This window comes from Shimwellia blattae DSM 4481 = NBRC 105725 (assembly GCF_000262305.1).
In the GTDB taxonomy this organism is placed as follows: domain Bacteria; phylum Pseudomonadota; class Gammaproteobacteria; order Enterobacterales; family Enterobacteriaceae; genus Shimwellia; species Shimwellia blattae.
Window position 1 is genome coordinate 2,704,613 of the sequence record NC_017910.1, and the last position, 57,107, is coordinate 2,761,719.

Genomic DNA, 57,107 nt, shown 5'->3' on the forward strand with positions numbered 1-57,107 from the left:
GGGTCAGGGTCGTAGCCGGGCGGCCTTCGTGCAGGTGCGTGGCGCCAATGCCTTTCAGAGAGCGCATGGCGGTTAACACATCCGGGAAACGCAGGGTGATTTGCGTATCATGGGCTGCCAGCGAGCGCCCGCCACAGGCGGCAATCACCTGTTCCCGGGTCAAAAAACGGTTACCGTGGCGGTAACTGTCCACCTCCCGCCAGGCCTGGTGCAGCTCCGGCAGCGAGCCGGACAGCAGCGTGCTGAACGCCACCTGCCCCCCCGGGCGGGTAACCCGGCACATTTCACTGACCGCGCCGGACAGGGCGCTGCACCACTGAACGGCCAGGTTACTCCACACCAGATCAACCTGCCCGTCGTCCAGGGGCAGTTGTTCAATATCACCGTTCAGGTACTGGTCTGCCGAGTGCTGCCTGGCGGCGCTCTCGAGCATTTGCGGGGAGATATCCAGCGCCAGCACCCGGGTGCCGCGCTGGCGCCATACCCGGCTAAACCAGCCGGTGCCGCATCCGGCATCCAGCACCGTTGCCGGGCGCGTGCCCCCCAGCAGGGTCAGCAACTGCTCCCCGCTCTGGCGTTGCAGCCCGGCAAACTGGTCATAGTGGCCCGCCGCCCGGCCAAAGGCGGCCGCGATCGCCGGTTTATTGACAGACATGGGCAAGCCCCTCCAGCAACGTGTCAATATCGCGCCGGGTGTGGGCCGCGGTGAGCGTAATGCGCAGCCGCGCGGTGCCCGGGGGCACCGTTGGCGGGCGAATGGCAGTCACCCACAGGCCCCGCTCACGCAGCCGGGCCGCTATGGTCAGCGCCCGTGCGTTATCCCCGGTGATCAGCGGCTGGATCGCGGTGTGCGAGTCCCCCCGGGTGAGCGGCAACCCGGCGCTGGCGGCGCGGAAATAGTCAATATGCTCATCAAGGTGACCGCGCAGCGCATCCCCTTCGGGGCTGCGGATCACCCCCAGCGCCGCCTGTAGCGCCACTGCCTGGGCGGGCGGCATGGCGGTGCTGTAGATAAGATGGCGGGCAAACTGCAGCAAATAGTCCGCCAGCGCCTCACTGCACAGCACAGCCGCCCCGCTGACCCCGAAGGCTTTACCGAAGGTGACCACCAGAATATCCGGGTGTATCCCGGCCAGGGCGCAGCTTCCGCGCCCCTGGGGGCCGGTGGCACCGGCTCCGTGGGCATCGTCTATCATCAGCAGGGTATCCGGGCGCTGGCTGTGGCGGGCAATCTCCGCCAGCGGGGCCTGGTCCCCATCCATACTGAATACCCCCTCGGTGATAACCAGCTGCTGGCCGCTAAGCGGTTTTTCCAGCAGGCGGCCAAGGGAGGCGGGATCGTTATGGGTAAAACGCCGCAGCCCGGCGGGGCTGAGGGCGGCGGCCTCCAGCAGCGAGGCGTGTGCCAGCCGGTCCGCAAGAATGCGATCGTCTTTCGCCATCAGCGCATGGATAACCGCCTGATTGGCGGCAAAGCCGGAGATAAACAGCAGCGCCCGGGGGTAGCCAAGCCACTGGGCCAGCTCCGCCTCCAGTTGCTGGTGGGCCGGGGCGTAGCCGGTCACATGGCCGGAGCCCGCGCTGCCCACCCCGTACTCATCCGCCCCCTGCTGCCAGCCGCGGATCACCGCCGGGTGGTGGCTGAGCCCGAGGTAGTCATTACCGGAAAAATTGAGCCAGCGCCGCCCCTGATAGCCTATCCGCCCTGCTGGCAGGCCGTGCAGTGCGGTGCGGGTGCGTAGCGCGCGGGCGGCCCGGCGCGCATCCAGCGCCTGGTCAATGCGTTGTTGCCAGCTCATCACAGGGCCGCGTTGTAGTAGAGTTCGCTGTCGGCATTCAGCAGCTGGTGGGCCAGTTGCTGTTGCTGGCCGTTATCCCCCAGCTCAGTGGTGGTCTGCTGCGGGTTAAGGCCCAGTTTGCGAAACAGGATAAGATCTTTGTCTTCGTCCGGATTGGGGGTGGTGAGCAACTTGCAGCCGTAGAAAATGGAGTTCGCCCCGGCCATAAAGCACATGGCCTGGGTCTGCTCGCTCATCTGTTCGCGCCCGGCGGAGAGCCGCACATAAGAGGTGGGCATCATAATGCGCGCAATGGCGATAGTGCGAATAAAATCAAAAGGATCCACATCGTCGTTATCTGCCAGCGGCGTGCCTTTGACCTTAACCAGCATATTGATCGGCACACTTTCCGGCGCCACCGGCAGGTTAGCCAGCTGTAGCAGCAGCCCGGCGCGGTCGTTAACGCTCTCCCCCAGCCCGACAATCCCGCCGGAGCAGACTTTGATCCCCGCATCGCGGACTTTTTCCAGCGTGTCGAGGCGCTCCTGGTAACTGCGGGTGGTAATGATATTGCCGTAGAACTCCGGCGAGGTGTCCAGATTGTGGTTGTAGTAGTCCAGCCCGGCACTGGCCAGGCGCCGGGCCTGGCTGTCTGAGAGGGAGCCCAGGGTCATGCAGGCTTCCATCCCCATGGCTTTGACCCCCTGAACCATCTGCTCCAGATAGGGCATATCGCGCTCCTGGGGGTTTTTCCAGGCGGCCCCCATGCAAAAGCGGGTGGATCCGGCCTGTTTCGCCTTGCGGGCGGATTCCAGCACCTGTTCGACCTCCATCAGGCGTTCGCTCTCCAGCCCGGTTTTATAGCGTGCGCTCTGGGGGCAGTATTTACAGTCCTCCGGGCAGGCGCCGGTTTTAATCGACAGCAGCGTGCTGACCTGAACCTGGCGGGGATCGAAATGCTGGCGGTGTACGGTCTGGGCTTCAAACAGTAACTCCAGCAGTGGTTTTGCGAATAAATCGGTGACTTGCGACAGTGTCCAGCGCGTGTGGTGAGCCATGAGCCTCTCCCAAAAGGGGTGTTATCGTGAATGGTTTGTCGTTATACTTGTAAACTAAATCTTTTTAATTAGGTTTACAAGTCACCTTATGACGCCACAGGATCTCGCCTTTGATGCCCGGCATATCTGGCATCCCTACACTTCCATGACTCACCCCCTGCCGGTTTACCCGCTGGCCTCAGCCCGGGAATGCACCCTGACGCTCGCCGGGGGAGAGACCCTGACAGACGGCATGTCCTCCTGGTGGGCGGCGATCCACGGTTATAACCACCCGCAGCTGAATGCCGCCATGACGCAGCAGATTGACCAGGTGTCTCACGTGATGTTTGGCGGGCTTACCCACCAGCCTGCGGTGGAGCTGTGCCGCCGCCTGGTCGCCATCACCCCGTCAGCGCTGGAGTGTGTATTCCTGGCAGACAGCGGCTCAGTGGCGGTGGAAGTGGCCATGAAGATGGCGCTCCAGTACTGGCACGCAAAAGGGGAGAAACGCCAGCGCTTTCTGACCCTGCGCAACGGCTACCACGGGGATACCTTCGGGGCCATGTCGGTGTGCGATCCGGATAACTCCATGCACAGCCTGTGGAAGGGGTATCTGGCAGAGAATCTGTTTGCCCCCGCCCCCACCTGCGCCTTTGACGCTGAATGGGATGAGCAGGATATCGTCCCCTTTGCCCGCCTGATGGCGGCCCACCGCCATGAGATTGCCGCGGTGATCCTCGAGCCCATCGTCCAGGGGGCGGGGGGAATGCGCATCTACCATCCGGAGTGGCTGCGGCGGATCCGCAAAATGTGTGACCGGGAAGGTATCCTGCTGATAGCCGACGAAATCGCCACCGGCTTTGGGCGCACCGGTAAGCTGTTTGCCTGCGAGCACGCAGGGATAACGCCGGATATTCTCTGCCTGGGTAAGGCCCTGACCGGCGGCACCATGACCCTGTCCGCCACCCTGACCACCCGCCCGGTGGCGCAAACCATCAGCGACGGGGAAGCCGGCTGCTTTATGCACGGCCCGACATTTATGGGTAACCCCCTGGCCTGCGCCGTGGCCTGTGCCAGCCTTGATCTGCTGGCGCAGGGCGACTGGCAACACCAGGTGGCGCGTATTGAGGCGCAACTGCGCGCCGGGTTACAGCCCCTGCGGGCCGCCCGGACCGTTGCCGATGTGCGGGTGCTGGGTGCCATTGGCGTGGTGGAAACCCACCAGCGGGTCAACATGGCTGCGCTGCAGCGCTTTTTTGTCGAACGCGGCGTGTGGATCCGCCCGTTCGGTAAACTTATCTACCTGATGCCACCCTATATTATTCGCCCTCAGGAGCTGGAGAAGCTGATCAGCGCCGTGGCAGAAGCGGTACAGTGCCCGGCGCTGTTCAGTGACTGATCCGGCCTGACAACCGGCAGTGGTTTCTGGTACAACGGTGGCTGATACGCTACGCCACAAGGAGACACCATGAAGCTGTTCAGCCACGACTTTCGCGATGGCGACATCCTTCCCCTGCGTCATGTTTTCAACGGGATGGGCTACACGGGGAGCAATATCTCCCCGCACCTGGCCTGGGAAGATGTGCCCGCACAAACCAAAAGTTTTGTAATCACCTGCTACGATCCCGATGCGCCCACCGGCTCCGGCTGGTGGCACTGGATTGTCGCCAACCTGCCCGCCGGGTGCCGTGAGTTGCCCCAGGGGGCGGGCTCGGGCCTGGCTCAGGTCCCCCACCCGGCCATCCAGACCCGTACCGACTTCGGCAAAGCGGGTTACGGCGGCGCGGCACCGCCACAGGGCGAGCGCCACCGCTACATTTTTACCGTCCACGCCCTTGATACCGATCGGATTGAGGTAGATGAAGGGGCCAGCGGCGCCATGGTCGGCTTTAATGTTCATTTTCACAGCCTTGCCAGCGCCTCGCTGACGGCGCTGTTCAGTTAAGTTCTCCCCGCCGCCTGGCCGGTGGCGGGGTCGTTTTTTCTCTCTGTTCCGGCAATATCTTGCCCGGCACTGTCACTTATTGCTTCCCGTTTCGCTTAACCTGGTATAAAAACAGGCGGCTGAGATACACCGGGGGTTCCCCCTCAGCATTCGTTTTTTCTTCAGCAAGGAGCATCTCTTGAAAACATTGTCCGTTTCCCGTCTTGCGCTGGCGCTGATCTCAGGAGCCGCGCTGTCAGCCTGCAGTTCCACGCCGCCGGAGAGCCAGCCCTCTACGCAGCAGGCGCCAGGCACCCAGGCCCGGCCGGTTCTTTCTGCCGGGGAGGCGCAAAACTACACCCGGGAGCGCTATTTCAGCGACCGGGATCCCCAACAGCCCGCCTGGCAACCGGCCCCGGTTACCGTGGCACAGACAGCGGATTTTGTCGTCGGCCCCGCCGGTGAGGCCGGTGTCACCCACACCACTCTCCAGGCCGCTGTTGATGCCGCTATTGAGAAGCGCACCAGCCGCCGCCAGTACATTGCCATTATGCCCGGCAACTATGAGGGAACCCTGTATATTCCGGCGGCCTCCGGCAGCGTGACCCTGTACGGCCTGGGGGATAACCCGGAAGCGGTGAAGATAGTCAGCGCCATCAATGGCCACAGCGCGCTCAGTGACTGGCGCCATACGGTTAACCCGTCGGGCAAATATATGCCGGGGAAACCCGCGTGGTATATGTATGACAGCTGCCAGCGCCAGCACAGCGCCACCGCAGGGCTGATGTGCTCGGCGGTGGTCTGGTCCCAGAATAACGGCCTGCAACTGAAGAACCTGACCATAGCCAACACCCTGGGCGACGCCAGCGGCGAGGGGGATAACCCCGGGGTCGCCTTACGGACAGATGGCGACAAAACCCAGCTTGACCGGGTAAATATTCTGGGCCGCCAGAACACCCTGCTGTTTACCAATAGCGATGTTCATAACCAGATGCGCAATGACGGCCAGCCGCGCACCCTGGTCACGGACAGCTATATAGAAGGCGATGTGGATATGGTGGCCGGGCGCGGCGCGGCGGTGTTTGACAATACAGAATTTCGCCTGGTGAACAGCCGCACGCAGAAAGAAGGCTATGTGTTCGCCCCCGCCACCCTGCCCGGGATCTACTACGGTTTCCTGGCAATAAACAGCCGCTTTGTTGCCAGCGGTGAGGGTGTCGCCCAGCTGGGCCGCGCCTGGGATCTGGGGGCCGGGGCCAGTGGTTATCAGCCCGGGCAAACCGCCAATGGCCAGGTGGCTATCCGCGACAGCGTGATTAACGCCGGGTTTAACCGCGAAAAACCCTGGGGGGATGCCTCCGTCAGTCTGCGTCCGTTCAGCGGCAATGTGGCTGAACAACGTAACCTGAACGATCCGCAGTACAACCGGATGTGGGAGTATCAGAACCACGGCGCCGGCAGCCAGGAGTAGCCAGATAGCAAAACGGCCCGGAAATCCGGGCCGTTTTATCAGAAGGCGTTAATGGTGACCCACATGGGCCCCTGGCCCACCGCATAGCGGCCTTTTTCCACCAGCAGCCCCTGCTCGCCGGTGATTTCATACACCGCAATATGGTGCGACTTCTGCCCGGCGGCAATCAGGAACTTCCCGGCGTCATCAATATTAAAACCGCGTGGCTGGGCTTCGGTCTTCTGGTAGCCCTCCACCGACAGTACGCTGCCATCTTCCGAGACGCTGAAAATGGTGATAATGCTGGCGGTACGGTCACAGGCATAGAGGAATTTGCCGTCTGGCGTGATGTGAATATCCGCCGCCCAGCGGGTGTCGGAGAAGTCCGGCGGCATCATATCCAGGCTCTGGACACATTCAATCTCGTCGTGCGGGTTGCTCAGTTGCCATACGTCGATGGTGCTGTTCAGCTCATTGACGCAATAACCGTACTGGCGGTTCGGGTGGAAGGTCATATGGCGCGGGCCCGCACCCTCTACGGTGGTCACTTCCGCAGGATCCTGCAACACCAGATCCCCGTCATCCCCGAGGGTAAACAGGCAGATACGGTCCTGTTTCAGGGCCGGAACCCACAGGGTTTCGTTGTCCGGGGAGATATTGGCCGAGTGGCACCCTTCCAGCCCCTCGACAGTAAACGCAACCGGCTGCGGGCGGCCATTTTCCAGCGGGGTCACGCTCACGGAACCGGCGTTGTAGGAGGCGGTGAATAAAAACGCGCCGCTGTGATCGGTGGAGATATGGGTCGGGCTGCCCGACAGCGCGGCGTGTGCCGCCTCGCTCAGGGTGCCGTCATCCGGGGCGATGCGGTAGGCTATCACGCGAAAATCAGGGCGCACCCCGACATATAACCAGCTCTTGTCCGGGCTGACCACCATCGGCTGAACCTGTGCGCCAACATCCACCACCTGCAGCAGGCTCAGCTCTCCCTGCCCATCCAGACGCCAGACGTGGATCTGCTGGCTTTCCGGACTGGCGACATACACGGTTTGTTTCATTTCGACTCCTTTTTAGGGCGGCAAATGGCCTGACACAAAGGTAGTCTGTTTTGACTCTCACTGCTGCTATTTGCGCAGCAGGTTTGGCCCCTGTGTCCGGCGGTGTTACATTTGTGCCGACTTTCGATTGACTAACCAGGACTATCACATGCGTTATCGCGTCATTGCGCTCGATCTTGACGGCACCCTGCTCACCCCGGCCAAAACTATTCTGCCAGAGTCTCTCGCGGCCTTGCATCAGGCCCGCCAGGCGGGATATCAGGTGCTTATCGTTACCGGTCGCCATCACGTTGCTATCCATCCTTTTTATCAGGCACTGGCGCTGGATACACCCGCTATTTGCTGTAATGGCACCTATTTGTATGATTATCAGGCTAAAAAAGTGCTGAGCGCCGATCCGCTGCCCGTGAACCAGGCATTGTCGCTGCTGGATCTGCTCGATGCGCACCACATCCACGGCCTGATGTATATCGATGACGCGATGGTATATGAAACCAGCACCGGCCATGTGGAGCGCACCCGCAAATGGGCAGAACACTTGCCCGCCGCCCAGCGACCGGTATTTCGCCAGGTCGACTCGCTGCGCCAGGCCGCCCGCGATGCGCAGGCCATCTGGAAATTTGCCCTGACAGACTCAAGCAATGACAAGCTCAGCGACTTTACCCGCAGTGTGGAAAGCGAGCTGGGGCTGGCCTGCGAATGGTCATGGCATGATCAGGTTGATATCGCCCGCCAGGGCAACAGTAAAGGCAACCGCCTGGCCCAGTGGGCCGCAAGCCAGGGAATTGATATGCAGGAGATTGTGGCCTTTGGCGACAACTATAACGATATCAGCATGCTGAAAAATGTCGGGCTCGGTGTCGCGATGGGTAATGCCGTAGATGAAGTAAAAAAATGTGCTGATTTAGTTATAGGTGCTAATACTGAACCTGGCATTTCAGAGGTAGTGAAAAAATACTTTTCCGGTGTACCTGCATAAAAGAGTGTCTGAGTGTAAGTCAGGGTATGGCGGCTCAAATTGTTAATTTCAGCCGCCATAATCAACGCCCACAAATAACAGAAACAAAACCAATCAAATATAAGTAAAAAAAGTCCTTAATCAGCCATAGAGTAAAGGGCTTATTTTTATCTGACCATGAGTTAATCATGGCCTCACTTTAAGCACAATCAATAGGCTGACAAAACTCAATAGCCCTACAATCAATGCGGTATATTTAATATAAAACCAGGATATCTCATTAATTTTTAAAGATTTAAAAAGTTCTATTTCCTCTTCTGTCAGTGTCTTTTTTGTCGCCGGGAAGCCAGGAAAGATAAGATCACTCATAATATAAGACTCCTTATACCCCCAAAAGAAAAAGCCCCCCATTTTTACCCACAGCCATAGGAAAAGGCATATAGCCAAATTGTTGTTTAAATTTATCAGCAATGAGATCAAACTTATGTTCTGTAAATTTACCATAGATAAGATAAAATAACAGTGAAACTACAAAGATGGCAGCCAAACATATTATGATTATATCAAAAGGGTTCATTTTGACTCCTCGATAACCTTGTACACTGAAAGAATATCCACACAATGCACTGCTGACGCTCATCTTTCGGCGTCAGCGGTCCTCGTCCGTTTCCCCGTAGTAATCCCTGCGTTTTTTTCGCAGCCCCAGTTACGGCACTACTCCGCCACTTCAGCCTCTGAAAGTGTGGCCGTTTCCACGATGGCGGCGAAACGGGCTTTTGGAGGGGGTGACAACTATTCTGATACTGAGGGCATTACCCCGTTAGGGGCTGTTCTGTTTAGTTGGCTTGTTCTTCTTTCTTCTCTAACTCCTTACCCCAATAATCTTCTTTTTTAATATTTCCAGGTAAATAATTCCACGCAATGCCACGGTATCTTAGTTTAACAACCTCTGTCATATTAGGAGTGATGGACCCGGGAATATAAGCATGATTGAATACAACCGAGGAAATAACAACACTATCCAGTGTTATATTATAAATTTCCAATTCAACTCCAGCACCATTGATAGCATAGAATCTTATAATTGCGGTTTTAAGTCTTTTACACGAACAAACAAAATCAAATAGATATGGTGAAGATTTATCTACTTCTTTGCTCATAATCACAGGCTCATGTTGCCTTGTTCCTGTCATTGAGCCTGAGTGTGGGTCTGTAGGTAATGTAATGCCATGTTGCGTATTCATTACCTCTATAGCACCTTCACGGCCTAAAGCAGTACAGGAGCCTTTTATTTGGACACCATTTTCATCGTATAAAAATAAATAAGCGGGTAAAGACATTGGTAAATCCTTATGTGGGTAAAATCCTATTCTTCCGGTCTTTCAGGTAGAAGTTTAACGATTATATATACTACAACTATACTCACGGCTATATAAATAAATCGTTCATGCCATGTTTCAAAATGGAAGAACCAATAAATACATAAAAAAACTAAAATACCACCAAGTAATGAAGCGGCGTATTCTAAAAAGCTATGAAATACTCTCTTTACAAATGATAACTTTTTAATTTTATCATCTGCCATGATTGACCTCTTTTTCAACAAGATCCAATATCTGATTAAATGCCGTTTCTCCTTGTGTTCTTCTGACTCTTAACGCCTCAACAAAGGGGTGTAAAGCTGGTTCAACAAGGAAATAAAGAAAATCGTAGTCTCTTTGACGCAATGCGTAATATATTTCTGGATCGGTGCTTTGAAGTCTTTGAGATGTGTATATACTACGTTCTGCCATACCTCCAGCTAACAAGGTATTTCCGACTATACCGCCACGTAGAGCTACCATAAGGGAACTTCTTTGAGCTATAGAGGTTGCTATTTTTTTGGATATTATAGAGTTGGTAATAGCTCGCCCAACTACTGATGCAGCAATCTTAGCGTATATACCATCCTTTTTTTTCTCCGGTACATATTGATTAAATTTATTCAATACTGTTTCAATCGTCCTGACAAAATTTTCATTTTGAAGAATACCAAAGCGTATAGCTTTAATCAGTCTGATACGTTCCGTCTCTCTGTTGTATCTTGAATCAGTATCTATAAAACCATAAGCAAGATAGCCCAAGTCTTGAGGGACTGATAAAACACCATGAACAAGTCCTACGCCTGTTTCAGGTGATATAATGATCTGTGCTATACGTTTTGCTATGTCCATGTAAGTAATCATAAAGATTCCATTCCTTCAGTTTTATGCAGTCTAAAGGCAGATTGAGCAAAAAACAAACAAAAACAAGCGGTATATACTGATATAGACTATTTTCGATTTGGTGGATTCTGACGGTGAACGGATGTGACTACCCGAAACCAGGAAAAAGTGGAAGTATGATCAACCGGGATAACGACTACGTCTTCCTGAAGATAAAAGCAGCGCTCCCCGGTAAAGCGCGATGAACCTTAAAAAAGGCCGCTTTCGCGACCTTGTATCCGTGCAGACAATTATTAAGAACGATCAAGTAGCATATACTTACCCGCTCCTGTAACCGGCTCAGCCCGCCAGTGAGACGCTTTTGATCTGTGCGTATAGTCTCTGGCCCGGCGTGATATGCAGCTCGTCCCGGGCCCAGGGGCTGATACGCGCCCAGAAGATGGCTTCGCCGCTCTCCAGCTGTACGTTGACCTGGCCGTCATCCTCATGGCTGTCCACCACCCGGGCGCTGAGCACATTGCGGATACTGGTCTGCTGTGGCGGCACCAGCACCAGCGAGACATCCGTCGCCTGAATACGCACCCGCACGCGGCTGCCGATCTCCTGGTCTATCCTGGGTACCCATAATGTTTGCCCGGCCACCTGCAGCGCCGTCATCCGGTATTGTGGATGCTGAGCCTGCAGCCGGGTATTCAGCACAGTGCTCTGCTGCTCGCCGGGCAGCCACGGGTGCATCACCTGGCTGCTCCATACTGTCTCCAGGGTGCCGAACGCCTTCACGGCGCCTTTATCCAGCACCAGGACATTATCCGCAAGGTGCAGGATCTCCTCCAGCGAGTGGCTGACATAGAGCATCGGAATATGGATTTCCCGGGCCAGATTTTGCAGATACGGCAGCAGCTCCCGTTTGCGTGGCACATCCAGCGACGCCAGCGGTTCATCCAGCAGCAAAAGCTCCGGCGCGGTCAGCAGTGCCCGGCCAATCGCGACCCGCTGCTTCTCCCCGCCGGACAGGCTCCAGGGGAAGCGGTTCAGTAAGTGCGCAATGCCCAGCAGCGCCACCAGCTTATCAAACTGCTCCGCCATGGACGGGGCCAGCCCGTAACACAGATTCCCGCGCACCCGGTAGTGGGGAAACAGCCGGGCATCCTGAAACACATACCCGATACGCCGCCGCTCCGGGGGCAACATAACCCCGGCGGCGGTGTCATTCAGCACCCGGCCATTGAGCACAATGCGCCCCTGTTCTGGCCGGGTTAACCCGCTGATGGCGTTAATCAGCGAGGTTTTACCCGCACCGGATACACCGAATACGGCGGTGATCCCGTGGGCGGGCAGGTTTTCTTTGATCCGCAGGCAGTGGCTCCCCAGGGTCTGGGTAAAATCGAGCTCCAGCATTATGCCTCTCCGGTGATACGTTTTCGGCTGATGCGCGCCAGCCACTCAGAGACCAGCAGCGACACCAGCGCCAGCACTATCGAAATCACACACAGCCGGGCCGCAGCGCTCTCGCCGCCGGGGATCTGGATCAGGGTATACATGGCCGAGGGAATAGTGCGGGTCTCCCCGGGAATATTGGACACAAACGTAATGGTGGCGCCGAACTCCCCCAGCGAGCGGGCAAATGCCAGCACCGTGCCGACAATAATGCCCGGCAGGGTGAGCGGCAGCGTAATGGTAAAAAACACCCGCCAGCGCCCGGCACCCAGGGTGCGGGCCGCCTGCTCAAGGCGCATATCAACCCCTTCCAGCCCGAGGCGAATAGCCCGCACCATCAGCGGAAATGACATCACCGCCGCCGCCAGCACCGCCCCGCGCCAGGAGAAGGCGAAAGAGAGGCCAAACCAGTCATACAGCCAGCTGCCTATCACCCCGCGCCGCCCCATTACCACCAGCAGCAAATACCCCACCACCACCGGCGGTAACACCAGCGGCAGGTGAATAATACTGTCGAGCAGGGATTTACCCGGGAAGCGGCAGCGCACCAGTACCCAGGCCAGCAGAATGCCGAACGGCAGGCTTATCACCACCGCCAGCGAAGAGACCTTCAGGCTGAGTAAGACCGCCTGCCATTCCGGCTCGCTGAGTATCATTGCCGGGGGGTGAAGCCATATTTTTTAAATACCGCGGCGGCCTGCGGGCCCTGCAGATACTGCCAGAACCCCTCAACGGCTGCGCTGGCGTGATCCCGGGTGATGGCCATCGGGTATTCGACTTTCGGGTGGGAATCTTCCGGGAAGGTGCCAACCACTTTCACCCCTTTACTGGCCACCGCATCAGAGCCGTACACCACGCCGAGCGGCGCTTCGTTACGCTCTACCAGCGCCAGGGCACCGCGCACATCTTCCGCCGGGGCCAGCACCGGGGAGAGCGTACTCCAGACCCCCAGCTTCTCAAACGCCTGCCGGGCGTAAATACCCGCCGGAACATGCTGAGGATCCCCCACCGCCAGGCGCCCGCCATTAAGCAGCGACACCCAGTTTGTGGTGCGGTTTATCGTGATATTCCCCTGCGGGCTGGCTTTTGGTGCCACCAGCACCAGGCTGTTGCCCAGCAGCGTGACCCGGGAATCAGTTTTAATGGCCTCTTTGCCTGCGGCGTAGTCCATCCATTTCTGGTCGGCAGAGATAAACAGATCGGCGGGCGCGCCTGCTTCAATCTGGCGCGCCAGGGTGGAGGAAGAGGCAAACGAGGCGACCACATCTACCTGCTTTTCTTTTTTATATTGCTGCGCAATATCCTGCAGTGCGTTGGTCAGCGAGGCCGCCGCAAACACCGTGACTTTTCCCTGGTCAGCCACGGCCTGGCCGGCAAAAACCACGGAGAACACCATGCCCGCTGCCGCCAGGCCCCATGAACGTGCCATCTTCCACTCCCTACCTTTCGTTATGTAGCGACAAATATAACGATAATCCGGCCCGATGGAAAGCCACAATACATACAGAAAATAGCCCGGAGGCAGAGCGGGGAGAGGGTAACCCGGGGGATGAGGGGGAAAAACAGGCAAAAAAATACCCGGCCAGGCCGGGTATTTTACAAATCAGCGCTGCCGGGTGCTGGTATCACGGTGCCCGATGCCGGACAACACGTTAAACACCTCACCCAGACCATAGATAAGCCCAAGGATTACCGCCATCACAATCGGCACCATGATGACCGCTGTAACCATACTTTTTATCAGTTCTAACATGGATGCTCCCGGCAAACAAATAACGTATCAGCCCGTTATTTTAACCTTTATGGCAAAAAATACACTCTCCTTTTGTGCCCCGCCCCTGGCAACTGGACGCCCTGCCCTGCTCAGGTAGAATAGCGGTTTTGCGTTACCGGGACCCACACCATGCAAGCTGAAATTCTCCTCACCCTGAAACTTCAGGATCGTCTGTTCGCCGATCCCCGGCGCATTGCACTGCTTAAACAGATAGATAATACCGGCTCCATTAGCCAGGGGGCGAAACTTGCCGGTATCAGTTACAAAAGTGCCTGGGACGCCATTAACGACATGAACCAGCTGACCGAACAGCCGATTGTTGACCGGGCCACCGGGGGTAAAGGCGGCGGCGGTGCGGTGCTGACGGCCTACGGCCACCGGCTGTTACAGCTCTATGATCTGCTGGCCCAGATTCAGCAAAAAGCCTTTGATGTTCTCCAGGAGGACTCGCTCCCCCTGGACAGCCTGCTGGCGGCCATTTCCCGCTTCTCCCTGCAGACCAGCGCCCGTAACCAGCTGTTTGGCACGGTGGTGGCCCGCGACAACCAGCAGGTTCAGCAACATACCGAGATCCTGCTGGCCGACGGCGCCACCCACCTGAAAGTAGCCATTACCCGGCACAGCGGCGAGCGCCTGGGGCTGGATGCCGGTAAAGAGGTGCTGGTGCTGATTAAAGCCCCCTGGGTGCAGATCTGCCGGGATCCCCGCCAGGCCGCCCTGGCGGATAACCAGCTTCCCGGGGAAATCACCAGTATCCAGGCCGGGGCAGAACAGTGTGAAATCTTAATTGCCCTGCCCGGCGGCCAGAGCCTGTGCGCGACAATCCCCGCCACCCGGATGGAGCAGGAGCAACTCGCCTGTGGCCAGCAGGTGACAGCATATTTTAATGCCGATGAGGCGATTATCGCGACACTCTGCTAAAGCCTGCCGTGCCATTGACAAGCCGCAGGCTGTCACGTATCCCTGTAGTTATGTGCTGCATAAAATGGGATAAATGATGTCTGTATTGCAAATTTCGCAAGGCACGTTGCGGATCAGCGACACCCGGGTGCTGACGATCCCGGCGCTGTCTGTTCACGCAGGTGAGAGCTGGGCGTTTGTCGGCAGCAACGGCAGCGGCAAATCCGCCCTGACCCGGGCGCTCAGCGGGGAGCTTCCCCTGTTGCGCGGAGAGCGCCAGTGTACTTTTGAGCGTATTGCCCGTATCTCGTTCGAACAGTTGCAAAAACTGGTCACCGACGAATGGCAGCGCAACAATACCGACCTGCTCAGCGAAGGCGAAGAAGACACCGGCCGCACCGCCCGGGAAATCATCGAAGAACACCACCAGGATCCCGAACGCTGCCTGGCGCTGGCCCGGCGTTTTGGCATTACCCATCTGCTGGAACGGCGCTTTAAATACCTCTCTACCGGGGAGACCCGTAAAACCCTGCTGTGCCAGGCCCTGATGCCCGGCCCGGATCTGCTGGTTTTTGATGAGCCCTTCGACGGGCTGGACACCGCCTCACGCCAGCAACTGACCGCCCTGCTGGCGGAGCTTAACCAGCAGGGCTATACCCTGGCACTGGTGCTGAACCGGTTTGATGATATTCCGGCATTTGTGGAGTTCGCCGGGGTGCTGGCAGAGTGTACCCTGGCGGAAACCGGCGATAAGCGCACCCTGCTAAGCCAGGCGCTGGTGGCCCAGCTGGCCCACAGTGAGCAGCTGTCCAGTACCGCTATTCCCCCGCCAGACAACCCCGGGGAGGTGCACCGCCCGCCCGCCAGTGAGCCGCGCATTATTCTGCGCGACGGGGTGGTCTCATACCACGATACCCCGGTACTCCACCACCTGGACTGGACCGTAAACCCCGGGGAGCACTGGCAGATAGTCGGCCCCAACGGGGCGGGAAAATCGACCTTACTCAGCCTGATAACCGGCGACCACCCCCAGGGCTACAGCAACGATCTCACCCTGTTTGGCCGCCGCCGGGGCAGCGGTGAGACCATCTGGGAGATTAAAAAACATATCGGTTACGTGAGCAGCAGCCTGCACCTGGATTACCGGGTCAGCAGTTCGGTGCTGAACGTGATTATCTCCGGCTTCTTTGACTCTATCGGCATCTATCAGGCCGTGTCGGAGCGCCAGCAGCAGCTGGCCCGCCAGTGGCTGGCGCTGCTGGGGATTCAGGATGGGGAGCAGCCGTTCCAGAGCCTCTCCTGGGGGCAGCAGCGGCTGGTGCTGATTGCCCGGGCGCTGGTGAAACACCCGACGCTGCTGATCCTGGATGAACCACTACAGGGGCTTGATCCGCTCAACCGCCAGCTGGTGCGCCACTTTGTTGACATTATGATAGGCGAAGGCGATACCCAGCTGTTATTTGTCTCTCACCATGCCCAGGATGCCCCCGCCTGTATCACCCACCGGTTAACTTTCGTACCGGATCAGGGGTGTTACCGTTACCACAAGGAAATCTGCCGGGCGTGATAATAGCGGGGTCTGACGGCCCCGGCTATTTTCAGAAAAACCGCATTCAGCCCGGAAAATACCCCGTTATACTAGCGACTTATCGTGGGAAATCGCAGTCAGCATGCCAGTGTAAACGATTCCACTAATATGCGTCATATCACACTTTTGCCGGTTCTGTTATGCTATGGTTATTTCAACCCACAAGCCTAATGGAGCAAACATGAAAGTTCTGGTAACGGGTGGTAGCGGTTACATTGGTAGCCACACATGTGTACAACTGCTGCAAAACAACCATGACGTGGTCATCCTCGATAACCTGTGCAACAGCAAACAAACCGTTCTGCCGGTTATTGAACGCCTTGGCGGTAAAAAGCCGCTGTTTATTGCGGGCGATATCCGCGATGAGGCGCTGCTGGACCAGCTCTTCAGTGAGCATCACATTGATGCGGTTATTCACTTCGCCGGTCTGAAAGCCGTGGGGGAATCCGTCAGCAAGCCGCTGGAGTATTACGACAACAACGTCAATGGCACCCTGCACCTGCTCAGCGCGATGCGCAAAGCGGGGGTCACTAACTTTATTTTCAGCTCCTCTGCCACCGTTTACGGCGACCAGCCGCAAATTCCGTATGTGGAAAGTTTCCCCACCGGCCTGCCGGCAAGCCCTTACGGGCGCAGCAAACTGATGGTGGAGCAGATCCTCACGGACCTGCAGCACGCCTGCCCGGAATTCAGTATCGCCCTGCTGCGTTACTTTAACCCGGTAGGGGCACACCCGTCGGGTGATATGGGGGAAGATCCCCAGGGGATCCCGAACAACCTGATGCCGTATATCGCCCAGGTTGCGGTTGGTCGCCGCGAGTCGCTGGCCGTATTTGGTAACGATTATCCGACAAAAGACGGCACCGGGGTCCGGGACTATATCCACGTAATGGATCTTGCCGACGGGCACGTGGCCGCCATGCAAAAACTGGCGGGTAAAGCCGGTGTGCATATCTACAACCTGGGTGCCGGTGTCGGCAGCAGCGTGCTGGATGTGGTTAATGCCTTCAGCAAAGCCTGCGGCAAGCCGGTGGCCTATCACTTTGCTCCGCGCCGCGATGGCGATCTGCCTGCCTACTGGGCAGATGCCAGCAAAGCGGACCAGGAACTCAACTGGCGTGTAACCCGCTCGCTCCAGGAAATGGCTGATGACACCTGGCGCTGGCAGTCACGTCACCCACAAGGTTATCCAGACTAAGGAACTACAATGGCGCGTTTTAATCCCGTCGATCACCCACATCGTCGTTATAACCCCCTGAAAGGGGAATGGATTCTGGTTTCACCACACCGCGCCAAGCGCCCCTGGCAAGGGGCGCAGGAAGCCCCGGCAACGCAGACCCTGCCCTCCCATGACCCGGACTGCTATCTGTGCCCCGGCAACCTGCGTGTCAGCGGTGACAAAAATCCGGACTACACCGGTACCTGGGTTTTTACCAATGACTTTGCCGCCTTAATGACCGACACCCCGGACGCACCGCAAAGCGACGATCCGCTGATGCGCTGCCAGAGCGCCCGGGGCACCAGTCGGGTTATCTGTTTTTCTCCGGATCACAGCAAAACCCTGCCCCTGTTATCCCTGCCGGCTCTTGAAGAGGTGGTGACCACCTGGCAGCAACAGACTGCTGAACTCGGCCAGCATTACCCCTGGGTACAGGTGTTTGAAAATAAAGGGGCGGCGATGGGCTGCTCCAACCCACACCCCCACGGCCAGGTATGGGCCAATAGCTTCCTGCCTAACGAGATAGCGCGGGAAGATAACCAGCAGCGCGACTATTACCGCGAGCACGGCACCCCGATGCTGCTGGACTACGTACACCGGGAACAGGCAGACGGCAGCCGGACCGTGGTGGAAACCGAACACTGGCTGGCGGTGGTGCCCTACTGGGCCGCCTGGCCGTTTGAAACCTTACTGCTGCCTAAAGCCCCGGCATTACGCCTGACCGATCTGGATGCCGATCGCAGCCGTGATCTGGCGCTGGCGCTGAAAAAGCTGACCACCCGCTACGACAATCTGTTCCAGTGCTCCTTCCCCTATTCCATGGGCTGGCACGGCGCCCCCTTTAACGGTGAGGACAATCCGCACTGGCAACTGCACGCGCATTTTTATCCACCGCTGCTGCGCTCAGCCTCGGTGCGTAAATTTATGGTCGGCTATGAGATGCTGGCCGAAACCCAGCGCGATCTGACCGCCGAACAAGCCGCCGAACGCCTGCGCGCGGTCAGCGAGATCCACTATCTCGAATCCGGAGAATAAAAATGTCACTGAAAGAGACAACCTCAGCCCTGTTTACCCGCCACTTTGGCTACCCGGCCACCCATACAATTCAGGCCCCGGGCCGGGTAAACCTTATCGGTGAACACACGGACTATAACGACGGTTTCGTGCTGCCCTGTGCCATCGACTACCAGACGGTGATAAGCTGCGCTGCCCGCGACGACCGCCAGGTGCGCGTTATCGCCGCAGACTATGATAACCAGTCAGATACTTTCTCCCTTGCGGCACCCATCACCCCCCATGAAACCCAGCAGTGGTCAAACTACGTGCGCGGGGTGGTTAAACACCTGCAAAAACGCTGCCCGGATTTTGGCGGGGCGGATCTGGTTATCAGCGGTAATGTTCCGCAGGGGGCCGGGTTAAGCTCTTCGGCCTCCCTGGAAGTGGCGGTGGGTAAAGTCTTCCAGACCCTGTATCAGCTCCCCCTGGACGGTGCCCAGCTCGCCCTCAACGGCCAGGAAGCCGAAAACCAGTTTGTGGGCTGTAACTGCGGGATCATGGACCAGTTAATCTCCGCCCTGGGTAAAAAAGGCCATGCGCTGCTGGTTGACTGCCGCAGCCTGGAGACCCGGGCCGTACCGATGCCGCAAGGCGCGGCAGTGGTGATCATTAACAGTAATTTTAAACGCACCCTGGTGGGCAGTGAATACAACACCCGCCGTGAACAGTGTGAAGCGGGCGCCCGTTTCTTTGGCGTGCCTGCCCTGCGCGATGTGACCCTGGCGCAGTTTAACCAGGCCGCCGGGGAGCTGGATCCGGTGGTTGCCAGACGCGTGCGCCATGTCATAACCGAAAACGTCCGCACGCTGGAAGCCGCAGAGGCGCTGGCCCGGGGAGATCTGAAAGTGATTGGCCGCCTGATGGCCGAATCTCACGCCTCAATGCGGGATGATTTTGAAATCACAGTTGAACAAATCGACACTCTGGTAGAAATTGTTAAGGCGGCCATCGGCGACGAAGGCGGCGTGCGCATGACCGGCGGTGGTTTTGGGGGATGTGTGGTTGCCCTGGTGCCTGAAAACAGAGTCGACAGCGTGCGCCAGGCTGTTGCTGAGCAGTATCAGGCCAGAACGGGTATCAAAGAGACATTTTATGTCTGCACACCTTCAGAAGGAGCCGGACAGTGCTAAGAGAAACACCCCAACTCGCCCCGGACGGGCTACCCTATCGTCTTTCTATCCTGCGCAATCAGGCCGGTGTTGTGGTCACCATGATGGACTGGGGGGCTACGCTGCTCTCCTGCCGGGTGCCACTGCGCGATGGCAGCGTGCGCGAGACCCTGCTCGGCTGCCCGAGCCCGGAAAACTACCTCAACCAGAGCGCGTTTCTCGGCGCGACGGTTGGCCGCTATGCCAACCGTATCGCCGGTAGCCAGTACGTTTACGAGGGCAAAACCGTTACCCTGCAGCCCAGCCAGGGGGAGCACCAGCTGCACGGTGGCCCCCGCGGGTTTGATAAACAGCGCTGGCGGATCCTGCGCCAGAACGACAGCGAAGTGCTCTACACCCTCGACTCGCCAGACGGCGACCAGGGCTTCCCGGGGAATTTCCGCACCACGGCCTTATACCAGCTCACCGACGATAACCGTATCCGCATTCAGTTTACGGCCTGGTGTGATCAGGCCTGCCCGGTGAACCTGACCAACCACGCCTACTTTAACCTTGATGCGACACCCGGCGATATTCGCGAGCACCAGCTCCAGCTTCTGGCGGATCAGTACCTGCCGGTTGATGCCAGCGGCATCCCCCGGCGCGGGCTGGCCGATGTGACCGGCACCAGTTTTGATTTCCGCAAACCTAAAACCATTGGCGCGGATTTCCTGGCTGACGAGGACCAGCAGGTGGTCAATGGCTACGATCACGCCTGGTTACTCAATGCCCGGGGCGATGCCACACAACCGGCTGCCTGTCTCTGGTCAACGGACCGCCGCCTGAAGCTCACCGTGTATACCAGCGCCCCGGCGCTGCAGTTCTACTCGGGTAACTTTCTGGCCGGTACTCAGGCCCGGGAACAGGGTGAGTACCAGAACTGGCAGGGGCTGGCGCTGGAGAGCGAATTTCTGCCAGACAGCCCTAACAACCCCCAGTGGCCTCAGCCTGACTGCTTCCTCCGGCCACAGCAGGAGTACAGCAGCCTTACCGAATATCAGTTCACGGAACAGTGATCCTGCCTGCCCCCCGCCCGGGGGGCATACCGGCCTCTGAGGGCGGAATCCTCACAGCCTTAAGCAAAAATATAACGATAACGTCACACCGGCCTTACAGTTCAGCGCTATTTTCGCTATGTTAATGGTTTATCGTTGCCAGCCGCCGTACTACGGCAATACAATGATAATAGTTATCATTCATAACGATTTTATGGAGGAGTCATCTATGGCTGTTACTAAGCTGGTTCTGGTTCGTCACGGTGAAAGCCAGTGGAACAATGAAAACCGCTTCACCGGTTGGTACGATGTGGACCTGTCTGAGAAAGGTGTTGGCGAAGCAAAAGCCGCAGGTAAACTGCTGAAAGCTGAAGGCTACGCTTTCGATTTTGCCTACACTTCCGTGCTGAAACGAGCCATCCATACGCTGTGGAATATCCTGGATGAGCTGGATCAGGACTGGCTACCTGTTGAGAAATCCTGGAAGCTGAACGAGCGCCACTACGGGGCACTGCAGGGGCTGAATAAAGCAGAAACCGCCGCCAAATACGGCGACGACCAGGTGAAGCAATGGCGCCGTGGTTTTGCCATTACCCCACCGGCACTGACCAAAGACGACGAGCGCTACCCGGGCCACGACCCGCGCTATGCCGGGCTGAGCGAGAAAGAGCTGCCGTTAACCGAAAGCCTGGCGCTGACTATCGAGCGCGTGGTGCCCTACTGGGAAGAGACAATCCTGCCGCGCCTGAAAAGCGGTGAGCGCGTGATCATCGCCGCCCACGGCAACTCCCTGCGCGCGCTGGTGAAGTATCTCGATAACATGGGCGAAAAAGAAATTATCGACCTCAACATCCCGACCGGTGTACCGCTGGTTTATGAGTTCGACGAAAACTTCAAGCCGGTGAAACACTACTATCTGGGCAATGCGGACGAGATCGCCGCAAAAGCCGCCGCAGTTGCCAACCAGGGCAAAGCGAAATAATTCTGCACAGGCAATAAAAAAAGCGTGGTCATGAGCCACGCTTTTTTTTATGTGTCGGGGTAATTAACCGCGCCGGGCGTTGATCGCTGCGGCCAGCTGGCGCAGAACCTTTTCGGTATCATCCCAGCCGATGCAGGCATCGGTCACGCTTTTGCCGTACACCAGCGGTTCACCGCCTTCCAGGTTCTGGTTACCTTCTGCCAGGTTGCTTTCGATCATCACCCCCATAATGGCCTCTTCACCACCGGCGATTTGCTGGCAGACATCCTGGGCCACATCCATCTGCTTTTTGAACTGCTTGCTGGAGTTCGCATGGCTGAAATCGATCATCACCCGGGCCGGTAACTGGGCTTTTTCCAGCCCCTGTTTAACGGCGCTGACGTGGGCGGCGCTGTAGTTCGGCTCTTTACCGCCGCGCAGGATAATATGGCAGTCTCCGTTACCGCTGGTATTCACAATAGCGGAATGGCCCCACTTGGTGACCGACAGAAAACAGTGCGCTGCACCCGCCGCGTTAATAGCGTCTATCGCCACTTTGATGGTGCCATCGGTGCCGTTTTTAAAGCCAACCGGGCAGGAGAGGCCAGACGCCAGCTCGCGATGCACCTGGGATTCCGTGGTGCGGGCGCCAATCGCCCCCCAGCTCATCAGGTCTGCCAGGTACTGAGGGGTTATCATATCGAGGAATTCACCGGCGGTCGGCAGGCCCAGATCGTTGATATCCAGCAGCAGCTTGCGGGCAATACGCAGACCATCGTTAATCTGGTAGCTGTGATCAAGGTGCGGATCGTTGATAAGCCCTTTCCAGCCCACGGTGGTGCGCGGTTTTTCAAAATAGACACGCATCACAATTTCCAGCTCCCCGGCAAGCTCCTGGCGCAGCGCCATCAGACGCGTGGCGTACTCCCGGGCGGCAACCGGATCGTGGATCGAGCACGGGCCGATAATCACCAGCAGGCGATCATCATTCCCTTTAAGAATGTTGTGAATCGCTTTACGGGCTTTAGAAACCGTCTGTGCGGCGTGCTCAGTAGCGGGGAATTTTTCTAATAATGCGACCGGAGGTAAAAGTTCGTTAATCTCTTTGATGCGTAAATCGTCGTTCTGATAATTCATGATAATCCCAGTAGCCATATATCTGTTCTTGATGCAATCCCTTCAATCTATCTCGCGGCGGGCTAAGTGTAAATGTCAATTTACACTCGAAACGGATTAATGCTAAAAATTCATAAAATTCACGATAAAATAGTGAAAAAAGAGACGTACGACACAGTTATTGATTTTTTATGCTTATAAATATTGACTAAACAACATCTGACACTGAATAAAACTTACCAGACAGTATGTTATGCCGGTGCGGCGCATTATGACCTTTTCCCGGCGCACATCCGGCGTGTTATAAATTCAGTTAATTTCCCGTTTCTTATCAGACACACAATGGCACATACACACTCTCACGAGCCGGGCGACAGCAATACCAGGCGCCTGCTGGCGGCTTTTATCATTACCGCGCTATTTATGGTTGCCGAGGTTATCGGCGGGTTATTGTCCGGCTCTCTGGCACTGCTGGCAGATGCGGGCCATATGCTCACCGATGCGGCAGCCCTGCTGATGGCGCTGGTGGCCGTGCAGTTTTCCCGGCGCCCGGCCAGCACCCGCCGGACTTTTGGCTGGCTGCGTCTGACGACCCTTGCCGCCTTTGTGAATGCCCTGGCGCTGGTGGTTATCATTGTGATTATCGTCTGGGAGGCTATTGAGCGCTTTCGCCATCCCCAGCCGGTGGCCGGGGTCGGGATGATGATTATCGCGGTGGCTGGCCTGCTGGCGAATATTGCCAGCTTCTGGTTTCTGCACCACGGCAGTGGCGAGAAAAACCTTAACGTGCGGGCAGCCGCGCTGCATGTCATGGGGGATCTGCTGGGTTCGGTGGGGGCCATTGTGGCCGCGGTAGTGATTATCACCACCGGCTGGACACCGATAGATCCTATCCTCTCGGTGCTGGTCTCCTGCCTGGTGCTGAAAAGTGCCTGGGGGCTCCTGAAAGAGAGCGTTAACGAATTACTGGAAGGCGCACCTGATGCCATCGACGTGGCGGCCCTCGCCCGGGATCTGGCCCGCGCCATTCCGGAGGTCCGCAACGTGCACCATGTGCATGTCTGGCTGGTGGGGGAAAAGCCGGTGCTGACCCTTCATGTTCAGGTGATCCCGCCCCACGATCACGATGCGCTGCTGGCGCGGATCCATGCGTTTCTGGAGCATCACTACAGCATTGCCCACGCTACCGTGCAGATGGAGTATCAGGCCTGCTGTGGCCCGGCGTGTGAGCTGAGCACCACCACGCCGGGCCATCACCATCACCACCACTAACCGCAGCAGGCGGATGCCTGACGGCGGTCAGGCATTCCCTTTTACGGCAACGCGTAACGACGCGGCGAAATCCAGCATCCGGTTTAGCGGTATCAGCGCCTTTTCACGCAGTGCATCCGCCACATGAATTTCATGGGCCGCCCCGCCCTGCTCAAGGCCCTGAGCAATGGCCTGTAACCCGTTCATTGCCATCCACGGGCAGTGGGCGCAACTGCGGCAGGTGGCGCCCTCTCCTGCGGTGGGGGCTTCCAGCAGGATTTTTTCCGGGCAGGCCTGCTGCATTTTGTAAAAAATACCCCGATCTGTTGCAACAATCAGGTGGCTGTGCGGTAGCGTTTTCGCTGCGGCAATCAGCTGGCTGGTGGAGCCCACCGCATCGGCCATATCAACCACCGCCTGGGGCGATTCCGGGTGTACCAGGATTGCCGCATCCGGGTAGAGCGCCTTCATGCGGGCCAGTGCCTGGGTTTTAAACTCGTCGTGAACAATGCACGCCCCCTGCCAGCACAGTACATCCGCGCCGGTCTGTTTGCGGACATAATTGCCCAGGTGACGATCCGGAGCCCAGAGAATTTTTTGCCCCAGACTATCGAGGTGTTCAATCAGCTCAACCGCAATACTTGATGTCACCACCCAGTCTGCCCGGGCCTTAACTGCGGCGGAGGTGTTGGCATACACCACCACGGTGCGATCCGGGTGAGCATCGCAAAAGGCGCTAAATTCCGCTTCCGGGCAGCCCAGATCCAGCGAACACTCTGCCTGCAGGGTTGGCATCAGAATAGTTTTTTCCGGGCTCAGGATCTTCGCCGTTTCCCCCATAAAGCGGACCCCTGCCACCAGCAGTGTTGACGCCGGATGGTTAGCCCCGAAACGCGCCATCTCCAGTGAGTCTGCCACGCAGCCGCCGGTCTCTTCCGCCAGCGCCTGAATTTCCGGATCGGTGTAGTAGTGGGCAACCATCACCGCATTACGCTCGCGCAGCAGCTGTTTTATCTGGTCACGGTAGTGTTGCTTTTCAGCCGGGGTCAGCGGGGCGGGTTTGGCAGGGAAAGGATAAATCGCGGCCTGGGGATCAAACATTACGCTCATGGTGCTTTCTCGTTTTGCTCGCTTAACGATAACAGCCGGATATTGCGATATACGGACGTATACCGACCGCTGTTGTTTTCTATACTAAACAAGATAGCCGATCATGAGGGAAATGTCGTCAGTTATTTCCCCTGCCGGGATGCGGGTAAGAGGAGAAAACGGGGAATGGCGGGCGTGTGGGGCTGAGGGAATGGCACATAGCAAAAAGGCGCCTTTAGGGCGCCTTTCTACATAATGGTGGGTCGTGCAGGATGACCCGGCTTGCGCCTCGCCCTACGGGCCGTCGCCTTACGGCTCCGTTGTCTCGCCAGGGCTCGACTCGACCTGCTGCAGGTTCGAACCCTGCACGGTCAGCGCATAGCAAAAAGGCGCCTTTAGGGCGCCTTTCTACATAATGGTGGGTCGTGCAGGATTCGAACCTGCGACCAATTGATTAAAAGTCAACTGCTCTACCAACTGAGCTAACGACCCACACCAGAACAACACATTGTATACTGCTTACTTCACCGGCCATCCCATCATCGAAAATGGTGGGTCGTGCAGGATTCGAACCTGCGACCAATTGATTAAAAGTCAACTGCTCTACCAACTGAGCTAACGACCCATACCGGAATAACACATTATAAACTACTTACTTCACTAACCATCACTCTCAGTCGAGAATGGTGGGTCGTGCAGGATTCGAACCTGCGACCAATTGATTAAAAGTCAACTGCTCTACCAACTGAGCTAACGACCCGAAGTGGTGGGTGATGACGGGATCGAACCGCCGACCCTCTCCTTGTAAGGGAGATGCTCTCCCAGCTGAGCTAATCACCCACTTCGTACTGCTTCAGACTATTACCGCTGACAGCTGAATCAGCAATAATATTTTGACTGGACGCTGACCGGACAACGCAATCTTTTACACCACTAACCATTTTGTCATCGAAAATGGTGGGTCGTGCAGGATTCGAACCTGCGACCAATTGATTAAAAGTCAACTGCTCTACCAACTGAGCTAACGACCCAAGTGGTGGGTGATGACGGGATCGAACCGCCGACCCTCTCCTTGTAAGGGAGATGCTCTCCCAGCTGAGCTAATCACCCACTTGGTACTGCGTTCAGAATCACTCTGCCTGAGAATGGTGGGTCGTGCAGGATTCGAACCTGCGACCAATTGATTAAAAGTCAACTGCTCTACCAACTGAGCTAACGACCCATTCTGACTCGCCACTGGCTAACTCGGTATCCTGTGGCAACGGCGGCATATATTACTGATTTAAGATGATGACGCAACAAAAATTTTCAACCAGACCGCTCAACTGTACAGGATTCACGCGGCCAGACCAGAAAGCCAGCGATATCTGATCAAGCCGCGCGCATTACTGAGCACTGAGGCGTTTTTGCGCCTGCTTTGCCGCATCGGTGCCCGGGTATTTCGCGACCACCTGCTGGTACACGGCCTGTGCTTTAGCCGTGTCGCCTTTGTCCTGCATAATCACCCCCACCTTAAGCATCGCATCGCTCGCTTTGGGTGATTTCGGGTAATTTTTCGCCACACCGGCAAAATAATACAGCGCGTCGTCTTTCTTCCCTTTGTTGTAATTCAACTGACCCAGCCAGTAATTGGCATTCGGCTGGTAGGTTGAATCCGGGTAACGCTTCACAAAGTTCTGAAACGCCGTCATAGCCTCATCCTGGCGGGACTTATCCTGCACCAGGGCAACGGCTGCATTATAGTCGGTATTGGCATCACCAGACTGAACAGGCGCACTCGCAGCACCGCTACTGCTTTGCGCAGCCCCGCTGTCGCTGCTCTGCTGGGCGGAGCCGCTCTGTGTCGCATTGCTTTGAGATGAACTGCTCAGGCTGTCCATCTGCAGCAGGATCTGCCGCTGGCGCTCCACCACCTGATTCAGCTGATACTGGCTCTCCTGGATCTGTCCACGCAGAGTATCAATATCGTTCTGGTTTTCGGTGAGTTGTTGCTGGAGCTGGGTTAAAAGTTGACTGTGAGCGTTAGAAATACGCTCGAGTTGCGTGACCCGGTCTTCAACCGAGCCAGAGCCTACATCACTGATTGGCGCCTGGGCATTAGCGGCCCAGGGGGCCGCTACGCCAACCAGTAACGACAGACTCAACAGGTGAGGTCTGAAGTTACTGATCATGTCATTCTCTTAGTAAACCAGTACGGCACGACGGTTTTTAGCATAGGCTGCTTCGTCATGACCCAGCACTGCTGGTTTTTCTTTACCGTAAGAAACAATGGAGATCTGGTCAGCAGAAACGCCTTTGCCCTGCAGGTACATTTTCACTGCGTTGGCGCGACGCTCGCCCAGCGCGATGTTGTATTCCGGCGTACCGCGTTCGTCCGCATGACCTTCGATGGTCACTTTGTAAGACGGGTTGCTGCGCAGGAAGCTGGAATGCGCATCCAGCATGGACGCAAATTCAGAGCTGATATCGTATTTATCCAGGCCGAAATATACGATGTTGTTCTGTTGCAGCTGCTGCATCTGCAGACGCGCCTGCTCTTCAGAAGACAGGTTGCTGCCGTTAGCACCGCTGTTAGCATCCATACCAGTGCCGGCGCCCAGCATACCTTCACCGCTCTGGTCGTTGCTGGCGTTCTTGTTAGAACTACATGCGGCGATTGCCATAACAGGCAGTGCCAGCATAAGCCCCTTCAGCACTTTGTTCAGTTGCATTTCTTAATCCTTACTCATCAATATTTTATTATTAAAGATACGGAGACCAGGCAGGGAATTTAACCTGTCCATCAGTCGCCGGAAGACGCGCTTTGAAACGTCCGTCAGTGGATACCAGGTTCAGCACGGATCCCATCCCCTGAGAAGAGCTGTAGATAACCATAGTGCCGTTGGGAGCCAGACTTGGCGTTTCATCCAGGAACGTTGACGACAACACTTGTACGCCACCCGCTGCCAGATCCTGTTTGGCGATATGCTGCGCCCCGTTAGCGGAGCTTACCATCACCATAAATTTACCGTCAGTGCTGACATCTGCATCCTGGTTCTGGTTACCTTCCCAGGAAATACGCTGTGCGGCACCGCCGTTAATATTCACTTTATACACCTGCGGACGCCCTGCCTGGTCAGAGGTGAAGGCCAGGTTCTGGCTGTCCGGGAACCAGCTCGGCTCCGTGTTATTGCTGCGACCGTTAGTCACCTGGCGGATCTGGCCGGAGCCAAGGTCCATCACGTACAGGTTCAGGCTGCCGGTTTTAGACAATGCGAAAGCCAGTTTTGTACCGTCCGGTGAGAACGCCGGTGCCCCGTTATGCTGCGGGAAGGAAGCTATCTGGCGTACCGCGCCATTAGACAGTGTCTGAACCACCAGCGCAGAACGGCCACTTTCGAAGGTAACATAGGCCAGTTTGCTGCCGTCCGGAGACCATGCCGGAGACATCAGCGGCTGGGATGAACGGTGAACCACAAACTGGTTGTAGCCGTCGTAATCAGACACACGCAGTTCATAAGGGAACTGGCCGCCTTTATTCTGGACAACATAAGCAATACGGGTACGGAACGCGCCTTTAATACCGGTCAGCTTTTCGAATACTTCATCGCTGGCAGTATGGGAGGCGTAACGCAGCCACTGCTTGTTCACTTTGTAGGAGTTCTGCGCAATCACCGTACCCGGTGCTGCGCCGGTATCCACCAGCTGGTAAGCCACTGTGTAGCTGCCATCGCCATTTGGGGTTACCTGGCCGACAACCACCGCATCCACCCCGAGCGCAGACCACGCCGCAGGCTGAACTTCCTGAGCAGAACCCGGCTGTTGCGGAAGACGGGCGCGATCAAGCGGGTTGAATTTACCGCTGTTGCGCAGGTCGGCTGCGACAATACCGCCGAGATCCGCAGGTGCAGCACCAGGGCCCGCCCATTTAAACGGCGCAACACCGATAGGACGCGCTGAATCCACCCCCTGGGTGATTTCAATACGCACTTCTGCGTGCAGGACTGCGGCCCACAACATCAGAAAACTTAACGCTACTTTTAATGCCTGCTTCATCATATCTCCCATACCCAGGCAAAACGCCACGATAATTTAGCAGAATGTTAACAAACTGAAATAAACAAAACTACCAAAACCCGGGGGACTCAGCCGGTGTCGTTTCCTCCCCCACCCGGGGAAGGAAAACGTCATTACGGTTTAAAGTCCAGCGGTGCATTCTTAAAGACTTCATAGACAGCGTCACTCGGCGGCTTAGGAATTCTTGCCTGCTTAGCGGCGGTCACCGCGGCCTGGCAGAGTGCCGGATCGCCACCTTCGGAGGTTACGTCCTTCACCAGGCCATCACGGGCAAGTTTAATCCGCAGAGTACAAGTTTTGCCCGCGTAAGAAGCGGCATCGTAAAATTTGTTCTCAATTGCGGCTTTAATCTGCCCTGCGTAGCTGTCTATTTCGCCTTTCGTCGCCCCATTTTTACCGCCACCGGAACCGGCAGTCGCACCAGATGCGCCTTTCCCGCCCCCGGCTTTAGGGGCATTTTTACCCGAGCTCAGATCGCCCAGTAAATCATCCACCCCGGCTGCGGCAGCTTTCGCGGCAGCGGCCTTTTCAGCAGCGGCTTTCTTCGCTGCAGCTGCTTTTTCCGCTGCGGCCGCTTTTGCGGCGGCGGCTTTCTCGGCGGCAGCCTTATCTGCAGCTGCTTTTTCTGCAGCCGCCTTTTCAGCTGCGGCAGCTTTGGCAGCAGCCGCTTTTTCCGCTTTCTCAGCAGCAGCCTTTTCGGCCGCAGCCGCTTTGTCAGCAGCGGCTTTCTCTGCTTTCTCGGCGGCAGCCTTTTCAGCCGCGGCAGCTTTGGCGGCCGCCGCTTTTTCAGCTTTCTCAGCAGCAGCCTTTTCAGCCGCAGCCGCTTTGTCAGCAGCGGCTTTCTCTGCTTTCTCGGCGGCAGCCTTTTCGGCTGCGGCAGCTTTAGCAGCCGCCGCTTTCTGAGCCTGCTTTTCTGCTTCCTGCTGGGCTTTCTTCTGTGCATCTGCGGCTTTAGCGGCCGCTTCCTGCTGGGCTTTTTTCAGCGCCAGTGCGTCGGCGGCAGCTTTCTTCGCCGCCTCCTGGGCTTCTCTGGCTGCATCGGCTTTCGCCCGTTCTGCTGCCTGTTTTGCCGCCTGTTCAGCCTGTTTTTGCTGCTCCGCGGCTTTTTCGGCAGCCTGTTTCGCTGCCTGCTCAGCCTGCTTAGCGGCCTCCGCCGCCTGAAGCTGTGCTTTTTCCTGGGCCTGCAGGCGCTCTTTCTCAAGCTGTTTCAGGCGCGCCTGTTCGGCTGCCTGTTTTTCCTGCAACTCTTTTGCCTGCTGTGCGGCCTGCTTTTCCCGTTGCTCTGCGGCACGCTTGCTGCTTGCCTGCTGCTGTTGCTGTCGGTTGTACTGTTGTACAACGGCACCGGGATCCACCATAACCGCATCAATGGAGGAGCCACCTCCCCCACCGGCGCTGGCGTCAATCTGCTCATCGAACGAACTCCAGATCAGTACCGCAATCAGAATTAAGTGCAGTACGCCTGAAACAATTATCGCCCGTTTGAGCTTATCGTTTTCTTCGGATGCCTTTGACACTCTTGGTTCCCAAAAACAGTTAACCCTTCACCCGCTGTCAGATAGGCTGCGTCATCAGTCCGACTGATTTCACACCTGCCTGATGCAGCAAATTCAGCGCTTTAATAATTTCATCGTAAGGTACTTCTTTGGCGCCACCTATCAGGAAAACCGTTTTCGGGTTAGCCTGGAGGCGACGTTGCGCTTCAGCAATGACCTGCTCCGCAGGTAGCTGGCTCATACGGTCATGATCAACCACAACACTGTACTGGCCTACCCCGGAAACTTCGATAATTACCGGCGGCTCATCATTACTGGCAACGGTTTTGGATTCGGTTGCATCCGGCAGATCAACCTCCACGCTCTGGGTGATGATGGGTGCGGTCGCCATAAAGATCAGCACCAGCACCAGCAGCACATCGAGCAGCGGAACAATATTGATTTCAGACTTAACCTCACGCCGGCCCCGCCCGCGAACTCTGGCCATGACTTACCCCTTGTTACTGTCGCTGGAGCTGAAAGCCTGGCGGTGCAGAATAGCCGTGAACTCTTCCATAAAGTTGTCGTAGTTAAGTTCCAGCTTATTCACCCGCTGGCTCAGGCGGTTATACGCCATAACAGCAGGAATGGCCGCAAACAGACCAATCGCGGTGGCAATCAGCGCTTCGGCAATCCCGGGCGCGACCATCTGCAGGGTGGCTTGCTTCACCGCCCCCAGGCCAATAAACGCGTGCATAATCCCCCATACCGTACCAAACAGGCCGATATACGGGCTGATGGAGCCCACCGTACCGAGGAAAGGAATATGGGTTTCCAGATTTTCCAGCTCACGATTCATTGAGATACGCATCGCGCGGGATGCCCCTTCAACAATGGCCTCCGGCGCGTGGCTGTTGGCTTTATGCAGCCGGGCAAACTCTTTGAATCCGGAATAGAAGATCTGCTCAGTACCGGCCAGGCTATCGCGGCGGCTCTGGCTCTCCTGATACAGGCGCGACAGTTCAATACCGGACCAGAACTTGTCTTCAAACGCTTCGGCATCGCGAGAGGCAGCGCTTAAAATACGCGTTCGCTGGATGATGATGGCCCATGATGCAATGGAAAAACCAATCAAAATAAACATGATGACTTTGACCAGGAGGCTTGCCTCAAGGAACAAATCAATAATATTCATGTTAGTCACTGCTTAAACTCCGCGACAATAGACTTAGGAAGCGCTCGGGGCTTCATTACGTGTGGATCAACACAAACAATCATCACCTCGGCTTGGTTGAGGATCCGGTTCTCTGCATCGACTATTCGCTGCGTAAAGATCAAAGAGGTCCCACGCATTGATGTGATTTCCGTCTGGATTTCGAGTAAATCGTCGAGTCTGGCAGGCGCAAGATACTCTATAGTCATTTTGCGAACTACAAACGCCACTCGCTCCTCCATCAGCGCCTGCTGGCTGAACTGATGATGGCGCAACATCTCAGTGCGGGCTCGTTCATAAAAAGCCACATAACTGGCATGGTAAACCACGCCACCGGCGTCGGTATCTTCGTAATAGACACGAACCGGCCATCTGAAAATATTTGTACTCACTCTACATCCCGGTAATGCAAATAAACCTTGCTACTATACGCAAGCTGATGGGGGTTGGGAATGGGAAGCGGGGAGCTTAAGATAAATATTTATGGGCGTTGTTCAGCCCATAAATATCTGTGTAAGGTAATTGTCAGGAAAAGAAAAAAACCAGGCCAGCAAGCAGGATGAGATCGGCCAGCAGCGGGCAAAAGATGCCCTGCCAGCGTACCATTTTCGGACGAAACCCCACCCCGTGAATCACACCGGCACAAACGGCCCACATCATCACCAGCCCGTGCCAGACAGAAAGCGTACTGGTGCGGGCGGCAAACCGCGCCGGATCCCAGAACATACAGCCTGCCAGCACCAGGGCCATCAGCAGAGAAAGGGCCCGTAACGGGCCCTTATCCATTACCGCATACAGCGTCGCGATAATATTTTTCATCAGCTATCTTCTTTAGCCGCTTTAGCGCCTTCTGCCTGTTCCAGCGCCAGCGCGGTCACAATCCCGAAAGCACAGGCCAGCAGCGTGCCCAGAATCCATGCAAAGTACCACATTGTTAACTCCTTACTCAGTACAGAGAGTGGGTGTTGCTTTCGATATGCTCTTTGGTAATGCGCCCGAACATTTTCCAGTAACACCAGGTGGTGTAGGCCAGAATCAGCGGCACAAACACAATAGCGACATAGGTCATCACCGCCAGCGTCAGATGGCTGGAGGTGGCATCCCACATGGTCAGGCTGGCGTTCATCATGGTGCTGGACGGCATCACAAACGGGAACATCGCAATACCGGCAGTCAGAATCACGCAGGCCAGCGTCAGGGACGAGAACACAAACGCCCATGCGCCTTTATCCACGCGGGACATCAGCACCGTCAGCAGCGGCAGCACCACACCCAGCGCCGGAATCGCCCACAGGGCCGGCATATTGTTAAAGTTCACCAGCCAGGCCCCGGCTTCCCGGGCAACTTCTTTGGTCAGCGGGTTAGAGGCCGCATGGTGATCCATGGCTGAGGTCACCACATAGCCGTCAATACCGTAGATCACCCACACACCGGCCAGGGCGAAGCAGATCATGGTCACCAGCGCCGCAATTTGCGAGGTGGAGCGGGTACGCAGGTGCAGCTCACCGGTGGTGCGCATCTGCAGATAGGTCGCCCCCTGGGTCAGGATCATCGCCACGCTCACCACCCCGGCCAGCAGGCCAAACGGGTTGAGCAACTGGAAGAAGTTACCGGTGTAGTAAAGACGCAGATACTCATCCACATGGAACGGCACCCCCTGCAGCAGGTTACCGAAGGCCACCCCAATCACCAGCGGCGGTACAAAGCTGCCGATGAAAATGCCCCAGTCCCACATGTTGCGCCAGCGCATATCTTCAATCTTGGAGCGGTAGTCAAAGCCCACCGGACGGAAGAATAACGAGGCCAGCACCAGGATCATCGCCACATAAAAGCCGGAGAAGGCTGCAGCGTACACCATTGGCCATGCGGCAAACAGCGCACCACCGGCGGTGATAAGCCACACCTGGTTACCGTCCCAGTGCGGGGCGATGGAGTTAATCATCACCCGGCGTTCGGTATCGGTACGGCCCAGAATACGGGTCAGCATGCCGACCCCCATATCAAAGCCATCCGCCACGGCAAAGCCAATCAGCAACACGCCAATCAGCAGCCACCAGATAAAACGCAATACTTCATAATCGATCATTTCTGGACTCCTGTCTTAACGTGCCGGCTGAGAAGCCACAGTGGACTGCTCAAAGTGGTAACGGCCAGTTTTCAGACTGCTTGGTCCCAGGCGCGCGAATTTGAACATCAGGAACATCTCCGCCACCAGGAACAAGGTGTACAGGCCACAGATCAACACGATGGAGAAGATAAGATCGCCGGCAGTTAACGAAGAGTTCGCCACCGCAGTGGGTAATACCTCACCAATCGCCCAGGGCTGACGGCCATATTCCGCCACAAACCAGCCCGCTTCGACGGCAATCCACGGCAGCGGAATGCCGAAAAACGCCGCGCGCAGCAGCCATTTTTTCTGACCAATACGGTTACGAATTACAGACCAGAAGGAGAGCGCAATGATTGCCAGCAGCAGGAAGCCACACGCCACCATGATACGGAACGCGAAATAGAGCGGTGCCACACGCGGGATAGAATCCTTCGTGGCCTGCTGAATTTGCGCCTCGGTTGCATCGGTCACGTTCGGGGTATAGCGCTTCAGCAGCAGACCATAGCCCAGGTCTTTCTTCACGTTGTTGAAGTTAGCCCGCACGGCCGGATCCGTAGAGCCGTTACGCAACTCTTCCAGCAGTTTGTAGGCAATCATCCCGTTACGGATACGCCCTTCGTGCTGGGAGAGCAGATCTTTCAGGCCAGTCACCGACTTATCAACTGAACGGGTCGCGATAATCCCCAGTGCATACGGGATCTGAATAGAGAAGTGGTTTTCCTGGGCATCCTGATCCGGAATACCAAACAGGGTAAACGCCGCCGGTGCCGGCTGGGTTTCCCACTCGGCTTCAATGGCGGCCAGTTTGGTTTTCTGCACGTCACCCATCTCATAACCGGATTCATCACCCAGTACGATAACGGAAAGCACCGCAGCCATACCGAAGCTGGCAGCAATCGCAAAGGAGCGCTTGGCAAATGCGAAGTCACGCCCTTTAAGCATGTACCAGGCACTGATCCCCAGCACAAACATGGCGCCGGTAACATAGCCAGAAGCCACCGTATGAACAAATTTCACCTGAGCTACCGGGTTAAGCACCAGCTCGGCGAAACTCACCATCTCCATACGCATGGTTTCGAAGTTAAAGTCTGAGGCGATGGGGTTTTGCATCCAGCCGTTCGCCACCAGGATCCACAAGGCAGAAAGGTTAGAGCCCAGCGCGACCAGCCAGGTGACCGCCATGTGCTGCACTTTGCCCAGACGATCCCAGCCAAAGAAGAACAGCCCCACGAAGGTAGACTCAAGGAAGAATGCCATCAGACCTTCGATTGCCAGAGGGGCACCGAAGATATCGCCGACGTAATGTGAATAGTAAGACCAGTTAGTCCCGAACTGAAACTCCATTGTCAGGCCAGTGGCAACACCCAGGGCAAAGTTGATACCAAACAACTTGCCCCAGAACTTAGTCATATCTTTATATATCTGTTTGCCTGACAGGACGTACACCGTCTCCATAATGGCCAGCAGGAACGCCATACCCAGCGTTAGCGGCACAAACAGAAAGTGGTACATCGCAGTCAAGGCAAACTGTAAACGCGACAGTTCGACAATATCTAACATCTTGACTCCTTGCTCCTCGCTCGTGGGTGAGTCACCTTTTTTGTTCCGCAGATGACACCCGGTGATACATGCCCCAATACCAAATATTCACATAAAGCCGCACAACCGTTGAAAATCACACCTTTAAAGGTAATAGCTCAAAGATTGATGGTTGCAAATACGTTAATGAAATTACAAAACACTCCGCGCTATATTACGCTGCAATGACCTTACAATAAATAGGTTTTTCTTGCCCTTTATTTACGTTTTTGGGTATGGGTCAATTTATAGCTAATTTGGTCTCCGGATACCAGTTTGATCTACGACAATTTTTCAAATAACAGCACTTATTCACTTTAGTTACATATTGATCTACATCAATTTTTTGTAGATATTGTTAAATAACAGCGTGTTGAAAATAATAAGTAGCCAATATGTTATTTAATTGTTTAATTAATAACATACAGAGAACAATCAGGGATCACGAATATCATCCGGATATCTGATTAAAATTATGATTTATTTTCTGCTCTGTAACGGTCCGGAAATGCGGTCTGTTACTGAAACTGGCTATTTCCGCATTTTTGATCAGCGCCACATCACAATATCAGTGAAAATTTTAATACAAAATAAGCCATATAATACAAAAGGTTCCGCTTGTTATTCCTGAAGGGTATATTCAGCCCATTATAAATAACTTTATACCTTACCCTCCTCCCCCGTCAGGCAAAAAAAAGCCACCCATGCGGGTGGCCAACCATGTCGAACCTGTTATCTTGTCATTATTACGTATTACTGCGGCAGCACCATTTTCAGGGCTTCGCCGATATCAGCCAGGCTGCGCACGGTCTTCACGCCTGCGGCTTCCAGAGCGGCGAACTTCTCGTCTGCCGTTCCTTTACCACCAGCGATGATCGCGCCCGCATGGCCCATACGTTTACCTTTCGGCGCCGTAACACCGGCAATATAGCCAACCACCGGCTTGGTCACGTGATCTTTGATGTAGGCCGCCGCTTCTTCTTCTGCGCTGCCGCCGATTTCACCGATCATCACGATAGCTTCTGTCTTCGGATCGTCCTGGAACATCTTCAGGATATCGATGAAGTTAGAGCCCGGGATCGGGTCACCGCCGATACCCACACAAGTGGACTGGCCGAGGCCGATATCAGTAGTCTGCTTAACCGCTTCATAGGTCAGCGTACCGGAGCGGGAAACGATCCCCACTTTACCCGGCAGGTGGATGTGCCCCGGCTGGATGCCGATTTTGCACTCACCCGGGGTGATTACGCCCGGGCAGTTCGGCCCGATCATGCGCACACCGGCTTCGTCCAGCTTCACTTTCACCGTCAGCATATCCAGGGTCGGGATACCTTCGGTGATGGTGATAATCAGTTTGATACCTGCATCGATGGCTTCCAGGATCGAGTCTTTGCAGAACGGTGCCGGAACATAGATAACGGTCGCAGTCGCGCCTGTGGCTTCCACCGCTTCGCGCACGGTGTTAAAGACCGGCAGGCCCAGGTGCGTTGTACCGCCTTTACCCGGGGTCACACCGCCAACCATCTGCGTGCCATAAGCAATCGCCTGTTCAGAGTGGAAGGAGCCCTGGCTGCCGGTGAAACCCTGGCAGATAACTTTGGTGTTTTTGTCGATCAGAATGGACATTATTTACCCTCCACAGCGGCTACAACTTGCAAAGCTGCATCCGTCAGACTTTTCGCTGCAATAATATTCAGGCCGCTTTCTGCCAGTTTGCTGGCGCCCAGCTCGGCGTTGTTACCTTCCAGACGCACCACCACCGGTACGCTAACGCCCACTTCGGCAACGGCGCCGATGATACCGTCAGCAATCAGATCGCAACGTACGATACCGCCGAAGATGTTCACCAGAACGGCTTTAACGTTTTCATCGGAGAGGATAATTTTAAAGGCTTCTGTTACGCGCTCTTTGGTTGCGCCGCCGCCAACATCCAGGAAGTTAGCCGGAGCACCGCCGTGCAGTTTCACGATATCCATCGTGCCCATGGCAAGGCCTGCGCCGTTCACCATGCAGCCGATGTTACCGTCAAGCGCCACGTAGTTCAGCTCCCACTGGGCAGCGTGCGCTTCGCGCGGATCGTCCTGGCTGGCATCGTTCATTTCGCGCAGTTCCGGCTGGCGGAACAGAGCGTTGCTGTCGATAGTCAGTTTACCGTCCAGGCAGATAAGATCGCCCTGGCCGGTAATAACCAGCGGGTTGATCTCAACCAGCGCCAGGTCACGCTCCAGGAACATGGTCGCAAGGCCCATAAAGATCTTCGCGAACTGCTGTACCTGCTTGCCTTCCAGGCCCAGTTTGAACGCCAGCTCACGGCCCTGGTACGGCATCGGACCGGTCAGCGGATCCAGTGCCACTTTGTGGATCAGGTGCGGCGTCTCTTCCGCCACTTTTTCAATCTCTACCCCACCCTCGGTGGACGCCATAAACACCACGCGACGGGAAGCACGGTCAACAACCGCCCCCAGATACAGCTCTTTGGCAATATCTGTTGCGCTTTCAACCAGCACCTGGTTTACCGGCTGGCCATTGGCGTCTGTCTGGTAGGTCACCAGGCGTTTACCCAGCCAGGCTTCGGCAAAAGCACGGATATCTTCTTTCTTGCTGACAACTTTAACGCCGCCCGCTTTACCACGACCACCAGCATGAACCTGGCATTTCACCACCCACGGGCCGGCGCCAATTTTAGATGCCGCTTCTTCAGCTTCGCGGGGAGTAGTACAGGCATAACCCACCGGTGCCGGCAGACCATACCGGGCAAACAGTTGTTTAGCCTGATATTCATGTAAGTTCATATGTTCTTTCCATTAAGGCAGGGAGCGCACGGCTCAACACTTAACTGGCCGCCCCGCAAAGGAGCGGCATGGGTCTACAGGGAGAGGGGCTTACGCCCCTGCGGCCCACTATACGTCCAGTAACAGACGAGTCGGATCTTCAAGCATCTCTTTGATAGCCACCAGGAACCCAACGGATTCGCGGCCATCAATCAGGCGGTGATCGTAAGAGAGCGCCAGGTACATCATCGGCAGGATCTCTACTTTACCGTCTACCGCCATGGGACGATCTTTAATCGCGTGCATCCCGAGGATGGCACTCTGCGGCGGGTTAATAATTGGCGTCGACATCAGGGAGCCAAATACCCCACCGTTAGTGATGGTAAAGTTACCGCCGGTCAGCTCTTCAACGGTCAGCTTGCCGTCGCGGCCTTTGATGGCCAGCTCTTTGATGCGTTTTTCAACATCGGCCATGCCCAGCAGATCCACATCTTTCAGCACCGGAGTCACCAGACCACGCGGGGTAGAGACCGCCATGCTGACGTCGAAGTAGTTGTGGTAAACCACATCTTCGCCGTCAATAGAGGCGTTCACTTCCGGGAAGCGCTTCAGGGCTTCCACTACCGCTTTAACGTAGAAGGACATAAAGCCCAGGCGGATACCGTGGCGTTTTTCGAACGCATCACCGTACTGCTTACGCAGATCCATGATCGGCTTCATGTTGACTTCGTTAAAGGTCGTCAGCATGGCGGTGGAGTTTTTTGCCTCCAGCAGACGCTCGGCCACGCGTTTGCGCAGGCGGGTCATCGGTACGCGTTTTTCTGAGCGGGAACCCAGTACCGGCTGAGCTGCCGGTGCTTCTGCTGCGGCAGGTTTCGCCGCAGAGGCCAGATGTTTTTCCACATCTTCACGGGTAATGCGCCCACCCACACCGGTGCCTTTCACGGCGCTGGCGTCCAGGTTGTGCTCAGCCAGCAGGCGGCGGATAGCCGGGCCCTGCGCATCGCTGGACTGCTCTTCCAGATCTGCGGTGTGGCGCTGTGCCGGGGTAGACTCTTTTTCTTCCGCTTTGGCGCTGGTGGCTTTACCGGCGCTGTTACCTTCACGCAGGCGGCCCAGGATCTGGCGGGAAGTGACGGTTGTGCCTTCATCTTCCAGCACTGCATCCAGAATACCGTCCGTCGATGCAGGTACTTCCAGTACCACTTTATCGGTTTCAATCTCTACCAGCACTTCGTCACGCTGGACGGCATCACCCGGTTTTTTGTGCCAGGTGGCTACGGTGGCATCCGCCACAGACTCAGGCAGGTCGGGAACCAGAATATCTACGCTACTCATTATTTATCCTTTTCTACTTAATCGACGTTCAGCGCGTCATTGACCAGATCTTGCTGCTGTTTCTGGTGGACAGACATATAACCCACAGCCGGAGAGGCAGATGCCGGGCGGCCCGCGTAACGCAGTGCGGAGCCAAACGGAATCACATCACGAAGGTGGTGCTGGCTACAGTACCAGGCGCCCTGGTTGAGCGGCTCTTCCTGGCACCATACAAAGTCATGAACATGGGCATAAGGTTTTAACGCCTCCTGCACGGACTGATGCGGGAACGGATACAGCTGTTCGATACGCACAATCGCCACGTCCTGCTGCTCATTCTTACGGCGCTGCTCTAACAGGTCGTAGTACACCTTGCCGGAGCACAGCACCACGCGTTTCACCGCTTTCGGATCCAGCTCATCAATCTCACCAATGGCGGGCTGGAAGGTGCCGTTCGCCAGCTCATCCAGGCTGGAGATAGCCAGCGGATGGCGCAGCAGCGACTTCGGAGACATCACCACCAGCGGGCGGCGCATACCGCGCAGCGCCTGACGGCGCAGCATGTGGTAGACCTGAGCCGGGGTAGACGGCACACACACCTGAATGTTCTGTTCAGCACACAGCTGCAGGTAACGCTCCAGACGGGCGGAGGAGTGCTCCGGACCCTGGCCTTCATAACCGTGGGGCAGCAGCATCACCAGGCCACACATCCGGCCCCATTTCTGCTCACCGGAGCTGATGAACTGGTCAATCACCACCTGGGCGCCGTTCGCAAAGTCACCAAACTGGGCTTCCCAGATGGTCAGCGTGCGCGGCTCCGCCGTGGCATAGCCATATTCAAAGGCCAGTACGGCTTCTTCAGACAGTACCGAATCCCACACTTTGAAATCGCCCTGGCCGTTATGCACATGGGCAAGCGGGGTGTAGGTAGAGCCGTTACGCTGGTTATGGATAACCGCATGGCGGTGGAAGAATGTACCGCGCCCGGAGTCCTCACCAGAGATACGTACCGGTACGCCTTCATCCACCAGGGTAGCATAGGCCAGGTTCTCTGCCCCACCCCAGTCAAACGGCTTCTCGCCGTTGGCCATCAGCTGGCGGTCACCGTAGATTTTCGCCACGCGGGACTGCATCTCAACCGCTTCCGGCACGGTGCTGATACGCTTAGCCAGCTCCTGAAGACGCTTCATCTCTACCTTGTTGGGGTAGCTTTCGTCCCACTCGTGGTTGAGGTACGGCGACCAGGTAAAGGAGTGCATGTTCATCGGGCGCCACTCTTTCACCACGCATTCACCGGCATCCAGCGCATCGCGGTACAGGTTCACCAGCTCTGTGGCATCTTCGAGGGTCGCGACCTTGTCCTGCTCCAGCTTGTCGGCATACAGCTTGCGCGGGGTCGGGTGTTTTTTAATTTTCTGGTACATCAGCGGCTGGGTCGCACTTGGCTCATCCGCTTCGTTATGGCCGTGGCGGCGATAGCAGACCAGATCGATAAACACGTCGCGTTTAAAGGTATTGCGGAAGTCCAGCGCCAGGCGGGTAACAAATGCCACCGCTTCCGGATCGTCTGCGTTGACGTGGAAAATCGGCGCCTGCACCATCTTACCGATATCGGTACAGTATGGTGTCGAGCGGGCATCCAGCGGGTTAGAGGTGGTAAAGCCCACCTGGTTGTTGATAACAATACGTACCGTGCCGCCCACTTCGTAGCCGCGGGCTTTGGACATGTTCAGGGTTTCCTGAACCACGCCCTGGCCGGCCACGGCCGCATCCCCGTGGATGGTGATCGGCAGGACCTGGTTGCTGCCAGGCTGATCCAGACGATCAAGGCGCGCACGCACAGATCCCATCACTACCGGGCTGACAATCTCAAGGTGAGACGGGTTAAACGCCAGCGCCAGGTGAACCAGGCCACCTTCGGTTTCCACGTCAGACGAGAAGCCCATGTGGTACTTCACGTCACCGGTGCCCAGGTGCTCTTTATGTTTACCGGCAAATTCGTCGAACAGATCCTGGGATTTTTTACCCAGCACGTTAATCAGTACGTTAAGACGGCCACGGTGTGCCATCCCCAGTACCACTTCACGGGTGCCGTTTTTTCCCCCGTGGCGAATCATCTCTTTGAGCATCGGGATCAGGGCATCGCCCCCTTCAAGGGAGAAACGCTTCGCCCCCGGGAACTTCGCCCCGAGGTAACGCTCCAGCCCCTCTGCTGCTGTCAGTTCACTGAGAAAACGTTTTTTCTCATCTGCGGTGAAACTGGCTTTCCCCACCACCGATTCGATACGCTGCTGGATCCAGCGTTTCTCTTCGGTATTGGTAATGTGCATGTATTCCGCACCAATCGCGCCGCAGTAGGTCTGTTTGAGAGCCTCAATCAGATCGCCGAGCTTCATGGTCTCTTTGCCGATGGCAAAAGAACCCACGTTGAAACTTTCCTGGAAATCGGCTTCCGTTAAATGGTGGAAGGCCGGATCCAGATCCGCTACCGGATCCTGTTTCCACAACCCCAGCGGATCAAGATTCGCCTGCTGATGACCGCGGAAACGGTAGGCGTTGATGAGCTGCAGGACTTTTACCTGCTTGGCATCGGTGTCAGGGTCGGTAATAGAAGAAGTATAACGTGAGGCATCCTTCGCCAGACGACGGAAATAATCACGCGTTTTGGAATGGAATTGATCCGATCTTGCCCCCGTACCGGGTAACTGCTGGAACAGAGAACGCCAGTGAGCATCCACTGAGTCAGGATCGGTTAAGAAGTCTTCATAGAGCTGCTCTATGTAGGACTGGTTTGCGCCCGCCAGCCAGGAAGAGTCCAGCCAGGGCTTCATCGCGCCGTTCTGCATCGTGATCCCTTAAGCATCTGTATGCTTATTTCGCCGTAGAAACTACCACGCACACCGGGGTGTACGTACCGGGGTTCACTTTTGGCGGGCTATTATTATTATGGCCCGCAAAGGAACCTTTAAAAACTGCCATTCACCCACTGCAACCGGCATTGTGCCTGTCTGGTCCATACCCGCGCCCGTAGGCATTATGCGGGACGTTCCGCCATCTGTTATGGCATGAAGAACGCGTGGTGATTGATCCTATTTGGCGGTTTTTAGAGGTTTCCTGCCAATCTCTGCGATGTATCACACCCCCGCCGGTCACCCGGACGGGAGTGCGCCACATCAGTTGCCTGTCATCAGGCGCTACGCTGTAACAACATTGATTTAATATGGCCAATGGCGCGCGTCGGGTTTAATCCCTTCGGGCACACACTGACGCAGTTCATAATGCCGTGGCAGCGGAATACGCTGAAAGCGTCACTTAATCCGTCAAGGCGGCTTGCGGTTTCTGTATCGCGACTGTCAATCAGGAAGCGCCACGCCGCCAGCAGACCTGCCGGGCCGATAAACTTATCCGGGTTCCACCAGAAAGACGGGCACGAAGTTGAACAGCAGGCGCAGAGGATACACTCATACAGCCCGTCAAGTTTCTCGCGCTGCTCCGGCGACTGTAAAAACTCGCGCGCCGGCGGATTTGTGCCATTATTCAACAGGTAAGGCTTAATCTTTTCATATTGAGCGTAGAACTGGCCCATGTCTACAATCAGATCGCGGATCACCGGCAAACCGGGCAGCGGACGAATCACAATTTTCTTGCTACCGTCGCTGAGCGCCGAAATCGGCGTAATACAGGCAAGACCATTCTTACCGTTCATATTCAGGCCATCCGAGCCACACACCCCTTCACGGCAGGAGCGGCGGAAAGCCAGAGTAGGATCTTTTTCTTTCAGCTGGATTAACGCATCCAGCAGCATCATATCCCGGCCTTCCTGCGCCTCCAGGGTGTAGTCCTGCATCCGCGGGGCGTCATCCACGTCGGGATTGTAACGATAGACAGAAAATTCAAGTTTCATTACCAGACTCCGCGAATTAGTAAGAACGCACTTTCGGCGGGAACGCCGGACGCAGTTTCGGCTCCATATTCACGCTGCGGCGTGTCATGGAATCGCTCTGCGGCAGATACAGGGTGTGGCACAGCCAGTTCTCATCATCACGATCCGGATAGTCGAAACGGCTGTGGGCACCACGGCTTTCGGTACGGAAGTTGGCGGATACGGCAGTGGCGTAAGCCGTTGCCATCAGGTTGTCCAGCTCCAGGCACTCCATACGCTGGGTATTAAACTCGCTGGAGGTATCATCCAGACGGGCATTATTCAGACGCTCGCGGATCTCCTTGAGCTGCTCCAGCCCTTTCGCCATGGCATCCCCTTCGCGGAATACCGAGAAGTTATGCTGCATACACTCCTGCAGTGCTTTGCGGATCCGTACCGGATCTTCACCACTGCGGGTGTTGTTCCAGCGGTTAAGGCGATCCAGGGAGCCTTCGATATCGGATTCGCTGGCATCACGCAGCGCACCCTGCTCGGCAATGGATTCCTGCAAGTGCAGGCCCGCCGCACGGCCAAAGACCACCAGGTCGAGCAGTGAGTTACCGCCCAGACGGTTAGCCCCGTGTACCGATACGCAGGCAATTTCGCCCACCGCAAACAGCCCCGGAATCACCACATCTTCGCCTTTTTCGTTCACGGTCAGCGCCTGGCCGGTTACTTTGGTCGGAATACCGCCCATCATGTAGTGGCAGGTCGGGATAACCGGAATAGGCTCTTTTACCGGATCCACGTGGGCAAAGGTACGGGACAGCTCAAGAATGCCCGGCAGGCGGGATTCGAGCACTTCTTTACCCAGGTGGTCCAGTTTCAGCTTGGCGTGCGGGCCCCACGGACCATCACAGCCACGGCCTTCACGGATTTCAATCATAATTGAGCGGGCAACCACGTCGCGGCCCGCCAGATCTTTGGCGTTCGGCGCATAACGCTCCATAAAGCGCTCGCCGTGCTTGTTCAGCAGGTAGCCGCCTTCACCACGGCAACCTTCGGTTACCAGCACCCCTGCCCCGGCAATACCGGTGGGGTGGAACTGCCACATTTCCATATCCTGCAGCGGTACACCGGCACGCAGGGCCATACCGACACCGTCACCGGTGTTGATGTGGGCGTTAGTGGTGGACTGGTAAATACGGCCGGCACCGCCGGTCGCCAGGACCGTTGCCCGGGCTTTGAAGTAGACCACTTCACCGGTTTCAAGGCACAGCGCCGTACAACCCACGACTGCGCCGTCCTGGTTTTTCACCAGATCCAGGGCATACCACTCAGAGAAGATAGTGGTGTGGTTTTTCAGGTTCTGCTGGTACAGGGTGTGCAGCAGCGCGTGACCGGTACGGTCTGCCGCCGCTGCGGTGCGTGCCGCCTGCTCGCCGCCGAAGTTCTTCGACTGGCCACCAAACGGACGCTGGTAAATACGGCCATCATCCAGACGGGAGAACGGCAGACCCATATGTTCCAGCTCAAGAATCGCTTCCGGGCCGGTCTTACACATATATTCAATGGCGTCCTGGTCACCGATATAGTCGGAGCCTTTCACCGTATCGTACATGTGCCACTGCCAGTCATCTTCGTGGGTATTACCCAGCGCAACGGTAATACCGCCCTGGGCAGACACGGTATGAGAACGGGTCGGGAAGACTTTGGAGAGCAGCGCACAAGTCTGGCCACTCTGGGAAATTTGCAGCGCGGCGCGCATACCTGCACCACCGGCGCCAATCACTACTGCATCAAACTCTCTGACAGGAAGATTCATTACACACCCCATACCACGACAAATCCATAAATCACATAAACCAGCAGCGCCACAACAATCGCCAGCTGTAACACCAGGCGAATCGCAAGCGGTTTAATGTAGTCCGTTAACACCTGCCACATACCGATCCACGCATGGATCAGCACGCTGAACAGCGCCAGCAGGGTGAATACCTTGGTAAAAGCAGAGGAGAAAAAGCCGGTCCAGATTTCCCACGTCAGCTCGCCGCTGATAGCAAAAAATCCTACCAGGTAGACGATATACAGGGCCAGTACGATGGCAGAAGCACGGACCAGCAAATAGTCATGTACGCCATTACGACCCAGTGCAGATGCGTTGCTTACCATACGAGAACTCCTGCAAGAAGTGAAAGCACGACGGTCACCCCAAAAGACATCACCGCGGAACGCTTACCCGCTTCCAGTGTTTCTTCGAGATAGCCAAAGTCCATCAGCATGTGGCGAACGCCAACCACGACGTGATACGCCAGGGCCGTCAGGATGCCCCAGATGATGAACTTAACAATGAAACTTCCCATAATTGAGGATGCCACCAGGAACCCTTCCGGGGAGGAGAGGGATGTCCCCAGCAACCATAACAGGATCCCGATCGCCACAAAGGTGATCACGCCGGATACACGATGGAGGATGGAGGCAATAGCGGTGACGGGAAACCTGATTGTCTTTAAATCAAGATTCACAGGTCGTTGTTTCTTCACGTCTTTTATCATGAATAGCGCCCACATGCTGTTCTTATTATTCCTTCCTCCGGGTCTGCAGGCGGGTCAGACAGCGTTTTTCTATAACTCTGCGTCATGTAAAACACACTGCTTCCAGGTGTGAAAAATGGCAGGTTATTACGCTGGTGGCTCGCGGTTGCAAGGTATTCCGGAGACCTGGCGGCAGTATAGGCCGTTCACAAAATTATTACAATTAACACACAAATACTTTGCCAGCTTTTGGTAAGAACAGTGATACAGATCACGAACACAACTTTTTATTAATCTTAAATCATTTGATTTGACAAAGATTAAACATTTTTATTACATACATCACCTAAAAGGCCGTATAATGCGCAAAAGTTATAGGGTCACTCTGTTACCTGAATATTAGTTATGTAACAGTGTTGCACTATTGACCTGAGTCGTCTGGACAGTTAATAGTGGTACACCGTACTGAAATAATGGACTGCTAACATCCTGATTTGCTGCTGTTTCGCTATGGTCCGGGTCGTTATTTATACTCTGCTCATCGCTCTGTACCCTGCCTTACTCTTCAACAGAGCCGGTGCGCCATATAACACTTTGATAACTAGCCCCTGACACTTATGCAAATCCGGACGCCGCGGTCCCCAGCGAAAATGGCGCTAAGGAGATAGTAAATGGCTGATAAAAAAGCAACCGTCACCTGCCCGGGTGAAACAGCTGTCGAACTGGACGTGCTAAAAGGCACGCTTGGTCAGGATGTCATCGACATTCGCAGTCTTGGATCTCATGGGGTATTTACATTCGACCCTGGTTTTACCTCTACAGCATCGTGCGAGTCCAAAATCACCTTTATTGATGGTGACGAAGGCATCCTGTTACACCGCGGCTTCCCTATCGATCAACTGGCTACTCACTCATCCTATCTCGAAGTCAGCTATATCCTGCTTTACGGGGAAAAACCCACCCCGCAGGAATTTGAAGAATTCAAAACCACGGTCACCCGCCACACCATGATCCATGAGCAGATCACCCGTCTGTTCCATGGTTTCCGCCGCGACTCTCACCCGATGGCGGTACTGTGCGGGGTCACCGGTGCGCTGGCCGCCTTCTACCACGACTCCCTGGACGTGAATAACCCGCGTCACCGGGAAATTGCTGCCTTCCGTCTGCTGTCCAAAATGCCGACAGTGGCCGCCATGTGTTACAAGTATTCTCTCGGCCAGCCGTTTGTTTACCCGCGTAATAACCTCTCATATGCCGGTAACTTCCTGCATATGATGTTCTCGACCCCGTGTGAAGAGTATGTGGTGAACCCGGTACTGGAGCGCGCTATGGACCGCATCCTGATCCTGCATGCGGACCACGAGCAGAACGCCTCAACCTCTACCGTGCGTACGGCGGGCTCCTCCGGCGCTAACCCGTTTGCCTGTATTGCCGCGGGGATCGCCTCCCTGTGGGGACCGGCCCACGGTGGCGCTAACGAAGCCTGCCTGAAGATGCTTGAAGAGATTAACCGCAAAGAGCACATTCCGGAGTTCCTGCGCCGCGCGAAAGACAAAAACGACTCTTTCCGCCTGATGGGCTTTGGTCACCGGGTTTATAAAAACTACGATCCGCGCGCCACCGTGATGCGTGAAACCTGCCACGAAGTGCTTAAAGAGCTGGGCATGAAGGATGATCTGCTGGAAGTGGCCATGGAGCTTGAGCATATTGCCCTGCACGACCCGTACTTCATTGAGCGTAAACTGTACCCGAACGTGGATTTCTACTCCGGTATCATCCTGAAAGCGATGGGGATCCCCTCTTCCATGTTCACGGTTATCTTTGCCATGGCCCGTACCGTAGGCTGGATAGCCCACTGGAACGAAATGCACGACGACGGCATTAAAATTGCCCGTCCGCGCCAGCTGTATACCGGTTACACCCGGCGCGACTTCACCTCAAACCTGGACAAATAACCCCGCCAGGAGCACCAGTAAAAACGGCCAGCATTGCTGGCCGTTTGTTTAAGATTTTCGCACCACCGGCTGGCAGTGCGGGCAAAACCAGAACGGCCTGCCGGACAACACGGTTTTAATAATCCCCGTGCCGCAACGCTCGCAGGGCTCCCCTTCCCGCTGAAATACCCGAAAGCGAAACAGCGCACCGTGGTGGTAATTTTCATCCACCTGCCCCCGGGTCTGATAAGAGAGCCGCGCCACACTCAGGCAGGCATCCGCCAGGGCCGTCACCTGAGCATCGTCCAGATCCCGCACTGCATCCAGCCCGCTGACCTGCGCCTGCCAGAGGATCTCGGCCCGCAAATAGTTGCCCAGCCCGGCAAGGAATTTCTGATCCAGCAACAGGCTGCCCAGTTGACGGCGGCAAAAACGGGGCGACATCAGCCGCTCACGCACCGCCTGCACGGTCAGGGTGCTGTTCAGCACATCCGGGCCTGCCTTGCTCAGAAACGGGTGGCGGGTAACCGTATCACTGTTGAGCATTTCGATATCCGACGCGCTGTACAGCAAAATGGCGCTGGTGGCCGTCTCCAGCCGCACCCGCAGGCTGCGGGCGCTGTCGGCTTCGCTTCCGGGCGTGCTCACCCGCCATACCCCGTACAGCTGATTATGGCTGTAAAGGATAAGCCCCCCGGAAAAGTGGGTCAGCAGGGCTTTACCGTGGGTTTCAAAACGGACAATCGTCTGCCCCACCAGCTGCGGGGCGTAACGTTCCAGTTCGGGGAAGGCAAACCAGACCCGGGTTAATGGCTGGTGTTGTACCGCTGCCGCCAGCATATCGGCGGCGCGGCGTATTTCTGGTCCTTCAGGCATACTCTGCTACTTAACCTTAACCGGCTCCTGTAAGTGCCAGGCTATCTGGCGGATAAATAACTCCTGCTCATGGCGCGCTTTCAGCGCCTCTTCATGGGTACAGGGGATAAAGTGAATCGGCTCCCCGAGCCGCACCTGCGCCAGATGGTACAGATCCGCCTCAATCACCACCGCAATGCGCGGATACCCGCCGGTGGTCTGGGCATCGTTCATCAGCACGATCGGCTGGCCGTTGTGGGGCACCTGCACCACGCCGGGCAACAGCCCGTGGGAATAGAGCTCCCGGCGGGTTTCCCGCGCCAGCACTGGCCCCTGCAGGCGGTAGCCCATGCGGTTACTTTGCGGGCTGATATGCCAGGGCAGGCGCCAGAAATCCTCCTGCGAAACCTTGCTGAACTCCTGATACTCCGGCCCGGCCAGCGCCCGGATCCGGTTTCCCCACAGCAGCTGCTTCACCCCGCGGGACTCCATAAAATGCTGACCACCGTCACGCACGGGCAGCTTATCGCCGTCTTTCAGCAGACGCCCCTGAAAGCCGCCAAAACCGGCTTTCAGATCGGTACTGGCGGAGCCCATCACCCGGGGAACATCAAGCCCCCCGGCCACCGCCAGATAACTGCGCATCCCGTGGCGGGGGGTTTTAAGCACCAGCTGCTGGCCACGTTTGTAAGGCAGCCGCCAGCCGGTCCAGACGGCGCGGCCATCAATGCGCGCATCGCAACCAGCCCCGGTCAGGGCAAACCAGCCGTCCTGGTTAAACTCAATCACCACCTGGCCCAGGGTTATCTCCAGGGCCGGGGCGTTTTCATCATTGCCCACCAGCAGGTTAGCAATCCGCAGGGCAGGCAGATCCAGCGCCCCGCTGCGGCTGACCCCCATCCCCCGGCTGCCGATGCGCCCGGCATCCTGTACTGAGGTGTGCACCCCGGCACGAATAATCGTCAGCATACCCCCTCCTTCTGGGGCACAAAACGCACCCTGTCCCCCGGTTGCAGTAAACCTGCCGGTGTGTTGTGGATATCAAACAACCGCACGGAAGTCTGGCCAATCAGTTGCCATCCTCCCGGGGTTTCCAGCGGGTAAATACCGGTCTGGCTGCCGCCAATGCCGACGCTTCCGGCCGGAACCACCAGCCGCGGCTCTGCCCGGCGCGGGGTCTCAAGCGCCCGGGGCATTCCGCCAAGATACGGGAACCCGGGCTGAAAGCCGATAAAGCAGACAAAATAATCCGCGCTGGCGTGCAGCTCAACCACCTGACGGGGTGATAACCCGCAGTGGCGGGAGACCTCGTTCAGATCCGGCCCGGCCGCACCGCCGTAGATAACCGGAATATCAATCTGACGTGGGGTGGGCTCCAGTGCGTCGCTCTCTTCCCACCAGCGCTGAATGCGCTCAATGGCATCCAGCGCGCGGTTTTGCGGATCCGCCAGTACCACGGTGACATTATTCATGCCCGGGATCACATCCAGGATACCGGGCACCTCCGCAAGCCTTGCCTTCAGCCCCCAGATTTTTTTCTGGCTCTCAAGCGTGACCGGTGGCTCCAGCTCCAGAACAACCGCGCTCTCGCCTAATAAATAGCAGCGTGCTCGTTGCAAGATGTCCCTCCTTCAGATCTCAGGCCGGATTCGGAATATCAACAAAAGTGACATCCAGATCAGTGTGCGCATTCAGCCACTCGCCCAGGGCGCGGATCCCCCCGCGCTCCGTGGCGTGGTGACCGGCGGCAAAGAAGTGCAGCCCCTGCTCACGGGCTGAATGGATAGTCTGTTCGGAAACTTCGCCGGTAATGAAGGCATCCACCCCGTAGCGGGCGGCGCTGTCAATAAACCCCTGGCCGCCCCCGGTGCACCAGGCCACCCGGCGGATAGTGTCCGGCCCGGTATCCCCACACCACAATGGCTTGCGGCCAAGGCGGGTTTCAATCCACGAGGCCAGCTCCGGCCCCGGCACCGCCATGGCGAGCTCCCCCCAGGGCACCAGCGGCTCGATCTCGCCTTTTATCTCAATACCGAGTAAATGCGCCAGCTGCGCGTTATTGCCCAGTTGCGGATGCGCATCCAGCGGTAAGTGCCAGCCATACAGATTAATATCGTTTTCCAGCAGCGCTTTCAGGCGCTGGCGTTTCATGCCGCGGATCTGCGGCGCTTCATTTTTCCAGAAATACCCGTGGTGGACGATAATCGCATCGGCGTTGCGCTGGATAGCTTCATCAATCAGTGCCTGGCAGGCCGTAACGCCGGTAATAATTTTGCTTACCGACGACCGCCCCTCAACCTGCAAGCCGTTGGGGGCGTAATCATTAAACGCCGCGCTGTTAAGTTGCGTATTAATCAGGGTTTCCAGTTCGATATTATTCATTCTTCCTCTCTATTGGCTGGCGCGTCGCGCTATAACATAACCCTCGCCGGTCCGGCCGTCGATATTAACCGGCACGCCAGAGCCCGACATGTTAAGTGTAGCCAGTCCGTTACTGATACAAAAAAACCGCCGACAGCTCACACTGCGGCGGTTTTTATCCGGCATACCGGCAATCAGTAAAAATCGCAGGCGGCCTGTTCAGCCTGCTCCATCCATACCGGTTTATCCCCGGTTTTCGCCCACACCCGGTGCAGGTAACTGTAAAAGCGGGCCCGGTCTTTCCAGAACAGCATCACCGGCAGCGCGGCAATGCCGACAGTCAGCGCGAATGCACGGCGCAGCAGGATATGTAATGCAGAATAACGTTTATAGGTGGTGGTGGTCATTGTCTTCTCCCCTCGCGACCCGCGTGATTCCGGAGGCTACCAGCCTGAAACGAACCTGGCGGGTGATACATCGTGGCGCAAGGCGCCATAACGGTAAGTGTTTTATCTGGTCAAAATATTACCGCTTTTTCTGAAATTTTACTACTCATCCGACCACTAAAGCGCACTTTTTTTAATACCGGTCACCTTATTCTGTAATTTTGTTACCACAAGGTTAACTTAATACTAATCAATAGTTAATTTGTGGGATTTTATTTTTATACTTTTTTTATATTCCCGGCCCCTATTTTTGCAACATCTTTGCGCGCCAGCGGCGAGGATCAAGTTATCCAGACCATATTATTCGGGGTGAACTGTGAATACTGGCATCATAATCGGCGTCATCGTGGTGTTCCTGTTACTGGGCTACCTGCTGTACGCCCTGCTCAACGCGGAGGATTTCTGATGATCTCCGCAACCGCACTGTTACTGATCAGTTATCTGGCGCTACTGCTGGCCCTGGCCAAACCGCTGGGCAGCCTGCTGGCCCGCCAGATAGAGGGCATACCGCTGCCGGGCACCGCCTGGCTGGAGCGCCCGCTACTGCGCCTGGTGGGGGCAGACAACCGCGAAATGGACTGGCGTCAGTATCTGCTGGCCATTGTGCTGTTTAACCTGCTGGGGCTGGTGGTGCTGTTTACCCTCCTGACCAGCCAGGCAAGCCTGCCGCTTAACCCCCAGCATTTTCCGGGGCTGAGCTGGGATCTGGCCCTTAATACCGCCATCAGCTTTGTCACCAACACCAACTGGCAGGCTTACGCCGGGGAAAGCACCCTCAGCTACTTCAGCCAGATGGCCGGGCTGACGGTGCAGAACTTCCTGTCGGCGGCCACCGGGATAGCGGTAGCCTACGCCTTAATCCGCGCCTTTACCCGCCAGTCGGTCACCACCCTCGGGAACGCCTGGAGCGATCTGCTGCGTATTACCCTGTGGATCCTGCTGCCGCTCTCGCTGATCATCGCCCTGTTTTTTATCCAGCAGGGGGTCATTCAGAATGTTCAGCCCTATACCCCTGCGCTCAGCCTTGAGGGGGTGAACATGCTGCTGCCCGGCGGGCCGGTCGCCTCCCAGGAGGCGATAAAACTGCTGGGGACCAACGGCGGCGGCTTCTTTAATGCCAACTCCGCCCACCCGTTTGAGAACCCCACCGTGCTGACCAACGCCGTGCAGATGCTGGCTATCTTTTTGATCCCCGCCGCCCTGTGCTTTGCCTTTGGTGACGTGTGTGGCGACCCGCGCCAGGGGCGGGCCATTCTCTGGACCATGGGGCTGATTTTCGCCGTTTGTGTGGTGCTGGTGGTGTGGGCTGAATGGCGCGGCAACCCCCACTTTCTGACCCTGGGCGCAGACAGCAGCGTCAATATGGAGGGTAAAGAGAGCCGCTTTGGCATTCTTGTCAGCAGCCTGTTTGCGGTGATAACCACCGCCGCCTCCTGTGGGGCGGTCAATGCCATGCACGACGCCTTTACCGCGCCGGGCGGCATGATCCCCCTGTGGCTGATGCAGATTGGCGAGGTGGTCTTCGGCGGTGTCGGGAGCGGGCTGTACGGCATGATGCTGTTTATCATGCTGGCGGTGTTTATTGCCGGGCTGATGATTGGCCGCACCCCGGAGTATCTGGGCAAAAAAATCGATGTCCGCGAAATGAAAATGACCGCCCTGGCGATTCTGGTCACCCCCACACTGGTATTAGCCGGTACAGCGCTGGCAATGATGACCGGCGCCGGGCCCGGGGCCATGCTCAACCCGGGCCCCCACGGGTTTAGTGAAGTGCTGTATGCGGTCTCCTCCGCAGCCAACAACAACGGCAGCGCCTTTGCCGGGCTCAGTGCGAATACCCCCCTCTGGAACCTGCTGCTGGCCCTGTGCATGCTGCTGGGCCGTTTTGCCGTGATTGCCCCAGTGCTGGCTATTGCCGGCAGCATGGTGACCAAACGCACCCAGCCCACCTCTGCCGGTACATTGCCGACCCACGGGCCGCTCTTTATCGGTCTGCTGATCGGCACCATTTTGCTGGTTGGCGCCCTGACATTTATCCCTGCCCTCGCCCTTGGCCCGGTGGCGGAATATCTGGTTCACCGTTAAGTTCTCAGAGGATGCTATGAGTCGTAAATCCGTCAATCTGTTCGAGCCCGCCCTGGTCAGACAGGCGTTGATAAGCGCGGTGAAAAAGCTGAACCCCGCCACCCAGTGGCGCAACCCGGTCATGTTTATTGTCTGGTGCGGCAGCCTGCTGACCAGCCTGCTGGCCCTTGCCATGCTGGTGCGCCTCCTTCCCGGCAGCGCCGGGTTTAGCGGCATCATCAGCCTGTGGTTATGGTTTACCGTGCTGTTTGCCAACTACGCCGAAGCCCTGGCCGAAGGGCGCAGCAAGGCCCAGGCCAGCAGCCTGAAAGGGGTGCAGAAAACCAGCCGGGCCCGCAAGCTGCGCGCCCCCCGGCACGATGCCCAAATGGACCATGTCCCGGCGGCAGAGCTGCGTAAAGACGATATAGTGCTGGTGGAGGCCGGCGATATTATCCCCTGTGACGGCGAGGTCATTGAAGGGGGGGCCTCCGTAGACGAGAGCGCCATCACCGGCGAATCCGCCCCGGTTATCCGCGAGTCCGGCGGGGATTTCGCCTCCGTGACCGGGGGCACCCGGATCCTCTCAGACTGGCTGGTTATCCGCTGTAGCGCCGATCCGGGGGACACCTTCCTGGACCGGATGATAGCCATGGTCGAGGGGGCTAAACGCCGCAAAACCCCCAATGAGGTCGCCCTGACCATCCTGCTTATCGCCCTGACGATTGTCTTTCTGCTGGCTACCGCCACCCTGTGGCCGTTTACCGCCTGGACCGGCCACCCGGTGAGCATTACGGTGCTGGTAGCGCTACTGGTTTGCCTGATCCCCACCACCATCGGGGGGCTGCTCTCTGCCATTGGCGTGGCCGGAATGAGCCGTATGCTGGGGGCCAATGTTATCGCCACCAGCGGGCGCGCCGTAGAGGCGGCCGGTGATGTGGATGTCCTGCTGCTGGATAAAACCGGCACCATTACGCTGGGTAACCGCCAGGCGTCCCACTTTCTGCCTGCGCCCGGTGTCAGCGAACGGGATCTGGCCGACGCCGCGCAACTGGCATCCCTGGCAGACGAAACCCCCGAAGGGCGCAGTATCGTTATCCTGGCCAAACAGCGTTTTGCCCTGCGCGAGCGGGATATTCAGAGCCTGAAGGCCACATTTGTGCCCTTTACCGCCAGCACCAGGATGAGCGGGATAAACCTCGGTGAGCGGATGATCCGCAAAGGCTCGGTTGATGCCATCCGCCGCCATATTGCGGCCAATGGTGGTCACTTTCCGCCCGGGGTCGAAAGCGATGTTGACGCAGTAGCCCGCAAAGGCGGCACCCCGCTGGTGGTTGCCGAAGGCGGCCAGGTGCTGGGCACGATTGCCCTGAAAGATATTGTTAAAGGCGGCATTAAAGAGCGCTTTGCCCAGCTACGCCAGATGGGCATCAAAACCGTGATGATCACCGGCGATAACCGGCTCACCGCCGCGGCCATCGCCGCAGAAGCCGGGGTGGATGATTTTCTCTCTGAGGCCACCCCGGAGGCGAAACTGGCGCTGATCCGCCAGTACCAGTCCGCCGGGCGCCTGGTGGCAATGACCGGGGACGGCACCAACGACGCTCCGGCCCTGGCCCAGGCAGACGTCGCCGTGGCGATGAACTCCGGCACACAGGCGGCCAAAGAGGCGGGCAACATGGTGGATCTGGACTCAAACCCCACCAAGCTGATTGAAGTGGTCCACATCGGCAAGCAGATGCTGATGACCCGGGGCTCCCTGACCACCTTCAGTATCGCCAACGATGTGGCCAAATATTTTGCCATTATCCCGGCGGCGTTTGCGGCGACATTTCCGCAGCTCAACGCCCTGAATATCATGCATCTTCACTCTCCGGCCTCGGCGATTCTCAGCGCGGTCATTTTTAATGCGCTGATCATCATCGCCCTGATCCCGCTGGCCCTCAGCGGGGTGAGTTACCGGCCACTCAGCGCCGCCGCCATGCTGCGGCGCAACCTGTGGATCTACGGTCTGGGCGGGCTGATTATTCCCTTTCCCGGTATCAAGATAATTGATCTGATCCTCACGGCCACCGGGCTGGTTTAGGAGTGTTATCAAATGGCTATGTTACGTCCTGCTGTACTATTATTGCTGTTACTGACCCTGTTAACCGGGGGCGTTTACCCGCTGCTTACCACCCTGCTGGGGCAGTGGTGGTTTGCGGATCAGGCGTCAGGCTCTCTGATAAGAACACAGGGGCAGATTCGCGGCTCCCTGTTGCTTGGCCAGGCATTTACCCGGGCGGAATATTTCCACGGTCGCCCCTGTGTAAACGGGGATTCACCCTGTAACCCGCTCGCCTCCGGCGGGAGCAATCTGGCGGGCAGCAACCCGGCGCTCGATAGCCGTATTGCCGCAGACATCGCCGCCCTGCGGGCCGCGAATCCGCAGGCCAGCCCGCAAGTGCCGCTGGCGCTGGTCACCACCTCTGCCAGCGGGCTGGATCCGGATATCACCCCGGCGGCGGCCCACTGGCAGGTGGCGCGCATCGCCCGGGCCCGGCAACTCCCCCCGGAGGTGATAACCCGGCTGATCGCACGTTTTACCCGCACACCGCTGCTGGCGTTTACCGGCCAGCCGGTGGTAAATGTTGTTCAACTGAATCTGGCGCTGGATGCCCTCCACCACCCGGAATAACAAGGAACAGAGATGACAGGGGAACCCGATCGCCCGGATCCGGACCAGCTGCTACACCAGCTCAGCCGCCCGCCCCGGGGAAAGCTGAAGATCTTTTTTGGCGCCTGTGCCGGGGTGGGGAAAACCTACGCCATGCTCCAGGAGGCCCGGCGCCTGCATCAGCAGGGGCTGAATATTCTGGTGGGGGTGGTGGAAACCCACGGCCGCCAGGAGACCGCCGCCCTGTTAGCCAGCCTGCCATTGTTGCCCCCGCGGCGGCTCCTCCACCGGGGGCGCCGCATTGGCGAGTTCGATCTGGATGGCGCCCTCTCCCGTAACCCGGCGCTGGTGCTGGTTGATGAGCTGGCCCACAGTAACGCCCCGGGCTCCCGGCACCCGAAGCGCTGGCAGGATGTGGAGGAGCTACTGGCGGCGGGGATCGACGTGTTCACCACCGTTAACGTACAGCATCTGGAGAGCCTTAATGACGTGGTGGGCGGCGTGACCGGCGTACAGGTGCGGGAAACCGTGCCGGACCCGATCTTCGACGCCGCCGATGAAGTTGTGCTGGTGGATCTGCCCCCGGACGATCTGCGCCAGCGCCTGCACGAGGGCAAGGTCTATATCTCCGGCCAGGCCGAGCGGGCCATTGAGCACTTTTTCCGCAAGGGCAACCTGATCGCCCTGCGCGAACTGGCGCTGCGGCGCACCGCCGACCGGGTTGATGAGCAAATGCGCGCCTGGCGGGCTGAGCGCGGGCGGGAAAAGGTCTGGCACACCCGGGACGCCATCCTGCTCTGTATTGGCCACACCGGCGATAACGACAAGCTGGTGCGCACCGCCGCCCGGCTGGCCGGGAAACTGGGCAGCGACTGGCACGCAGTCTTTGTGGAGACCCCGCGCTTGCATCAGCTCCCCCCGGCACAGCGGCGGCG

General features: G+C 56.9%; 57 protein-coding genes, 7 tRNA genes and 1 other RNA gene (2 of these 65 running past the window's edge). 18 read left to right on the forward strand and 47 right to left on the reverse strand.

Features of this window, described 5'->3' with window-relative positions:
* The 3 genes in view from bioC to bioB are tightly spaced (each overlapping or abutting the next) and all read right to left on the reverse strand, a layout consistent with a single transcriptional unit that may run on beyond the window.
* Positions 1-655: the 5' portion of a malonyl-ACP O-methyltransferase BioC gene (bioC, locus tag EBL_RS12670; protein WP_002439370.1), read on the reverse strand. The gene continues 98 nt to the left of window position 1, outside the view; only the first 655 of its 753 coding nucleotides appear in the window; it begins with the start codon at positions 653-655; the stop codon falls past the left edge of the window.
* A complete protein-coding gene (bioF, locus tag EBL_RS12675) occupies positions 642-1,799 on the reverse strand; it encodes an 8-amino-7-oxononanoate synthase (RefSeq protein WP_002439369.1) in 1,158 nt (385 codons plus the stop codon). Before bioF ends, bioC begins: the two co-directional genes overlap by 14 nt.
* On the reverse strand, positions 1,799-2,836 hold the full coding sequence (gene bioB / locus EBL_RS12680; protein ID WP_002439366.1) for a biotin synthase BioB: 1,038 nt from the start codon (positions 2,834-2,836) through the stop codon (positions 1,799-1,801). The genes bioF and bioB overlap by 1 nt, the downstream gene beginning before the upstream one ends.
* An 88-nt stretch (positions 2,837-2,924) precedes the next feature.
* On the opposite strand from bioB, the gene bioA reads away from it, so the two are divergent.
* The 3 genes from bioA (at position 2,925) to EBL_RS12695 (ending at position 6,210) form a co-directional block, all read left to right on the forward strand.
* On the forward strand, positions 2,925-4,214 hold the full coding sequence (bioA, locus tag EBL_RS12685; protein WP_002439365.1) for an adenosylmethionine--8-amino-7-oxononanoate transaminase: 1,290 nt from the start codon (positions 2,925-2,927) through the stop codon (positions 4,212-4,214).
* Positions 4,215-4,283: 69 nt separating this feature from the next.
* A complete protein-coding gene (locus EBL_RS12690; protein WP_002439363.1) occupies positions 4,284-4,760 on the forward strand; it encodes a kinase inhibitor in 477 nt (158 codons plus the stop codon).
* A gap of 178 nt (positions 4,761-4,938) precedes the next feature.
* On the forward strand, positions 4,939-6,210 hold the full coding sequence (locus EBL_RS12695; RefSeq protein ID WP_002439361.1) for a putative acyl-CoA thioester hydrolase: 1,272 nt from the start codon (positions 4,939-4,941) through the stop codon (positions 6,208-6,210).
* Between the two features lie 38 nt (positions 6,211-6,248).
* Here EBL_RS12695 and pgl read toward each other — a convergent pair whose 3' ends face one another.
* Entirely contained in the window at positions 6,249-7,244 is a 996-nt protein-coding gene (pgl, locus tag EBL_RS12700; RefSeq protein ID WP_002439359.1) for a 6-phosphogluconolactonase, read from the reverse strand.
* Between the two features lie 148 nt (positions 7,245-7,392).
* Between pgl and EBL_RS12705 the strand changes: the two genes are divergently transcribed.
* On the forward strand, positions 7,393-8,223 hold the full coding sequence (locus EBL_RS12705; protein WP_002439358.1) for a pyridoxal phosphatase: 831 nt from the start codon (positions 7,393-7,395) through the stop codon (positions 8,221-8,223).
* A gap of 165 nt (positions 8,224-8,388) precedes the next feature.
* Here the strand turns inward: EBL_RS12705 and EBL_RS12710 are convergent, their stop codons facing one another.
* From EBL_RS12710 to EBL_RS20055, 9 genes are all read right to left on the reverse strand, one after another.
* Complete coding sequence (locus tag EBL_RS12710; protein ID WP_002439357.1) at positions 8,389-8,571, reverse strand: hypothetical protein; 183 nt, start codon at positions 8,569-8,571, stop codon at positions 8,389-8,391.
* 13 nt (positions 8,572-8,584) lie between these two features.
* A complete protein-coding gene (locus EBL_RS12715; protein ID WP_002439356.1) occupies positions 8,585-8,779 on the reverse strand; it encodes a hypothetical protein in 195 nt (64 codons plus the stop codon).
* A gap of 259 nt (positions 8,780-9,038) precedes the next feature.
* Entirely contained in the window at positions 9,039-9,542 is a 504-nt protein-coding gene (locus EBL_RS20045; protein WP_002439350.1) for an Hcp family type VI secretion system effector, read from the reverse strand.
* Between the two features lie 26 nt (positions 9,543-9,568).
* Entirely contained in the window at positions 9,569-9,787 is a 219-nt protein-coding gene (locus EBL_RS20050; RefSeq protein WP_002439349.1) for a hypothetical protein, read from the reverse strand.
* Positions 9,777-10,427, reverse strand: coding sequence for a hypothetical protein (locus EBL_RS12720; RefSeq protein WP_002439346.1), 651 nt, complete (start codon positions 10,425-10,427; stop codon positions 9,777-9,779). The genes EBL_RS20050 and EBL_RS12720 overlap by 11 nt, the downstream gene beginning before the upstream one ends.
* A gap of 318 nt (positions 10,428-10,745) precedes the next feature.
* Positions 10,746-11,804: a molybdenum ABC transporter ATP-binding protein ModC gene (gene modC / locus EBL_RS12725; RefSeq protein WP_002439345.1), complete on the reverse strand. Its 1,059-nt coding sequence runs from the start codon at positions 11,802-11,804 to the stop codon at positions 10,746-10,748.
* Entirely contained in the window at positions 11,804-12,499 is a 696-nt protein-coding gene (gene modB / locus EBL_RS12730) for a molybdate ABC transporter permease subunit (protein ID WP_002439343.1), read from the reverse strand. Before modB ends, modC begins: the two co-directional genes overlap by 1 nt.
* On the reverse strand, positions 12,496-13,272 hold the full coding sequence (gene modA / locus EBL_RS12735) for a molybdate ABC transporter substrate-binding protein (RefSeq protein WP_002439341.1): 777 nt from the start codon (positions 13,270-13,272) through the stop codon (positions 12,496-12,498). The genes modB and modA overlap by 4 nt, the downstream gene beginning before the upstream one ends.
* A gap of 174 nt (positions 13,273-13,446) precedes the next feature.
* Positions 13,447-13,596 carry an AcrZ family multidrug efflux pump-associated protein gene (locus EBL_RS20055; protein ID WP_002439340.1) on the reverse strand — a complete coding sequence of 50 codons (150 nt, stop codon included), beginning with the start codon at positions 13,594-13,596 and terminating at the stop codon, positions 13,447-13,449.
* A gap of 150 nt (positions 13,597-13,746) precedes the next feature.
* Here EBL_RS20055 and modE point away from each other — a divergent pair, with 150 nt between their 5' ends.
* The 7 genes from modE to gpmA all read left to right on the forward strand — a co-directional run bounded on the left by modE (position 13,747) and on the right by gpmA (position 21,505).
* Positions 13,747-14,538, forward strand: a complete 792-nt coding sequence (modE, locus tag EBL_RS12745; RefSeq protein ID WP_002439338.1) for a molybdenum-dependent transcriptional regulator — start codon at positions 13,747-13,749, stop codon at positions 14,536-14,538.
* Positions 14,539-14,614: 76 nt separating this feature from the next.
* Positions 14,615-16,084, forward strand: a complete 1,470-nt coding sequence (gene modF, locus EBL_RS12750; RefSeq protein ID WP_002439337.1) for a molybdate ABC transporter ATP-binding protein ModF — start codon at positions 14,615-14,617, stop codon at positions 16,082-16,084.
* Between the two features lie 202 nt (positions 16,085-16,286).
* Positions 16,287-17,303 carry a UDP-glucose 4-epimerase GalE gene (galE, locus tag EBL_RS12755; protein ID WP_002439336.1) on the forward strand — a complete coding sequence of 339 codons (1,017 nt, stop codon included), beginning with the start codon at positions 16,287-16,289 and terminating at the stop codon, positions 17,301-17,303.
* Positions 17,304-17,312: 9 nt separating this feature from the next.
* The gene (galT, locus tag EBL_RS12760) at positions 17,313-18,359 is read left to right on the forward strand and encodes a galactose-1-phosphate uridylyltransferase (RefSeq protein ID WP_002439335.1); all 1,047 of its coding nucleotides are present in this window, start codon (positions 17,313-17,315) and stop codon (positions 18,357-18,359) included.
* A 2-nt stretch (positions 18,360-18,361) separates the two neighbouring features.
* A complete protein-coding gene (gene galK, locus EBL_RS12765) occupies positions 18,362-19,510 on the forward strand; it encodes a galactokinase (RefSeq protein WP_002439333.1) in 1,149 nt (382 codons plus the stop codon).
* Positions 19,504-20,544, forward strand: a complete 1,041-nt coding sequence (gene galM / locus EBL_RS12770) for a galactose-1-epimerase (RefSeq protein ID WP_002439332.1) — start codon at positions 19,504-19,506, stop codon at positions 20,542-20,544. The genes galK and galM overlap by 7 nt, the downstream gene beginning before the upstream one ends.
* A 208-nt stretch (positions 20,545-20,752) precedes the next feature.
* Positions 20,753-21,505 carry a 2,3-diphosphoglycerate-dependent phosphoglycerate mutase gene (gpmA, locus tag EBL_RS12775; protein WP_002439331.1) on the forward strand — a complete coding sequence of 251 codons (753 nt, stop codon included), beginning with the start codon at positions 20,753-20,755 and terminating at the stop codon, positions 21,503-21,505.
* 63 nt (positions 21,506-21,568) lie between these two features.
* On the opposite strand, the gene aroG is transcribed toward gpmA, so the two are convergent.
* Complete coding sequence (gene aroG, locus EBL_RS12780; RefSeq protein WP_002439330.1) at positions 21,569-22,621, reverse strand: 3-deoxy-7-phosphoheptulonate synthase AroG; 1,053 nt, start codon at positions 22,619-22,621, stop codon at positions 21,569-21,571.
* A gap of 321 nt (positions 22,622-22,942) precedes the next feature.
* On the opposite strand from aroG, the gene zitB reads away from it, so the two are divergent.
* On the forward strand, positions 22,943-23,872 hold the full coding sequence (zitB, locus tag EBL_RS12785; protein ID WP_002439329.1) for a CDF family zinc transporter ZitB: 930 nt from the start codon (positions 22,943-22,945) through the stop codon (positions 23,870-23,872).
* Between the two features lie 27 nt (positions 23,873-23,899).
* On the opposite strand, the gene nadA is transcribed toward zitB, so the two are convergent.
* From nadA to sdhC, 28 genes are all read right to left on the reverse strand, one after another.
* Positions 23,900-24,961 carry a quinolinate synthase NadA gene (nadA, locus tag EBL_RS12790; RefSeq protein ID WP_002439328.1) on the reverse strand — a complete coding sequence of 354 codons (1,062 nt, stop codon included), beginning with the start codon at positions 24,959-24,961 and terminating at the stop codon, positions 23,900-23,902.
* 235 nt (positions 24,962-25,196) lie between these two features.
* A non-coding RNA gene (locus EBL_RS20060) (RtT sRNA) lies at positions 25,197-25,323 on the reverse strand.
* A 33-nt stretch (positions 25,324-25,356) separates the two neighbouring features.
* Positions 25,357-25,432 (reverse strand) — tRNA-Lys (locus EBL_RS12795).
* Between the two features lie 57 nt (positions 25,433-25,489).
* A tRNA-Lys gene (locus tag EBL_RS12800) sits at positions 25,490-25,565 on the reverse strand.
* A 59-nt stretch (positions 25,566-25,624) separates the two neighbouring features.
* Positions 25,625-25,700: transfer RNA gene (locus tag EBL_RS12805), tRNA-Lys, on the reverse strand.
* Positions 25,701-25,704: 4 nt separating this feature from the next.
* Positions 25,705-25,780 (reverse strand) — tRNA-Val (locus EBL_RS12810).
* A gap of 115 nt (positions 25,781-25,895) precedes the next feature.
* Positions 25,896-25,971: transfer RNA gene (locus tag EBL_RS12815), tRNA-Lys, on the reverse strand.
* Between the two features lie 3 nt (positions 25,972-25,974).
* Positions 25,975-26,050 (reverse strand) — tRNA-Val (locus EBL_RS12820).
* Between the two features lie 36 nt (positions 26,051-26,086).
* Positions 26,087-26,162 (reverse strand) — tRNA-Lys (locus tag EBL_RS12825).
* Between the two features lie 163 nt (positions 26,163-26,325).
* A complete protein-coding gene (gene cpoB, locus EBL_RS12830) occupies positions 26,326-27,111 on the reverse strand; it encodes a cell division protein CpoB (protein WP_002439326.1) in 786 nt (261 codons plus the stop codon).
* Between the two features lie 9 nt (positions 27,112-27,120).
* Positions 27,121-27,651: a peptidoglycan-associated lipoprotein Pal gene (gene pal / locus EBL_RS12835; protein WP_002439324.1), complete on the reverse strand. Its 531-nt coding sequence runs from the start codon at positions 27,649-27,651 to the stop codon at positions 27,121-27,123.
* A 31-nt stretch (positions 27,652-27,682) separates the two neighbouring features.
* Entirely contained in the window at positions 27,683-28,975 is a 1,293-nt protein-coding gene (gene tolB, locus EBL_RS12840) for a Tol-Pal system beta propeller repeat protein TolB (protein ID WP_002439323.1), read from the reverse strand.
* 134 nt (positions 28,976-29,109) lie between these two features.
* The gene (tolA, locus tag EBL_RS12845; RefSeq protein ID WP_002439321.1) at positions 29,110-30,513 is read right to left on the reverse strand and encodes a cell envelope integrity protein TolA; all 1,404 of its coding nucleotides are present in this window, start codon (positions 30,511-30,513) and stop codon (positions 29,110-29,112) included.
* A 37-nt stretch (positions 30,514-30,550) separates the two neighbouring features.
* The gene (gene tolR / locus EBL_RS12850) at positions 30,551-30,979 is read right to left on the reverse strand and encodes a colicin uptake protein TolR (protein ID WP_002439320.1); all 429 of its coding nucleotides are present in this window, start codon (positions 30,977-30,979) and stop codon (positions 30,551-30,553) included.
* Between the two features lie 3 nt (positions 30,980-30,982).
* Complete coding sequence (gene tolQ, locus EBL_RS12855) at positions 30,983-31,675, reverse strand: Tol-Pal system protein TolQ (RefSeq protein WP_002439319.1); 693 nt, start codon at positions 31,673-31,675, stop codon at positions 30,983-30,985.
* Positions 31,672-32,076 carry a tol-pal system-associated acyl-CoA thioesterase gene (gene ybgC, locus EBL_RS12860; protein WP_002439318.1) on the reverse strand — a complete coding sequence of 135 codons (405 nt, stop codon included), beginning with the start codon at positions 32,074-32,076 and terminating at the stop codon, positions 31,672-31,674. The genes tolQ and ybgC overlap by 4 nt, the downstream gene beginning before the upstream one ends.
* Positions 32,077-32,209: 133 nt before the next feature.
* The gene (gene ybgE, locus EBL_RS12865; RefSeq protein WP_002439317.1) at positions 32,210-32,503 is read right to left on the reverse strand and encodes a cyd operon protein YbgE; all 294 of its coding nucleotides are present in this window, start codon (positions 32,501-32,503) and stop codon (positions 32,210-32,212) included.
* Positions 32,503-32,616, reverse strand: coding sequence for a cytochrome bd-I oxidase subunit CydX (cydX, locus tag EBL_RS20065; protein ID WP_014716107.1), 114 nt, complete (start codon positions 32,614-32,616; stop codon positions 32,503-32,505). The genes ybgE and cydX overlap by 1 nt, the downstream gene beginning before the upstream one ends.
* A 14-nt stretch (positions 32,617-32,630) precedes the next feature.
* On the reverse strand, positions 32,631-33,770 hold the full coding sequence (cydB, locus tag EBL_RS12870) for a cytochrome d ubiquinol oxidase subunit II (RefSeq protein WP_002439316.1): 1,140 nt from the start codon (positions 33,768-33,770) through the stop codon (positions 32,631-32,633).
* 15 nt (positions 33,771-33,785) lie between these two features.
* Positions 33,786-35,354 (reverse strand): cytochrome ubiquinol oxidase subunit I, encoded by a 1,569-nt coding sequence (gene cydA / locus EBL_RS12875; RefSeq protein WP_002439315.1) that lies wholly within the window; start codon positions 35,352-35,354, stop codon positions 33,786-33,788.
* A gap of 771 nt (positions 35,355-36,125) precedes the next feature.
* Complete coding sequence (gene sucD / locus EBL_RS12880) at positions 36,126-36,998, reverse strand: succinate--CoA ligase subunit alpha (protein WP_002439313.1); 873 nt, start codon at positions 36,996-36,998, stop codon at positions 36,126-36,128.
* Positions 36,998-38,164, reverse strand: a complete 1,167-nt coding sequence (sucC, locus tag EBL_RS12885; protein WP_002439312.1) for an ADP-forming succinate--CoA ligase subunit beta — start codon at positions 38,162-38,164, stop codon at positions 36,998-37,000. Before sucC ends, sucD begins: the two co-directional genes overlap by 1 nt.
* A 108-nt stretch (positions 38,165-38,272) precedes the next feature.
* Positions 38,273-39,481 carry a 2-oxoglutarate dehydrogenase complex dihydrolipoyllysine-residue succinyltransferase gene (odhB, locus tag EBL_RS12890; protein WP_002439311.1) on the reverse strand — a complete coding sequence of 403 codons (1,209 nt, stop codon included), beginning with the start codon at positions 39,479-39,481 and terminating at the stop codon, positions 38,273-38,275.
* Between the two features lie 17 nt (positions 39,482-39,498).
* Entirely contained in the window at positions 39,499-42,306 is a 2,808-nt protein-coding gene (gene sucA, locus EBL_RS12895) for a 2-oxoglutarate dehydrogenase E1 component (RefSeq protein ID WP_002439310.1), read from the reverse strand.
* A gap of 341 nt (positions 42,307-42,647) precedes the next feature.
* A complete protein-coding gene (locus tag EBL_RS12900) occupies positions 42,648-43,364 on the reverse strand; it encodes a succinate dehydrogenase iron-sulfur subunit (protein WP_002439309.1) in 717 nt (238 codons plus the stop codon).
* Between the two features lie 16 nt (positions 43,365-43,380).
* Positions 43,381-45,147, reverse strand: coding sequence for a succinate dehydrogenase flavoprotein subunit (gene sdhA, locus EBL_RS12905; protein ID WP_002439308.1), 1,767 nt, complete (start codon positions 45,145-45,147; stop codon positions 43,381-43,383).
* A complete protein-coding gene (gene sdhD / locus EBL_RS12910) occupies positions 45,147-45,494 on the reverse strand; it encodes a succinate dehydrogenase membrane anchor subunit (protein WP_002439306.1) in 348 nt (115 codons plus the stop codon). Before sdhD ends, sdhA begins: the two co-directional genes overlap by 1 nt.
* Positions 45,488-45,892: a succinate dehydrogenase cytochrome b556 subunit gene (gene sdhC, locus EBL_RS12915; RefSeq protein WP_002439304.1), complete on the reverse strand. Its 405-nt coding sequence runs from the start codon at positions 45,890-45,892 to the stop codon at positions 45,488-45,490. The genes sdhD and sdhC overlap by 7 nt, the downstream gene beginning before the upstream one ends.
* Positions 45,893-46,527: 635 nt before the next feature.
* Here sdhC and EBL_RS12920 point away from each other — a divergent pair.
* Positions 46,528-47,811 (forward strand): citrate synthase, encoded by a 1,284-nt coding sequence (locus EBL_RS12920; RefSeq protein ID WP_002439303.1) that lies wholly within the window; start codon positions 46,528-46,530, stop codon positions 47,809-47,811.
* A 48-nt stretch (positions 47,812-47,859) separates the two neighbouring features.
* Here EBL_RS12920 and nei read toward each other — a convergent pair whose 3' ends face one another.
* The 5 genes from nei to EBL_RS12945 form a co-directional block, all read right to left on the reverse strand.
* The gene (nei, locus tag EBL_RS12925; RefSeq protein ID WP_002439301.1) at positions 47,860-48,666 is read right to left on the reverse strand and encodes an endonuclease VIII; all 807 of its coding nucleotides are present in this window, start codon (positions 48,664-48,666) and stop codon (positions 47,860-47,862) included.
* A 6-nt stretch (positions 48,667-48,672) separates the two neighbouring features.
* The gene (gene pxpC, locus EBL_RS12930) at positions 48,673-49,614 is read right to left on the reverse strand and encodes a 5-oxoprolinase subunit PxpC (RefSeq protein WP_002439300.1); all 942 of its coding nucleotides are present in this window, start codon (positions 49,612-49,614) and stop codon (positions 48,673-48,675) included.
* Positions 49,608-50,264 carry a 5-oxoprolinase subunit PxpB gene (gene pxpB, locus EBL_RS12935; RefSeq protein ID WP_002439299.1) on the reverse strand — a complete coding sequence of 219 codons (657 nt, stop codon included), beginning with the start codon at positions 50,262-50,264 and terminating at the stop codon, positions 49,608-49,610. The genes pxpC and pxpB overlap by 7 nt, the downstream gene beginning before the upstream one ends.
* Positions 50,265-50,283: 19 nt before the next feature.
* Entirely contained in the window at positions 50,284-51,027 is a 744-nt protein-coding gene (locus EBL_RS12940) for a type 2 GTP cyclohydrolase I (RefSeq protein WP_002439298.1), read from the reverse strand.
* 173 nt (positions 51,028-51,200) lie between these two features.
* Positions 51,201-51,413 carry a YbfA family protein gene (locus EBL_RS12945; RefSeq protein ID WP_002439297.1) on the reverse strand — a complete coding sequence of 71 codons (213 nt, stop codon included), beginning with the start codon at positions 51,411-51,413 and terminating at the stop codon, positions 51,201-51,203.
* A gap of 355 nt (positions 51,414-51,768) precedes the next feature.
* Here EBL_RS12945 and kdpF point away from each other — a divergent pair, with 355 nt between their 5' ends.
* The 5 genes in view from kdpF to kdpD are tightly spaced (at most 16 nt apart) and all read left to right on the forward strand, a layout consistent with a single transcriptional unit that may run on beyond the window.
* The gene (gene kdpF, locus EBL_RS20345; RefSeq protein WP_014716109.1) at positions 51,769-51,858 is read left to right on the forward strand and encodes a K(+)-transporting ATPase subunit F; all 90 of its coding nucleotides are present in this window, start codon (positions 51,769-51,771) and stop codon (positions 51,856-51,858) included.
* Positions 51,858-53,537 carry a potassium-transporting ATPase subunit KdpA gene (kdpA, locus tag EBL_RS12955; protein WP_002439296.1) on the forward strand — a complete coding sequence of 560 codons (1,680 nt, stop codon included), beginning with the start codon at positions 51,858-51,860 and terminating at the stop codon, positions 53,535-53,537. Before kdpF ends, kdpA begins: the two co-directional genes overlap by 1 nt.
* A gap of 16 nt (positions 53,538-53,553) precedes the next feature.
* Positions 53,554-55,602 (forward strand): potassium-transporting ATPase subunit KdpB, encoded by a 2,049-nt coding sequence (kdpB, locus tag EBL_RS12960; RefSeq protein WP_002439295.1) that lies wholly within the window; start codon positions 53,554-53,556, stop codon positions 55,600-55,602.
* 12 nt (positions 55,603-55,614) lie between these two features.
* Positions 55,615-56,193 (forward strand): potassium-transporting ATPase subunit KdpC, encoded by a 579-nt coding sequence (gene kdpC / locus EBL_RS12965; RefSeq protein ID WP_002439294.1) that lies wholly within the window; start codon positions 55,615-55,617, stop codon positions 56,191-56,193.
* Positions 56,194-56,205: 12 nt separating this feature from the next.
* Positions 56,206-57,107, forward strand: the start of a protein-coding gene (kdpD, locus tag EBL_RS12970) for a two-component system sensor histidine kinase KdpD (RefSeq protein WP_002439293.1). 1,783 nt of this gene lie beyond the right edge of the window; 902 of the gene's 2,685 nt are visible here — the first part of the coding sequence; the start codon lies at positions 56,206-56,208; the stop codon falls past the right edge of the window.

Coding starts and splice junctions, on each gene's coding strand:
- bioF (WP_002439369.1), bottom strand. CDS start 1,799: ATGAGCTGGCAACAACGCATTGACCAGGCGCTGGATGCGCGCCGGGCC.
- bioB (WP_002439366.1), bottom strand. CDS start 2,836: ATGGCTCACCACACGCGCTGGACACTGTCGCAAGTCACCGATTTATTC.
- bioA (WP_002439365.1), top strand. CDS start 2,925: ATGACGCCACAGGATCTCGCCTTTGATGCCCGGCATATCTGGCATCCC.
- EBL_RS12690 (WP_002439363.1), top strand. CDS start 4,284: ATGAAGCTGTTCAGCCACGACTTTCGCGATGGCGACATCCTTCCCCTG.
- pgl (WP_002439359.1), bottom strand. CDS start 7,244: ATGAAACAAACCGTGTATGTCGCCAGTCCGGAAAGCCAGCAGATCCAC.
- EBL_RS12705 (WP_002439358.1), top strand. CDS start 7,393: ATGCGTTATCGCGTCATTGCGCTCGATCTTGACGGCACCCTGCTCACC.
- EBL_RS12710 (WP_002439357.1), bottom strand. CDS start 8,571: ATGAGTGATCTTATCTTTCCTGGCTTCCCGGCGACAAAAAAGACACTG.
- EBL_RS12715 (WP_002439356.1), bottom strand. CDS start 8,779: ATGAACCCTTTTGATATAATCATAATATGTTTGGCTGCCATCTTTGTA.
- EBL_RS20045 (WP_002439350.1), bottom strand. CDS start 9,542: ATGTCTTTACCCGCTTATTTATTTTTATACGATGAAAATGGTGTCCAA.
- EBL_RS20050 (WP_002439349.1), bottom strand. CDS start 9,787: ATGGCAGATGATAAAATTAAAAAGTTATCATTTGTAAAGAGAGTATTT.
- EBL_RS12720 (WP_002439346.1), bottom strand. CDS start 10,427: ATGATTACTTACATGGACATAGCAAAACGTATAGCACAGATCATTATA.
- modC (WP_002439345.1), bottom strand. CDS start 11,804: ATGCTGGAGCTCGATTTTACCCAGACCCTGGGGAGCCACTGCCTGCGG.
- modB (WP_002439343.1), bottom strand. CDS start 12,499: ATGATACTCAGCGAGCCGGAATGGCAGGCGGTCTTACTCAGCCTGAAG.
- modA (WP_002439341.1), bottom strand. CDS start 13,272: ATGGCACGTTCATGGGGCCTGGCGGCAGCGGGCATGGTGTTCTCCGTG.
- EBL_RS20055 (WP_002439340.1), bottom strand. CDS start 13,596: ATGTTAGAACTGATAAAAAGTATGGTTACAGCGGTCATCATGGTGCCG.
- modE (WP_002439338.1), top strand. CDS start 13,747: ATGCAAGCTGAAATTCTCCTCACCCTGAAACTTCAGGATCGTCTGTTC.
- modF (WP_002439337.1), top strand. CDS start 14,615: ATGTCTGTATTGCAAATTTCGCAAGGCACGTTGCGGATCAGCGACACC.
- galE (WP_002439336.1), top strand. CDS start 16,287: ATGAAAGTTCTGGTAACGGGTGGTAGCGGTTACATTGGTAGCCACACA.
- galT (WP_002439335.1), top strand. CDS start 17,313: ATGGCGCGTTTTAATCCCGTCGATCACCCACATCGTCGTTATAACCCC.
- galK (WP_002439333.1), top strand. CDS start 18,362: ATGTCACTGAAAGAGACAACCTCAGCCCTGTTTACCCGCCACTTTGGC.
- gpmA (WP_002439331.1), top strand. CDS start 20,753: ATGGCTGTTACTAAGCTGGTTCTGGTTCGTCACGGTGAAAGCCAGTGG.
- aroG (WP_002439330.1), bottom strand. CDS start 22,621: ATGAATTATCAGAACGACGATTTACGCATCAAAGAGATTAACGAACTT.
- zitB (WP_002439329.1), top strand. CDS start 22,943: ATGGCACATACACACTCTCACGAGCCGGGCGACAGCAATACCAGGCGC.
- nadA (WP_002439328.1), bottom strand. CDS start 24,961: ATGAGCGTAATGTTTGATCCCCAGGCCGCGATTTATCCTTTCCCTGCC.
- cpoB (WP_002439326.1), bottom strand. CDS start 27,111: ATGATCAGTAACTTCAGACCTCACCTGTTGAGTCTGTCGTTACTGGTT.
- pal (WP_002439324.1), bottom strand. CDS start 27,651: ATGCAACTGAACAAAGTGCTGAAGGGGCTTATGCTGGCACTGCCTGTT.
- tolB (WP_002439323.1), bottom strand. CDS start 28,975: ATGAAGCAGGCATTAAAAGTAGCGTTAAGTTTTCTGATGTTGTGGGCC.
- tolR (WP_002439320.1), bottom strand. CDS start 30,979: ATGGCCAGAGTTCGCGGGCGGGGCCGGCGTGAGGTTAAGTCTGAAATC.
- ybgE (WP_002439317.1), bottom strand. CDS start 32,503: ATGAAAAATATTATCGCGACGCTGTATGCGGTAATGGATAAGGGCCCG.
- cydX (WP_014716107.1), bottom strand. CDS start 32,616: ATGTGGTACTTTGCATGGATTCTGGGCACGCTGCTGGCCTGTGCTTTC.
- cydB (WP_002439316.1), bottom strand. CDS start 33,770: ATGATCGATTATGAAGTATTGCGTTTTATCTGGTGGCTGCTGATTGGC.
- cydA (WP_002439315.1), bottom strand. CDS start 35,354: ATGTTAGATATTGTCGAACTGTCGCGTTTACAGTTTGCCTTGACTGCG.
- sucD (WP_002439313.1), bottom strand. CDS start 36,998: ATGTCCATTCTGATCGACAAAAACACCAAAGTTATCTGCCAGGGTTTC.
- sucC (WP_002439312.1), bottom strand. CDS start 38,164: ATGAACTTACATGAATATCAGGCTAAACAACTGTTTGCCCGGTATGGT.
- odhB (WP_002439311.1), bottom strand. CDS start 39,481: ATGAGTAGCGTAGATATTCTGGTTCCCGACCTGCCTGAGTCTGTGGCG.
- sucA (WP_002439310.1), bottom strand. CDS start 42,306: ATGCAGAACGGCGCGATGAAGCCCTGGCTGGACTCTTCCTGGCTGGCG.
- EBL_RS12900 (WP_002439309.1), bottom strand. CDS start 43,364: ATGAAACTTGAATTTTCTGTCTATCGTTACAATCCCGACGTGGATGAC.
- sdhA (WP_002439308.1), bottom strand. CDS start 45,147: ATGAATCTTCCTGTCAGAGAGTTTGATGCAGTAGTGATTGGCGCCGGT.
- sdhD (WP_002439306.1), bottom strand. CDS start 45,494: ATGGTAAGCAACGCATCTGCACTGGGTCGTAATGGCGTACATGACTAT.
- sdhC (WP_002439304.1), bottom strand. CDS start 45,892: ATGTGGGCGCTATTCATGATAAAAGACGTGAAGAAACAACGACCTGTG.
- EBL_RS12920 (WP_002439303.1), top strand. CDS start 46,528: ATGGCTGATAAAAAAGCAACCGTCACCTGCCCGGGTGAAACAGCTGTC.
- nei (WP_002439301.1), bottom strand. CDS start 48,666: ATGCCTGAAGGACCAGAAATACGCCGCGCCGCCGATATGCTGGCGGCA.
- pxpC (WP_002439300.1), bottom strand. CDS start 49,614: ATGCTGACGATTATTCGTGCCGGGGTGCACACCTCAGTACAGGATGCC.
- EBL_RS12940 (WP_002439298.1), bottom strand. CDS start 51,027: ATGAATAATATCGAACTGGAAACCCTGATTAATACGCAACTTAACAGC.
- EBL_RS12945 (WP_002439297.1), bottom strand. CDS start 51,413: ATGACCACCACCACCTATAAACGTTATTCTGCATTACATATCCTGCTG.
- kdpA (WP_002439296.1), top strand. CDS start 51,858: ATGATCTCCGCAACCGCACTGTTACTGATCAGTTATCTGGCGCTACTG.
- kdpB (WP_002439295.1), top strand. CDS start 53,554: ATGAGTCGTAAATCCGTCAATCTGTTCGAGCCCGCCCTGGTCAGACAG.
- kdpC (WP_002439294.1), top strand. CDS start 55,615: ATGGCTATGTTACGTCCTGCTGTACTATTATTGCTGTTACTGACCCTG.